The sequence below is a fragment of the Pseudomonas sp. RA_5y_Pfl1_P24 genome (assembly GCF_963970945.1).
Classification (GTDB): Bacteria; Pseudomonadota; Gammaproteobacteria; order Pseudomonadales; family Pseudomonadaceae; genus Aquipseudomonas; species Aquipseudomonas tritici.
In genome coordinates, this window is the sequence record NZ_CAXAOJ010000005.1 from 339,348 (window position 1) to 393,306 (window position 53,959).

Sequence of the window (53,959 nt, forward strand, 5' to 3'; positions counted from 1 at the left end):
ACCACATCGCCGCCCATATGGAAATTTCGCCGGGCAACCTGTACTACCACTTCCCCAACAAGCAGGCGATCATCGCCGTACTGTTTCGCGAATACGAAGCCCTGGTGGACAGTTTCCTGCGCCCGCCTCAAGGCCGTGCCATGGCCGTGGCGGACAAGCGCTTCTACCTGCAAGCCGTATTGGCCGGCATGTGGCGTTATCGTTTCCTGCACCGCGACCTCGAACACCTATTGGAAAGCGATCCAGAACTGGCCACCGGCTATCGGCGTTTTTCCCAGCGCTGCCTGATCCAGGGCGGCGCGATTTACCAGGGGTTTGTCGATGCCGGCATTCTGAATATGGACCCGGTGCAAACCGAGGCGCTGACCCTCAATGCGTGGATTATCCTGACCTCCTGGGTGCGTTTTTTGTGCACGACCAACGAAAATTCCGCCCATTTGAGCGCCGAGGCCATCAAGCGCGGGGTGTATCAGGTGTTGGTGCTGGAGGCTGGGTTTGTCACGCCCCAGGCGAAAGAGGCCGTGGACGCCTTATTCAAAGAGTTTTACGTGCCGTTGAATCAGGCATTGGAAGAAGTGAAGTAGGACCTTTCTCGAATCTATTCATAGGAGGCCGTCATGCCGCTTGCCCAACTGATCAGTCCCCAGCAACTGGCCGAGCGCCAGAAGGCTGGCGGGTTGGTGATCCTGGATTGCCGCTTTGCCCTGGAAGACCCGGACTACGGGCGCTGCAGCTACGCCGAAGGGCATATCGAGGGCGCGCAGTATGCTGACTTGGAACGTCATATGAGCGGGCCGGTGACCCAGGGTGTGACCGGGCGTCATCCGTTGCCGGCAGCGCAGACGTTCGCTCGGCAATTACGGGCTTGGGGCATCAGCGCTGACACCGATGTGGTGCTGTATGACGACGGTCCTGGCGCCTACGCCGCGCGGGCATGGTGGCTGTTGGTTTGGTTGGGCAAGCGTGATGGCGTGTTTATTCTGAATGGCGGCCTCAAGGCATGGCATGCCGCGGGTTTCCCGTTGAGCCTGGATACGCCGGTCGTTGAAGCTGGCACTTTCGCGGGGACGCCGGACAATCGCCTGCTGCTCGATGCCGAACACCTGCAAAAACGCCTGGGCCAGCCGGGATTGACGCTGATCGATGCGCGCGCTCAACCGCGTTTTCGCGGCGAAGTGGAGCCTATCGATCCGATTGCCGGGCATATCCCTGGCGCGCAATGCGCGGCGTTTAACGAAAACCTGGGCAGCGACGGTCGCTTCCTGCCGGCAGATCAGCTTAAGCAGCGCTTTGCTGCCCAACTCCGGGGGCGCTCGCCGGATGAGCTGGTGGCGTATTGCGGTTCAGGCGTGACGGCCTGTCACAACCTGTTTGCGCTGAGCCTGGCGGGTTATCCCTTGGGTAAGTTGTATGCGGGGTCTTGGAGTGAGTGGATTACTGATCCGCAGCGGGAAGTCGCTACCGGCGACTGAGTTGTCCGGCGAGCAAGCCCACACATGTTTAACCGTGTTGTGTCAGTAACCACTGGGGAATCCGGCGCTCCAGGTAGTAACCGGGGCGTTTGAGCGAGCCCTCAACAAACCCAACATGCCCACCCTTGTCCGTCAGCTCAAACTCAGTGCAGTCCGACAGCTCGCTGGCCTCTGGCAGGCTATGGGCAAACACAAACGGATCATCCGCCGCCTGGATAATCAGGGTCGGCGTGCGGATACTGCCCAGGTAATAACGACTCGATGCGCGGCGGTAATAATCCTTCGCACTCAGGTAGCCGTGCAGCGGCGCGGTCACGCGGCCGTCGAAGTCCCAGAACGTGCGCATCTTCTCCAGTGAGCCGAGGGACTCCAGGGTTTTAAGCCCGTCAGCCCGACCATCCTGCAGAAAACGGCTTTGCTTGACGCGGATATACGCGAGCATTTCACGCATGAAGTGTTTTTGATAAATCCGCGAAAAGCCCAGGCCGATCCGGTCCGCACACTGATCCAGGCGAAACGGCACCGACACCGCCGCCGCGCCTTGTAGCCCCGACGCCTTTCCGGTTTCGCCCAAATGCTTGAGCAGCACATTGCCGCCCAGGGAATAACCCACCGCGTACAACGGCGCCAAAGGCCGCTTGGCGCGCAGATGAGCAACCGCTGCGGCCAGGTCTTCGCTGGCGCCGGAGTGGTAACTGCGTGCCAGCAGATTGGGTTCACCCGAGCAACCGCGCCAATTCAGCGCCACGCTGGCCCAGCCTTGGACGGCGAGGGCTTTTTGCAAGCCCGCTACGTAGGGTGAGTTGGACGAACCGGTCAGCCCGTGCAGCACCAGCACCAGAGGTGCGTGCGTGTCATGAGGCCCGTGCCAGTCGAGGTCGAGGAAGTCGCCGTCGTCCAGCCACAGGCGTTCGCGTTGGCGCTCGATATGAGTGGTGGGGCGGCACAGCGGCCCCCATAGCGTTTGCAAGTGGGGGTTGCCGAGGCCGAAGGCGGGGGTGAATTTTTCAGCGAAAGGCTTCATGAGGGTCCCGCTCACCACAGGTTTAGGCGGCGGTTTCGACCACACGGTGCCACAACGCGTAATACACCCGCCCGGACTTCTGCTCCCGGTGCAGGCGCCACGCGCCCGGCAAGCCCAGTGTCGACGGCGCAGTCTCACTTTCGGTGTAGACCCACGCATCCGGCGCCAGCCATTGGCGTTCTTCCAGCAGCGCACACACGGTCGGCAACAGGTTCTGGTTGAACGGCGGGTCGAGGAACACCACGTCGTACTCGCTGGCGGCTTGGGTTTCCAGGTAGCGCAGCGCGTCGGCGGTTTGCACCTGGCCGTTGGTGCAACGCAGGGTGCCCAAGTGTTCCTTGAGGCTGGAGACGGCCACATTGCTGGCGTCCAGCGCCTGCGCCTGGGCGGCACCACGGGACAGCGCCTCCAGGAACAGCGCGCCGCTGCCCGCGAACGGGTCCAGCACCTTGGCCCCTGCGATGTAAGGTGCGAGCCAGTTGAAAAGGGTTTCGCGCACGCGATCCGGCGTCGGGCGCAGGCCTACGACGTCGGGGAAGCTCAGCTTGCGGCTGCCCCATTCGCCGCCAATGATGCGCAGCTGGCCCACACCGTTATGCACGTTGTGGACAGGTTTTTTCGGGCGAGATGAACTGGCCATTAATGCTCCGGAACCCCGAGCGGCTGCTCGGCGGGTTTATCAGTGGGGGGCGGTAGTGGCTTTTGCGCAATCGTCGGGCCGGCGGTCACGATGACCATCTTGTCCGCGCTCAAGTGTTTGTTCATTGCAGCCTTGACCTGTTCTACGGTCAGGGCCTGGGATTGTTTCATGAAATCTTCCAGATAGCTCAGCGGCAGGTTGTAGAAACCCATCGCGCCCAGCTGCCCGACGATATCGGCGTTGCTTGCGGTAGACAGCGGGAAGCTGCCAGCCAGCTCACGCTTGGCGTCATCCAGTTCTTTTTGCGTCGGGCCGGTCTTGAGGTAGTCGGCTACCACATCCTCAACCAGACGCAGGGTGCCGCCGCTCATTTCGGCGCGGGTCTGCAGATTGATCATGAACGGTCCGCGCACCTGCATCGGCGAGAAACCGGAGTACACGCCGTAGGTCAGGCCGCGCTTTTCACGCACTTCACTCATCAAGCGGGTGCCGAAACCACCGCCGCCGAGGATCTGGTTGCCCAAGGACAAGGCTGCGTAGTCCGGGTCGGCGCGGTCGATCCCCAGTTGCGCGAACAGCAGGTGCGTCTGCTTGGACGGGAACTCGATACGGGTCAGGCCGGGCTTGGGCTCGGTGGGCTGGGCGATTTTTGCCAGGGCCGGGCCTTTGGGCAGCGATGAGGAAATCTTGGCCGTCATGGCTTCAGCTTCGGCGCGGGTCATGTCGCCGACTACGGCAATCACCGCGTTGCCCGCTGCATAAGCCTTGGCGTGGAACGCCTGCAACTGCGCCAGGGTAATCTTCGGAACGCTTTGCGGCGTGCCTTCGCTTGGGTGAGCGTAAGGGTGGTCACCGTACAAGCGCTTGAACAGCTCTAGGCTCGCCAGCTTGCCGGGGTTTTGCTTCTGGTACTCAAAGCCGGCCAGGATCTGGTTCTTGATCCGCGCCAGGGAATCGGCCGGGAAAGTTGGCTTGCCGATCACTTGATCAAACAGGGTCAAGGCGGCGTCGCGTTTGGCGCTGTCACTCAGGCTGCGCAGGGAAACCAGCGCCATGTCGCGAAATGCGCCATTGCCAAAGTCCGCGCCGAGGCCTTCAAAGTCGCGGGCAATCTGGCTCACGTCCTTGCCCGGCACGCCTTCGTTGAGCATGGCGTTGGTCATCAGCGCCAGGCCAGGCACGTCGCCGTCCTGGCTGCTGCCAGCGGCGAACAGGATGCGCACGTCGAACATCGGCAGTTCGTGGGCTTCGACGAACAGCACTTTGGCGCCTTCGGCGGTATTCCAGGTTTGCACGTCGAGCTTGCGGTTGGTCGGCGCCTTGCGGTCCAGTTCCGTCAGGGATTGCAGTGTACTGCCCGATTGGGCTTTTTCCAGCGCTGGGCTCGCAACCGATTCAGTCGGACGCAGGAAGTACACGGCGCCGGCGGCGATCAAGGTGACAGCGATCAGGCCGGGAAAGATCAGGCGGCTGTTTTTGCGATCACTCATGAGCGGTCTCCTGGGGCAGGACATGGGCGACGCTGAGACGTTCGCGGGTGAAATAGGTGCGCGCGGCTTTCTGGATATCTTCCGGGGTCACGCTTTGCAGGTCGGCCAGTTCGGTGTCCATCAGCTTCCAGGACAAACCAACGGTTTCCAGCGCGCCAATGGCCGTAGCCTGGCTGGTGATGGAATCACGCTGGTAGACCAGGCCGGCAATGACTTGGGCGCGGATGCGTTCCAGTTCTTCGGCGGTCGGTGGTTTGGCTTTCAGCTCTTCCAGCAGGCGCCACAGGCCGGCCTCGGCTTGGGCCACGGTTTTCTTTTTCTGCTGGTTGGGAGTGGCGGTCAGCATGAACAGGGTATCGCCACGGGTGTAGGCGTCGTAGTGGGTAGAGGCGGCGGAGACCAGTTCCTCACCGCGTTCCAACTGCTCGGAGATACGCGCGCTGTAGCCGCCGTCCAGCAAGGCCGAGATCAGGCGCAGGGCTTGTACCGAGCGTTTGTCTTCGGCGGTGGCCAGCCCAGGTACGTTGAAACCCAGGATCACGCTCGGCAGTTGAGTCTGCACATGCAGGGTCAGCAGGCGTTCGCCCGGCTCGGCCAGTTCCATCGGGATCTTGGCCGGTGGTACGTCACGCTTGGGGATCGGGCCAAAGTAGCGCTTGGCAAGGTTTTTTACCTCGTCCGGGGTGACGTCGCCGACCACCACCAGGGTCGCGTTGTTCGGCACGTACCAGGATTGGTACCAGTGGCGCAGCTCTTCGACCTTCATGCGGTCCAGGTCGGCCATCCAGCCGATGGTCGGCGTGTGATAACCGCTGGCCGGGAAGGCCATGGCCTTGAAGCGCTCATAGGCCTTGGACATCGGATTATCATCGGTGCGCAGACGGCGCTCTTCCTTGATCACCTCGATCTCGCGGCTGAACTCGTCGGCCGGCAGGCGCAGGCTGGCCATGCGGTCGGCCTCCAGCTCGAAGGCCACACCCAGGCGGTCACGCGCCAGCACTTGGTAATAGGCGGTGTAGTCATCGCTGGTGAACGCATTTTCTTCGGCGCCGAGGTCGCGCAGGATCAGCGAGGCTTCGCCGGGGCCGACTTTGGCGCTGCCCTTGAACATCATGTGCTCCAGGGCGTGGGACAAACCGGTCTGGCCCGGGGTTTCGTAGCTCGAACCGACCTTGTACCACACCTGGGAAACCACCACTGGCGCGCGATGATCTTCGCGCACGACCACCTTGAGGCCGTTATCCAGGGTGAACTCATGGGTGGGTTGTGGATCGGCAGCCAAGGCTGACAGAGGCAGACAAACTGTACCGAACAGCAGGCCTGCGGCGCGGCGGGCTAGAGCATTCATTCGTTTTTAAACCTGTTGGGCTGACCGCTTGGTCTTAGCGTCGGCGGGCGAGGAGGTTAGGGCGTGTCATTCATCATTACCAGTGGCACTGGTAATGATGAATGACACGCCCTAGGATACTGATCCGACTTAAGGACGGCCACTGCGGCGGTCCTGTTGAGGTCCTATTTAGGCCTTACAAAATGTTGCGCATGAACGAGCTGGCTAAAAAACAGTCTGTTACGCATCAAATTTTATTTACCGAAGCGCCCCTTGGCGCGTCGCTACCTTGAGATAGCCGTCTCCATGTTTGGTTCCAACGACGACAAGAAGACCCCAGCTGCGGCTGGCGAGAAGAAAGGCCTGTTCGGATGGCTGCGCAAAAAGCCGCAGGAAACCGTCGTCGAACAGCCGCAGGTTCAAGCTGAACCGATCCCTGACCCTATAGTAGAAGCCGAACCGGTCGCCGAAACGCCAGCGCCGGTGGTGTTGCCGATGGCTGAGCCGGTGTTGCAGCCGGTGGCAGAGGTTGAGCCAGAGCCAGAGCCAGAGCCAGAGCACAAACCGTGGCCTGAGTTGCCGGTGGCCGAAGAGCCTGTGGCGTTGGTTGAAGATGTGCAGACCGAGCATGTGGCACCGCCGATTCCGGCTGTGGCTGCGCCGGTTGACATCGTGGTCGAAGCGCCGCCCGTCGTTGAAGTGCCTGCGCCAGCGGTCGTCGAATCCCCGCCTGCCGCCGTCGAGCCCGAGCCTGTCGCTGACACTGCGCAAACCAGCAAAGCTGGCTTCTTCACCCGCCTCAAGCAAGGCCTGAGCAAAACCAGCGCCAGCATCGGCGAAGGCATGGCCAGCCTGTTCCTCGGCAAAAAAGTCATTGATGACGAACTGCTGGAAGACATCGAAACCCGTCTGCTCACCGCTGACGTGGGCGTCGAAGCTACTGCCGTAATCATCCAGAGCCTGACCCAGAAGGTAGCGCGCAAGCAGCTGACCGACGCCGACGCGCTCTACAAATCCCTGCAGGCAGAGCTGGCCGCCATGCTCAAGCCGGTGGAAGCGCCGCTGGTGATCACCCCGAACAAGCCGTTCGTGATCTTGGTGGTGGGCGTCAACGGCGCCGGCAAGACCACCACCATTGGTAAATTGGCCAAGAAACTGCAGTCGGAAGGCAAGAAAGTCATGCTGGCCGCGGGCGATACCTTCCGTGCCGCAGCGGTTGAGCAGTTGCAGGTCTGGGGCGAGCGCAACAAGATCCCGGTCATCGCCCAGCACACCGGCGCCGATTCCGCCTCGGTTATCTTCGATGCCGTGCAAGCCGCCAAGGCGCGCAACATCGACGTGCTGATCGCCGATACCGCCGGTCGCCTGCACACCAAAGACAATTTGATGGAAGAACTGAAGAAAGTGCGCCGCGTGATCGGCAAGCTGGATGCAGACGCGCCGCACGAAGTGCTGCTGGTGCTCGACGCCGGTACCGGCCAGAACGCCATCAGCCAGGCCAAACAATTCAACCAGACGGTGCAACTGACCGGCCTGGCATTGACTAAGCTCGACGGCACGGCCAAGGGCGGTGTGATTTTCGCCCTGGCTAAACAGTTCGGGCTGCCGATTCGTTACATCGGCGTTGGTGAAGGCATCGACGACCTGCGCACCTTTGAAGCCGAACCCTTTGTACAGGCGCTGTTTGCCGAGCGGGAGCGTTCATGATTCGATTCGAACAGGTCGGTAAACGCTATGCCAACGGGCATGTCGGCTTGCATGAGCTGAGCTTTCGAGTGCGTCGCGGCGAATTCTTGTTTGTCACCGGCCATTCCGGTGCAGGCAAAAGTACCTTGCTGCGCCTGCTGCTGGCCATGGAGCGCCCAACCACCGGCAAACTGCTGCTGGCGGGTCAGGATCTGGCAACTATCAGCAATGCGCAGATTCCCTTCCTGCGCCGCCAGATCGGCGTGGTGTTCCAGAACCACCAGTTACTGTTCGATCGCACGGTGTTCAATAACATCGCGCTGCCGTTGCAGATCCTCGGGCTGTCCAAGGCCGAGATCGTCAAGCGCGTGGACTCGGCCCTTGAGCGCGTGGCGCTGTCTGACAAGACCGATCTCTACCCCGGCGACCTGTCCACCGGCCAGCAACAGCGTGTCGGCATCGCCCGCGCCATCGTGCATCGCCCGGCCTTGCTGCTGGCTGATGAACCCACCGGTAACCTCGACCCGCGACTGGCGGCCGAGATCATGGGGGTATTCGAAGACATCAACCGCCTGGGCACCAGCGTGCTGATCGCCAGCCACGACCTCGCGCTGATCGCGCGCATGCGCCATCGCATGCTGACCCTGCAACGCGGCCGCCTGATCGGTGACGGGGAGGCCGGCGTATGAGTGCAACACGCAGCCCTAAAGTCTCCGAGCGCGTGGCGCCGAAACCGGCCGACCCGCAACCGCAGAAGAAGAAAAAACACAACGAAGACGACGGCCCGGACTTCAGCACCTTGCTGCGCGCCTGGATTGAAAACCATCGCGCCAGCCTGCTCGACAGCCTGCGTCGCCTGGGCAAGCAGCCGATCGGCAGTTTTTTCACCTGCCTGGTGATGGCTGTGGCGTTGAGCCTGCCGATGGGTTTGTCGTTGCTGCTCAATAATGTCGAGCGCCTGGGCGGTTCCTGGCAGCGCGCGGCGCAAATTTCCCTGTACTTGAACATCGACGCCAGCGCCAAAGACGGCGAGTCCCTGCGCGATGACATCAAGAATATGCCCGGCGTGGCGGAGGCTGAGTACATCAGCCGTGATCAGGCTCTTGAAGAGTTCCAGCAACAATCCGGCCTGGGCGAGGCGCTCAAGGAGCTGCCGCAGAACCCACTGCCGGGCGTGGTTCTGGTAACGCCGAACGAAGTCGATAAGCCGACGCTGGAAGCCCTGCGACAAAAACTCGCAGAGATGCCCAAGGTGCAACAGGCGCAACTTGATCTAGTCTGGGTTGAGCGGCTGGCGGCGATTCTGAAGCTGGGCGACCGGTTTGTGTTCGGGCTGACGGTGCTGTTGGTGTCTGCATTACTTTTGGTGATAGGTAATACCATTCGTCTTCATATTGAAAACCGTCGCATCGAGATAGAAGTGATTAAACTGGTCGGCGGCACGGACAGCTATGTGCGTCGTCCTTTTCTGTACATGGGCGCGCTTTATGGCTTCGGTGCCGGGATTTTGTCCTGGGGGGTGCTGGCTTTTGGCCTTGACTGGCTGAACGACGCGGTTGTCGGGCTTGCCGGGCTTTATGGCAGTGATTTCGCCTTGGCCGGTGTGCCGGTCGCCGATGGTCTGAGCCTCTTGCTTGGCGCAGTACTGTTGGGGTATATCGGTGCCTGGATTGCGGTTGCACGGCATTTACGTGAGTTGGCACCGAAGTAGTTAATGCCAGATTAATGTGGTTACGTTGTATTGACCGTATCAGTGGTTTAGGGAACTTGTCCTACGGTTCCCGGTCAATTTTCGCAGTGCTGAACTGCACGAGTTATGTGAGTCGGAGGTTTTTTCGTATGACCACTTCTTTGCAACCTGCTTATGCCTTGGTGCCAGGTGGGAACCTGGAAGCCTATGTGCACACGGTGAACAGCATTCCATTGCTGACGCCTGAGCAGGAGCGTGAACTGGCCGAGAGTCTCTACTATGAGCAGGATTTGGGGGCGGCTCGGCAGATGGTGCTCGCCCACCTGCGTTTTGTCGTACATATCGCCCGTAGCTATAGCGGCTACGGCCTGGCCCAGGCTGACCTGATCCAGGAAGGCAACGTTGGCCTGATGAAGGCGGTCAAGCGCTTCAACCCTGAAATGGGTGTGCGCCTGGTGTCGTTTGCCGTGCACTGGATCAAGGCGGAAATCCACGAGTTCATCCTGCGCAACTGGCGCATTGTGAAAGTCGCGACCACCAAGGCCCAGCGCAAGCTGTTCTTCAACCTGCGCAGCCAGAAGAAACGCCTGGCGTGGCTGAATAACGAGGAAGTCCACCGTGTGGCCGAAAGCCTCGGCGTGGAGCCGCGTGAAGTGCGCGAGATGGAAAGCCGCCTGACCGGCCATGACATGGCCTTCGACCCGGCCGCCGAAGCGGACGACGACAGCGCCTTCCAATCGCCGGCCAACTACCTGGAAGATCACCGGTACGACCCGGCGCGTCAGTTGGAGGATGCGGACTGGAGCGACAACTCCAACCACAACCTGCACGAAGCGTTGGAAGTGCTGGACGACCGCAGCCGTGACATCCTCTACCAGCGCTGGCTGGCGGAAGAAAAAGCCACGCTGCACGACCTGGCACAGAAGTACAACGTGTCGGCCGAGCGGATTCGTCAGCTTGAGAAAAGCGCGATGAATAAGCTGAAGTTGTCGATCGCCGCCTAAAGCGCTGCGAAAAACCAAAAAAATGCCCCGATCGAGAGATCGGGGCATTTTTGTTTGCATCTATTAACTGACCGTAGCAGCTGTCGAGAGAGGTTGGGTCATTCGGACCAAGGGGCCTTGCGGGAGTTATTCAGCTCAACCAGATAACCATCCCCACCCAACTGGCCCATCTGCTGCCGAATCCACGCCGCGCGCCTTGCCACATACGCCGTCGGATGGCTGGCACTCCAGACCCGCGGGTTAGGCAGTACGGCGGCCAAATAGCTGGCCTGTTGCCGAGAAAGCCCCTTGGCACTTACCCCAAAGTGATGCCGCGCTGCCGCTTCTGCGCCAAACACCCCTTCATCCCACTCAACGCTGTTGAGGTACACCTCAAGAATCCGCTGCTTGGGCCACAACACCTCGATCAGCCCGGTAAACCAAACCTCCAGGCCTTTGCGCAAATAACTGCGGCCGGCCCACAGGAACAGGTTTTTCGACACCTGCTGGCTCAGCGTGCTGGCGCCGCGTATCGAACCGCCGCGCTCGTTGTGCTGAATCGCCGCCTGGATTGCGCCGAAATCAAAACCCCAGTGCTGCGGGAAGTGCTGGTCTTCACCGGCAATCACCGCCATTTTGAGGTCATCGGAGATATCGTCCCACGGCACCCAGCTGCGCTGCAGGTCGATGGGCTCGCCGTCAAGCCACGATTCGACCTTGCGCTCCACCATCAGCGCAGTGAAGGGCGGCGGGACGAAGCGAAACAGCAGGACCAACAGCACACTGCCGATGGCGAGCCATTTGACGACATTGAGAAAGCGTTTGAAGAGGACACGCAGCATAGAGATGGCTTGGCCGAACCCGTTGAGCGGGCCATTATACAGACCCTGCCCGATGAGTCTGACTGGAGTTCCTCATGCTGCGTAGCTTTCTGATGCTGGCTGCCTTTTTCGGCTTCACCGGTGTCGCCCTTGGCGCCTTCGCCGCCCACGGCCTGAAGAACCGCCTGAGTGCCGAATACCTGGCGATCTTCCATACCGGTGTGACCTACCAACTGGTGCACACCCTGGCCCTGTTTGGCGTGGCACTGTTGGCCGCACACATTCCTGGCCGGCTGGTCACCTGGGCGGGCATCTCCTTTGCCGTCGGCATCCTGCTGTTCTCCGGCAGCCTGTATGTGCTGACGATGACCGGTATCAGCAAGCTCGGCATCATCACGCCATTTGGTGGCCTGGCTTTTCTGCTCGGCTGGTTCTTTCTGGGCCTGGCGGCGTGGCGCTTGCAGCTTTAGACCGCTTGACGCTTGAAGCTGACCTTCAGGTCCCAATCGCGCTAGAATGCTGGCCCCTAAAAACGATGGCGGCCCTTGGCATGCGCATTCAGTTGAACGGCGAGTCCCTTGAACTGCCCGACGGTGAAACCGTTGCGGCCCTACTGACCCGTCTGGACCTGACCGGGCGCCGCGTCGCAGTGGAGCTCAACCTGGATATCGTCCCGCGTAGCCAGCACGCCGAGACCGCGCTCACCGACGGTGACCAGGTCGAAGTGGTCCACGCCATCGGCGGCGGCTAGTCGCGCAGCTTGCTGAATTCTGCAGAACCTCACCCCATTTCGAGGATTTCCCATGAGCATCGTTCGTAGCGACAAGCCCTTCGTCCTGGCCGGTCGTACCTACCAGTCCCGCCTGTTAGTGGGTACCGGCAAGTACCGCGACATGGAAGAGACCCGCCTGGCCATCGAAGCCTCGGGCGCCGAGATCGTCACCTTCGCCGTGCGCCGCACCAACCTCGGCCAGATCGAAGGCGAGCCGAACCTGCTCGAAGTGCTGTCGCCGGATCGCTACACCTTCTTGCCGAACACCGCCGGGTGCTATGACGCCATCGAAGCCGTGCGCACCTGCCGCCTGGCCCGTGAGCTGCTCGACGGCCATAATCTGGTGAAGCTGGAAGTGCTGGCCGACCAGAAAACCCTGTTTCCCAACGTGATCGAGACCCTCAAGGCCGCTGAAACGCTGGTCAAGGAAGGCTTCGACGTGATGGTCTACACCAGCGATGACCCGATCATCGCGCGCCAACTGGCCGAAATCGGTTGTATCGCCGTAATGCCGCTGGCCGGTCTGATCGGTTCCGGTCTGGGTATCTGCAATCCGTACAACCTGCAGATCATCCTTGAAGAAGCCAAGATTCCCGTACTGGTGGACGCGGGCGTTGGCACTGCCTCCGACGCTACCATCGCCATGGAACTGGGCTGCGACGCAGTGCTGATGAACTCGGCCATCGCCCATGCCCAACAGCCAATCATGATGGCTGAAGCCATGAAACACGCCATCGTCGCGGGCCGCCTGGCGTACCTCGCCGGTCGCATGCCGAAAAAACTCTACGCCAGCGCCTCCTCGCCGCTGGATGGTCTGATCAAGTAAGAGCCATTGATGACTGAATCAAACGAAACGCCGAACACTCTGGACGACGCCGACGAGTCCAAGCACCGCCGCATCAAGAGTTTTGTGATGCGCGCCGGTCGCATGACCGAAGGCCAGCAAAAGGGCCTGGAGCAAGGCGCACCCTTGTTTGTGCTGCCCCTGGCCGACGCACCGGTGGATTACGACCAGGTGTTCGGCCGTTCGGCCCCGCGTTCCCTGGAAATCGGCTTCGGCATGGGCCACTCCCTGCTGGAAATGGCGGCAGCCTCGCCAGAACAGGATTTCATCGGTGTTGAAGTGCATCGCCCAGGTGTTGGCGCGTTGCTCAACGGCGTATTGACCCAAGGGTTGACCAACCTGCGGGTCTACGACTGCGACGCGATCGAAGTGCTCAACCGCTGCATCGCCGACAACAGCCTTGATCGGCTGATGCTGTTCTTCCCGGATCCTTGGCATAAATCCCGTCACCACAAGCGCCGTATCGTCCAGGCTTCCTTCGCGGAGCTGGTACGCAGCAAGCTCAAGGTCGGCGGCATCTTGCACATGGCCACCGACTGGGAACCGTACGCGGAATACATGCTGGAAGTCATGAACGTGGCCCCCGGCTACCGCAACCTGGCCGAAGACGGCAAATGCGTGCCACGCCCGGCTGAGCGCCCGATCACCAAGTTCGAACGCCGCGGCGAGCGACTCGGGCATGGTGTGTGGGATTTGAAGTTCGAAAAAATCGACTGAGTAGCACACGGTCAAAACTGTGGGAGCTGGCTTGTCGGATCGCCGCACCGCTGCGATGCAGGCACCTCGGTGTATCAGTGATACCCAGGTGATGCTATCGCAGCGGTGCGGCGATCCGGCAAGCCAGCTCCCACATTTGTTTTGTGTTGGGCTTTAGGTCAGCGGCGATCTGCCACAACCCCAATCAACACCAGCACCACCACCAGCACCGGTGCCAGGCTGTAGTTATTGAACTGGCTCAACCCTCGCACAATCCACGGTGTGGCATAGATCAACGCCGCGCCGCTGCCGATCATGCACAGCAGCGCCATCAACGGTACGCGCAATGCGCCGGCGACGCTGCCCAGGCGGGCTTCTACCCAGCCTTTGATATCAGCGCCAAACAGCACCAGCAAACAGCCCACAAGGGCCAGGGATATTTCCGACAGGTTGCTGCGGCTCCAGCGGGATACGGTGGCGAGCAGGTCGAGTACCAAATCCATTCGATTTCCTTAGAGCGTCAGCTCAAAAACGTCTGCAGCAGGTCATTGAGAAAGAGTTGCCCGCGGTCGGTCGCCGCCAGGCGTGACGGTTCGACCTGCATTAAGCCGCTTTGTTCTGCATCCGTGCGTGCGTCATCCAGGCTTGCCAGATCGAGGCCGGTGCGCTCGGCGTAGAGCTTGGCTTCGACACCTTCGGTCAGGCGCAAAGCGTTCATCAGGAACTCAAACGGCAGTTCCTCGTTAGTCAGCTCTTTCGCCCCAGCCTGAAAGCTTTTGGCCGGGTTGAGGTAGCCCTTCGGCGCTCGCGTCTTCCAGGTGCGCACGATGCGCCCGTCCGGATGGCTGAGTTTGCCGTGGGCGCCGGCGCCGATGCCGATAAAGTCACCGAAGCTCCAGTAGTTCAGGTTATGCCGCGCCGGGCGACCTGGCTGGGCATAGGCCGAGACTTCATATTGCGCGTAACCGTGTTCAGCAAGCAGCGCCTGGCCCGCTTCCTGGATATCCCACAGCGTATCGTCTTCCGGCAGCGCGGGCGGCTGGTTCCAGAATACGGTGTTGGGCTCCAGGGTCAGTTGGTACCACGACAAGTGCGTGGGTTTGAGTGCGATGGCTTGGCGCAAATCGCTCAACGCGTCGTCCAGGGACTGATCGGGCAAACCGTGCATCAAATCCAGGTTGAAGTTATCAAACCCGGCCAGGCGCGCCATGCCCGCTGCACGCACGGCTTCATCACCATTGTGGATACGTCCCAGGGCCTGGAGCTTTTCCTGCTGGAAACTCTGGATGCCGATGGACAGGCGATTGATCCCCAGCTTGCGATAAGCCACGAATTTCTCTTGCTCGAACGTCCCTGGGTTGGCTTCCAGGGTGATCTCTATATCGCTGGCAAACCGGATGCGTGCTTCCACGCCCTCAAGCAAGCGGCCCAGCGCTGCGGCGCTGAACAGACTGGGCGTACCACCACCGAAGAAGATCGAACTCAGTTCGCGACCGTAAACCGCATACAGGTCCTGATCGAGATCGGCCAGCAAGGCGTCCACATAGTCTTCCTCCGGCAGCACCTTGCTGGCGGTGTGGGAGTTGAAGTCGCAATAGGGGCATTTGCGTACGCACCACGGGATGTGGATATACAGCGCCAGGGGCGGCAGCACAGGCAGGGCCGCCCGGGGTGTTTGCGCGCCGCCGTGGATCAGCGGCTGCGCGGAGGTGTTCTGGGTCATTTCAGGCTCAGGCGTTGGCGCAGCAAATCCATTGCGCGAGCGCGATGGCTGATCTGGTTCTTGTCGGCCGGGCTCAACTCGGCGCTCGAGACATTACGTTCCGGCACCCAGAACAGCGGATCATAGCCAAAACCATGCTCACCGCTGGCTGCATGCAGAATGCGCCCGTGCCACAGGCCTTCGCACAGGATCGGCAATGGATCATCGGCATGTCGTACCAGGGCCAGCACACACACGAACTGCGCGCCGCGCATCGCGTCCGGTACATCCTTGAGGGCGTCGAGCAACTTGGCGTTGTTGGCCGCGTCGCCTTTGCCGTCGGCGTAACGTGCCGAGTAAATGCCAGGAGCGCCGCCGAGGAAGTCCACCGCCAGGCCCGAGTCATCCGCCAGCGCCGGCAGGCCGGAAATACGTGCCGCATTGCGTGCCTTGAGAATGGCGTTCTCGACGAACGACAGGCCGGTCTCTTCCGGCTCCACCTGGCTGAACTCGCCAATCGAGCGCAATTGCACGGATTCGCCGAGCATCGCCTGAAGTTCTTTAAGCTTGCCGGCGTTGTGGCTGGCGAGTACGAGTTGGGTAAGGTTTATCATTGCGCCGGAAACAGTTCCTGGTTGAATTGGAAGCTATGGGCTTTGCCACCGGTTTCAACATTGATGGTAAACGTCTTGTATTCCCGCTGCGTCACGGCGTAAGGGGCGAGGTAGTTAATCCCGCCTTTTTCTTCGATTTGCTTGAACGTCAGTATCTCGCTCTTGCCGCTCAGATCCTTGATGGTGCCGGTGACTTGCGCCGCCACTGGCGTCACGCCTTTGATCACGGTTACGTTGATCAAGCCCTTCTCCTTGCTGCGCACCACGCCGATCTTCTGGGCGGTTTCCGGCTGCAGGAAGCTGGAAGTGAAGGTGTTGTAGTGGACGGTGATATCGCCGAAGTCTTTCTTGCGATTTGCGTCGATAGCGTCCGCGGCCATGGCGCTGGCGCCCAGGCAAGCGGTCAATAGAAAAACAGCCAAACGACTCATGAACGTCCCTCTTGAAAGATGATTAGACGGCAATCTTGTGGTCGATCAGGCCAGGGCTGCTGACCCGGTAAATACCAATTTCGCCCAACAGGTTGGGCCATAGCTTACTCGCCCAGCCGTGGCGGTGCTGTTGATCGACGGCAAGGCGGTTGATCACTTTGGCTTCACGCTCGCTACACAAGGCTTCGAAGTCTTCGAAAGTGCAGAAGTGGATGTTCGGCGTGTTGTACCAGGTGTAGGGCAGGAAATCCGATACCGGCATGCGGCCCTTTGTGGCCAGGTACCAGCGGCAGCGCCAGTGACCGAAGTTGGGAAAGGTGATGATGCACTGGCGGCCGACGCGCAGCATTTCGTCGAGGATGCGATCCGGGTAGTGCACCGCCTGTAGCGCCTGGGTCATCACCACGATGTCGAAACTGTTGCTGGCAAAGTTGCCCAGGCCCTTGTCCAGGTCCTGTTCGATCACGTTAATGCCCTTGGCTACGCACTGGGCGATGTTGTCCGGGTCGTTTTCCAGGCCGTAGCCGGTGACTTGCTTGTTGTCCCGCAGCCAACTCAGCAGTTCCCCATCGCCGCAACCCAAGTCGAGCACGCGGCTGCCAGCGGGGATCCAGTCTTGGATGATTTCCAGGTCGGCTCTCATGGTGCTCTCACAAAGTTATGCGGTTCATGTAGTTGCTGAAGGCTTGCAGGTACCGCGGGATCGGAATCAGGAAGGCGTCATGGCCTTGCGGAGCATCGATCTCCAGGTAGCAGACGTCTTTGCGCGCAGCCATCAGCGCATCCACCAGCTCACGCGAGCGTGCCGGCGAGAAACGCCAGTCGGTGGTGAAGGACATCACGCAAAACTTGGCCGTAGCGCCCTCGAAGGTTTTCGCCAGGTCGTCGTCGTGGTTGGCGGCCGGGTCGAAGTAGTCCAGGGCCTTGGTCATCAGCAAGTACGTATTGGCGTCGAAACGCCCCGAGAATTCCTCGCCCTGATAACGCAGGTAGCTCTCCACCTGGAACTCAACGCTATGGAAGTCGTAGTTGAGCTTTTCGCTCTTGAGGCCACGGCCGAATTTTTCGCCCATGGAATCATCGGACAGGTAGGTGATGTGCCCGACCATGCGCGCCAGCATCAAGCCACGCTTTGGAATCACCCCCGCTTCCTGGAACGAACCGCCGTGGAACTCGGGGTCGGTAAGGATGGCCTGGCGCGCCACTTCGTTGAAGGCGATGTTCTGTGCCGACAACTTGGGGGCCGAGGCGATAGCCAGGCAATGGCGCACGCGATCCGGGTAGGTAATGGTCCATTGCAGCGCCTGCATGCCGCCCAGGCTGCCGCCGATCACCGCTGCCCATTGATCGACGCCCAGCAGGTCGGCAAGACGCGCCTGGCTGTGCACCCAGTCTTCCACGGTGAGCACCGGGAAGTCGGCGCCGAACGGCTTGCCGGTTTCCGGGTTGATACTGCTCGGGCCAGTGGATCCGTTGCAGCCGCCGAGGTTGTTCAGGCTGACCACGAAGAACGTGTTTGTGTCGATGGGTTTGCCAGGGCCGATGCAACTGTCCCACCAGCCAGGCTTGCGCTCGTCGGCGGAGTGGAAACCGGCAGCGTGATGATGGCCGGACAGGGCGTGGCAGATCAGCACGGCATTGCTCGCCGTGGCGTTCAGTTGGCCGTAGGTTTCGTAGATCAGGTCATAGGCAGGCAGCGAACGTCCGCAGGCCAGGGCCAGCGGTTCGCTGAAGTGCGCCACTTGGGGCACGACCAGTCCAACAGAATCGGGGGGGAAGGCAGTTGGCATCGACCCTGCTCTCGTTTAAATGAGGCGTAAGTCTAAAGACCGCTGCACCTAGCGGCAAGCAAAGGCCTGTGCGGATTCAATTCAATAGGCAGATACAAAATGTGGGAGCTGGCTTGCCTGCGATACCGGCGTGCCAGTCAGCCAATCCGTTGACTGATACACCGCTATCGCAGGTAAGCCAGCTCCCACACTTTACTGCGCCAAGTGTTAGATCAGCACTCGCAGGATGTCCGGCATTGAGGTCATGGCCGCCAGGTTGTTGATCACCAGCATATCCAGCAACTTGAGCACCATGAACGCCAGGATCGGCGAGATATCCAGGCCGCCCAGGTTCGGCAGCAGCCTGCGGAACGGCGCCAGGGCCGGCTCGCAGATCTGGTTCACCAGCTCAGCGCCAGGGTTATGGCTACCCGGAGCGACCCAGGACAGGATCACGCTGATGATCAAAGCAAAGAAGAAGATCTTCAGGAACAGCGCGGTCACGCCGATGATTGCCCAGACCAGCAACTGGACGAAATTGCCGGTGGTGCCGTAGGTCAGCAGCAGGGTGAGAGCCATCAAGGCCAACTGCACCAGGATCGCCAGTACCAACGACGACATGTCCAGGCCGAAAAGGCTCGGGATGATCCGGCGCAACGGCTTGAGCAGTGGCTGGGTGGCCTTGACGATGAACTGGCAGAGCGGGTTGTAGAAGTTCGCGCGCACCAGTTGCAGCACGAAGCGCATCAGCACGATCAGCAAATACAGACTGCCGATGGTTTGCAGCACGTAGACGGCTGCGGTGTTCAAACCAATCATGTTGGCTCCTTATTTGCCAAGTTGTTCGGCGAGTTCGGCCGAGCGGTGCGCAGCGGCGCCCAATGCTTTTTCGACCAGGGCTTCAAAGCCCCCGGCCTGGAACGATTCGATAGCCGCTTGTGTGGTGCCGCCGGGGGAGGTCACGCGACGGCGCAACTCGGCTGCGTCCACGTCGCTGGACACCGCCATATGTGCGGCGCCCAGGGCGGTTTGTTCAGCCAGCTGCTCGGCAACGTCCTTGGACAGGCCCAGTTTCACGCCGGCGGCGGTCATGGCTTCGATCAGCAGGAAGAAATACGCCGGGCCGCTGCCGGACACGGCGGTGACCGCGTCCAGTTGCTGCTCCTGTTCCAGCCACAGGGCGATGCCCACGGCGGACAGCAGCTCTTGGGCCTGGTCACGTTGTTCGGCGGTGACGTCAGCCGTTGCGTACAAACCGCTCACGCCCTGGCGCAGCAGGGATGGCGTATTCGGCATACAACGCACGATCGGCTGGTCGCCGAGCCATTGCTTCAGGCTGGCGCAGTTGATCCCGGCGGCGATGGACACCACCAGTTGCTGTGGTTGCAGGCTCGGGCGCAGGCTTTCGCACACGGCCTTCATGGCTTGCGGCTTGACTGCCAGCACGATCACGTCGACGCCCTGGATGGCCTCAGCGTTGTCGGCAAAGGTTTCAATGCCGTGCTCGGCGCTGACGCGGGCACGGGTGTCGGCGCCCGGGTCGCTGGCGCGAATTTGCGCGCTGCCCAGGCCTTGGGCCCGTAGGCCACCGATCAGGCTGGCCGCCATGTTGCCGGCGCCGATAAAAGCTATACGCGTGTCTGTCATGACAGGTCCTTGGTTAAATAGAAGTCAGCCATTTTCAAGGCTGGCCGTAGTCGCGGGCGCCGAACAGGGCGGTACCGATCCGCACCCAGGTGGCGCCTTGGGCAATGGCCGACTCGAGGTCGTGGCTCATGCCCATGGAAAGTGTGTCCAACGGCAGGTTCAAACGGGCTTGCAGCTCGCGTACGGTGGCGAACGCCGCATCTTGGGCCGTCCGATCTTCAGTCGGCTCGGGGATCGCCATCAAGCCACGCAGCTTCAGGCGCGGCAAGGCGCTGATCGCATTGGCCAGGGCCGGCAGGTCGGCGGGTGTACAGCCGGACTTGCTGGCTTCGCCACTGACGTTGACCTGAATGCAGATATTCAGCTGCGGCAGGTTGGCCGGGCGCTGTTCGGACAAACGTTGAGCAATTTTCAAACGGTCCACGGAATGCACCCAAGCGAAGTTCTCGGCGATCGCACGAGTCTTGTTCGATTGAATGGGGCCGATGAAGTGCCAACTCAAGGGCAAGTCGGTCAATTCCTCCTGTTTGCCCAACGCTTCCTGTAGATAGTTCTCGCCAAAATCGCGCATCCCGGCGGCATAGGCTTCGCGCACTGCGAGTGCGGGTTTGGTCTTGCTCACGGCCAGCAGGTGGATGCTGCTTGCGTCACGTTGCACGGCGTCGGCTGCGGCGCGGATGCGCTGGCTAACCAGGCCGATGTTGTCTGCTATCGTCGACATTCAAGATGCGCCCGTGGATATGGAGTCCGCGGCATTCTACTGGAAATGGAAAGCCCTATGGATATCACTGAATTACTCAGGGCCAGCGTGCGCCGTGGCGCCTCCGACCTGCATTTGTCAGCTGGCCTGGCGCCGATGTTGCGGGTGGATGGCGAGGTGTGGCCGCTGGATTGGCCGGTGCTCTCACCTACGCAAGTAGCGGACTTATTGAGACCCTTACTGAATCAGCACCAACAAAAGGATTTCGAAACATCTCTTGAAACGGATTTTGCTTTCGAGCTACCCGACGTAGCGCGGTTCCGGGCGAATGTGTTCCAGCAGGACCGCGGCATGGGCGCCGTGTTTCGCACCATCCCCTCTGAGGTGCAGAGCCTGGAAAACCTGGGCCTGGGGGATGTGTTTCAGCGTATCGCCCAGCTACCGCGCGGCTTGGTGTTGGTGACTGGCCCCACTGGCTCGGGCAAGTCCACAACCTTGGCGGCGATGATCGATTTTCTCAATCAGCATCGGCGTCAGCACATCCTCACGCTCGAAGACCCCATCGAGTTTATCCACACACCGAAAACGGCGTTGATCAACCAACGCCAGGTGCACCGCGACACCCATAGCTTTTCCACCGCACTGCGCTCGGCGCTACGGGAAGATCCTGACGTGATCCTCGTGGGTGAACTGCGCGACCTGGAAACCATCCGCCTGGCGCTGACGGCGGCGGAGACCGGACACCTGGTCTTTGGCACACTGCACACCAGCTCGGCGGCGAAGTCTGTAGACCGGCTGGTGGATGTGTTCCCGTCCGGGGAAAAAGCCATGGTCCGCGCGATGCTGTCAGAGTCGTTGCAGGCGGTGGTGTCCCAAGTGCTGGTGAAGAAGATGGGCGGCGGGCGGGTGGCGGCTCACGAGATCATGCTGGGCACGCCGGCGATTCGGAATTTGATCCGCGAGGACAAGGTGGCGCAGATGGTCTCGGCGATCCAGACGGGTGGAGCGTTGGGGATGAAGACGCTGGATATGAGTTTGAAGGCGTTGGTCGGGGAGGGCGTGATCAGTCGGGAAGAGGCGCAGGGCAAGGCGCGGGTGCCTGCAGACATATGAGGTCTTGAAAACGATGTAAATAAAATGTGGGAGCGAGCAAGCTCGCTCCCACATTTTTACTGTATTTCAGCCTGAAATCAGCGCTGAACGATCCGCAAGTTGTTTTGCTCTTTAGGCAGAACCCGCTTGGCAATCACGTAGTTCTTATTCCAGAACGGCTTTTTCAGCGTGTCGATGCTGACCGATTTGCCACGGCGCGGTGCGTGGATAAAACGGTCATTGCCCAGGTAGATAGCAACGTGGTTCACCTTACGGCTCTTCAGTTTGAAGAACAACAGGTCACCCGGTTTCAGGTCCTTGCGATCAACCTTCTGCCCGTGGCCTGCGGCCATGGCATTGGACGTGCGCGGCAAGTCTACTGCTGCAACATCATTAAACGCATATTTCACCAAACCACTGCAGTCGAACCCTTTACTTGGGCTGCTACCGCCCCAACGATAAGGAGTACCGAGCACGTTGACGGCGCGGCTGAGAACGCTGCTGCTCTGCTTGGTGTTGACGCCTACCAGGCCCGGTACTGCTTTGCCGTTGTGGGCCTTGCTCAGTTGAGTTGGGCGGCTGACAGTCAGCTTCACCGACTTGGTAGTGCCTGGCGTGCTGTGGACTTTAGGGGTGAAACCGTTAACGTTAGGAAGTCGTTGCTCACGATTGGTGGCGTGGGCGGCCAGTGGCATTAATAGGCAAATGGTTAGCCATGTCTTGAAAAATGGTCGCATTAGGCGTGGCTCTTATGGGTTTGCGCGCAACTTTATAACAGGTTTTAGTGTCGTTCTCAGGCCGTTTGTCGACTGAACCTTGACGTCAAAATCAGGAAAAACGCGACGATTCGCCGCAATTGTCCTACACAAGGCAGGTGGCATAAGGCTTTCAGGGCAGGGAAGATACCATTTGCCGTACGTCGGGCGCCTGTAAAAAAGTCACAAAGAAAGTGAAAAAATTTTTCTATCGAGGCAAAAGAGGTAAGCGATGAACACCTATCAACAGATTGGCCAGCAACAAGACACCCACAGCAAGGTGATCGGTTACCTGTTGTGGATTTTCGGTTTTACCGGCGCGCATCGCTTCTATTACGGCAAGCCGGTGACCGGTACGATCTGGTTTTTCACCTTGGGCTTGCTGGGGATTGGCTGGCTGATCGACCTGTTCCTGATCCCGGCCATGGATCGTGAAGCGGACCTGCGTTTTACCGCCGGGCCTATCGAATACAACGTGGCGTGGATTCTGTTGGCGTTCCTGGGCGTATTTGGCGTGCACCGTATGTATCAGGGCAAATGGATCTCCGGCCTGATCTACCTGCTGACCGGCGGCTTGTTCCTGGTGGGCGTGCTGTATGACTTCTGGACGCTGAATACGCAGATTTCGATTCGTAATGCCGAGCGCAACGGCGGACGTTGAGTCTCTAGAGGCCGATACACACTAACGGTGGGAGCGGGCTTGCTCCCACAGTTACTGTGCCCACTCTAGACCGGCTTTAGGCCTGATAGCTGATCCGCCCATCCACCAAGGTGTAACGCACCGTCGCCGGCAAGCTATGCCCGATAAACGGGCAATTCTCACCTTTGGACAGCCAGTGCTCCCCAGCTACCGTGGAGCTGGCCGGATCAAACAGCACCAAGTCCGCCGCCGAACCCACCGCCAACTTACCCGCCGGTAAACGCAATGCCTCGGCCGGGCCGGCGCTCAGTCGCGTGAGCAACGTCGGCAAGTCCAGCAAACCCTCTTCCACCAGCGTCATCGCCAACGGCAGCAACAGCTCAACGCTGCTGATACCCGGCTCTGTCGCGCCGAACGGTGCCAGCTTGGCATCGCGCTCGTGGGGCTGGTGGTGGCTGGAAATCGCCGAGATCACACCCGACTTCACCGCCGCGCGCAAACCATCACGGTCGGCACGGGTGCGCAGCGGCGGTTGCACGTGGTAGAGGCTGGAGAAGTCGATCAGCGCCTCATCGGTCAAAATCAGCTGATACAACGCCACATCCGCCGTCACCGGCAAGCCACGGGCCTGGGCCTGCGCAATCAGGGCCACACCGCGTGCGCTGGTCAGTTGGCTGAAGTGCGCACGCACACCGCTTTGTTCCACCAGCAGCAGGTCGCGGGCCAGGGCCACGGTTTCGGCGGTTTCCGGAATGCCCGGCAAACCGAGGAAGCTGGCCACGGCGCCTTCATGGGCCAGGCCGCCTTCGGCCAAGTCGCGGTCCTGGGAGTGGAAGATCACCGTCAGGTCGAAGGTGGCTGCGTATTCCAGGGCGCGGCACAGGGTGCGGGCACTGCGAAAGCTCTCCAAACCGTTGCCAAAGGCCACGCAACCGGCATCGCGCAGGGCGATCAGCTCGGCCAGTTGTTCGCCTTCCAGGCCTTTGCTCAGGGCGCCAATGGGGAACACTTTGCAATTGCCGGCTTCACGGGCGCGGTCCAGGATCAGCTCGGTCACCGCCGAGGTGTCCAAGACTGGCTTGGTGTGCGGCGGGCAGCACAGGCTGGTCACGCCACCGGCCGCAGCGGCGCGGGTTTCGCTGATGATGTTGCCCTTGCGACTGTAACCCGGCTCGCGCAGGGCGACGTTCAGGTCCACCAGGCCAGGCGCGGCCACCAGGCCTTTGGCATCGATGGTTTCAACCGCGCTGAAACCAGCAGGGGCCGCGCCAATGGCGATGATCTTGCCGGCTTCCAGGTGCAGATCGGTAACTTGATCCAGGCCACTGGCCGGATCGATAACGCGGGCGCCGAGAATGCTGAGCTTCACTGGGCGTTCTCCTGCTCGAATTGACGTTGCGCGGTTTGCCCGCTCATGGCCATGGACAACACCGCCATGCGCACGGCGATGCCGTAGGTCACTTGGTTGAGAATCACCGACTGGTTGCCGTCGGCCACCGCCGACTCAATCTCTACGCCGCGGTTGATCGGGCCGGGGTGCATCACGATGGCATCCGGCTTGGCGCCGGCCAGGCGTGCAGTGGTCAGGCCGAACAGGCGGTAGAACTCGCCTTCGCTTGGGAGCAGGCCGCCGGACATGCGTTCGCGTTGCAGGCGCAGCATGATCACCACGTCGACCTCCTTGAGGCCTTCGGTCATGTCGGTGTAGACCTTCACGCCGTACTGCTCGATACCGATCGGCAGCAGGGTTTTCGGTGCGATCACGCGGATGTCCGGGCAACCCAGGGTTTTCAGGGCCAGCATGTTCGAGCGCGCCACCCGCGAATGCAGGATGTCGCCGACGATGGCCACCGAGAGGTTTTCAAAGCTGCCCTTGTGCCGACGAATGGTGAGCATGTCGAGCATGCCCTGGGTCGGGTGGGCGTGACGGCCGTCGCCGCCGTTGATGATCGCTACCTGCGGGCACACGTGCTCGGCGATGAAATGCGCGGCGCCGGAATCGCCGTGGCGCACCACGAACATGTCAGCGGCCATGGCTTCCAGGTTGCGCAGGGTGTCGAGCAGGGTCTCGCCCTTGCTCGCCGACGAGGTCGACACGTTCAGCGTGATCACGTCGGCCGACAGTCGCTGGGCCGCCAGCTCAAAGGTGGTACGGGTGCGCGTAGAGTTCTCGAAGAACACATTGCAGATGGTCTTGCCGCGCAGCAGCGGGACCTTCTTCACCGCGCGGCCGCCGACTTCGAGGAACGAGTCGGCGGTGTCGAGGATTTCGGTGAGCAGTTCGCGGGGCAAACCGTCGAGGGACAAGAAATGTTGCAGCTGGCCCTGAGCATTGAGCTGCAGCGGGCGCTTGGCATCTAGAGGCGTCATCGCGGGGACTCTGTACAAGGCGGTTTAAAGGGCAAGGTCTTGCAGTTCGAGTTCGAGCGGCGTGGGACCGGACAATTTTACCCGCTGGTGGGCTTCCAGCGACAGTGTGGCGCCGACCACATCCGGGCTGATCGGCAATTCGCCGGCTTCCAGGTCCAACAGGCACACCAGTGTCACGCTGGCCGGGCGACCGTAGTCGAACAGTTCGTTCAGGGCGGCGCGAATGGTGCGGCCGCTCATCAGCACGTCATCGATCAGCACCAGATGCTGGCCTTCGATCTCGAAGGGCAGGGCCGACGGGCGCACTTGCGGGTGCAGGCCGTTCTGGCTGAAGTCATCGCGGTAGAAGGACACGTCCAGAGTGCCCAGGGGCGAATCGCTGCCGAGCTCTTCCAGCAGTGCCTGGGCCACCCACACACCGCCAGTGCGAATACCGATGAAACGCGGTTCGCTGATGGCGCGGTGTTGCAGATGGGCCGTGAGGCTTTTGGCCATCTGGCTGATCAGTTCGGCGGGGTTCGGCAAGCTCATGGTGGCTCCTTCAAGGCCTGGCGGGGGCAAGGTCCGGGCGTAAACGTAAAAAGACGCGGCAAGCCGCGTCAGTCAGGATTCAAATAAAGCTGTGTTTTCGTCCAGCCAACCCTGCAGCAGCAGGGCGGCGGCGATGGCGTCCACGGGGTTGTCGCGGTAGCTGCCTTTCTGCCCGCCACGGTCGCGTCGCTCGCCCTTGGCTTCAAAGGTGGTCAGGCGCTCGTCGTGGGTATAGAACGGGATGTTGTAGCGGCCATTGAGGCGGCGTGCGAACTTTTCGGCGCGCAGGCACATGTCGCTGGGCGTGCCATCCATATTCAAAGGCAAGCCGACCACCACTGCGTCGGGCTTCCACTCTTCAATGAGGGCCTCGACCTGGTTCCAGTCCGGGATGCCGTTCTGGGCCTTGAGGGTGCACAGCTCGCGGGCCTGCCCGGTAATCACCTGGCCGACTGCTACGCCGATCTGTTTGGTGCCGTAGTCAAAGCCGAGGATCAGACGCAAGGCCATCAGGCGTGCCCCGCCTGGCTGGTCAGCAGGCTGAGGTTGACCCGCAGCTTCGCCGCCGCAGCTTCCAGGCGCAGTTCGCTGGGGGTGTTGAAGAGGATATCGGCGTCAAAGGGGCAGGTCAGCCAGGCATTGCTCGCCAACTCAGCTTCCAGTTGTCCGGCTTCCCAGCCCGCATAGCCCAGGGTGATCACGTTTTGCTCGGGGCCAGCGCCGTCAGCGATGGCGAACAACACGTCCTGAGAGGTCGACAGCGACACGCCTTCCAGGTCGACCGTGGCCTGGAACTTCGGCCCGGTGGGGTGCAGTACAAAACCGCGGTCGGTCTGCACCGGCCCACCGATGTAGATCGGCACGTCCTGGCAACGGGCCGGCGGGTCGACGTCCGGTCGCAGTTGTTCGAGGATGTCCGCCAGGTTCAGCTCTTGCGGGCGGTTTACCACGAGTCCCATAGCACCATTGGCCGTGTGCTCGACAATGTAGGTCAAGGTTTGCGCAAAGTTCGCGTCGGCCATATGAGGCATGGCGATCAGGAATTGGTGCTTTAGGTAGGTCGGGCTTACGTTTTTCATGTCCGCTAGTGTGGCGTTGGAGGGGCGAACTGACAAGCTGGCGATGTGCCGGATCCGGCAATTGTCATCAATTGCTGGAAAGCCGATCGCCCTTGGCGAACTTCCAGGTGCGGATGATTTCCAGGCGGTCAACGTCGTTCAAATCCCCGCTGAACGGGGCAAACGGTGCAGCCAGGCGCACGATGCGCTGGGCAGCCTGGTCCAGCAATGGCTGGCCGGAGGACTCCAGAACCTGCACTTCATATAACGTACCGTCACGGTTGATCGACACCAGTAAGCGCAAATTGCCATATATCTGCTGGCGCCTTGCCTCATCCGGGTAGTTGAGGTTACCGATACGCTCAACCTTCCTGCGCCACTCGTCCTTATACCAGGCACCTTTGTCGCGCCTGGTCGAGGCGGCGTTCAACCGGTAGATACGCGGGCGCTTGGCGTACAACTGCTGCTCGTTGGCCAGCTCCGCTTCCAGGCTGGAAATTTCATCGGTCAGCGTCGAGCTGTCGAACGTCGGCGCCGGCTTGACGGGCTCGGGTTTCGGTTCGGTCTTGATCTTTTCGCGCTGGGTCGGGGCTTTTTGCGGTTTGGGTGCGACGGTAGTCACCGCAGGCTTGGGTGAGGCTTGCTTGACCTCGGGCTTAGGCGTCGGCGGCGGACCGACTTTATTCACCTTGTTGTCCTGGAACGGCGCCACTTCGGTGGTCTTGGGCACGGCTTTCTTGTCCAGGGTGCCGCTGCCTTGCTGGTTGTCCTGGGCGAGAAAGTCGGCCTTCTCGGGCGTCTTTTCGCTCTTGAACGTGGCGAGGGTGATTTCCAGGGTTTTGCTGATCTGCTTGGGTTCGACCATCGTGAACCCCACGCCGAGGATCAGGGCCAGGTGAATCAATGCCGCCAGGAACAGGGTAAATCCGAGCCGATCAGCCGGGCGCACGCCGCTGTGGGAGAGTTCGGGGGGCAGTTCGGACGGCAGGGGCATAAAAACCAACATCGCGGGTTTCGAGGTTCGGCATGATAGCGCAATGTTGGTTTTTAGCTTCAAGCGGCAAGCCACAAGCTGCAAGTCTAAAAGCGGCCTGCTTTAAACGTGCGGTTTGGAGCTTGCAACTTGCAACTTTTCGGCAATCACGGCCATAAGCATTTCCCCGATGTTGGTGCCGAAAGCATTGTCGATCTCGCGGATACAGGTCGGGCTGGTGACGTTGATTTCAGTCAGGTTCTCACCGATCACGTCCAGGCCCACAAACAGCAAGCCCTTTTCACGCAGTGTTGGACCGACTTGGGAGGCGATCCAACGGTCCTTGTCCGACAAAGGCCGTGCTTCACCACGGCCACCGGCCGCCAGGTTGCCACGGGTCTCGCCGGCTGCCGGGATGCGCGCCAGACAGTAATCCACCGGCTCGCCGTCGATCATCAGGATGCGCTTGTCGCCGTCCTTGATCGCCGGAATATAGGCCTGGCCCATGATCTGCTGGGTGCCCAGGGCGGTCAGGGTTTCCAGGATCACCGACAGGTTCGGGTCGCCCGCGCGGTGACGGAAGATCGAGGTGCCACCCATGCCGTCCAACGGCTTGAGAATCACATCGCCATGTTTAGCGGCAAATTCACGCAGCACATCGGCGCGGCGGCTGACCACGGTCGGCGGCGTGCACTGCGGGAACAGCGTGGCGAACAGCTTTTCATTGCAGTCGCGCAGGCTCTGCGGCTTGTTGACGATCAGCACGCCAGCGCGTTCGGCCTGCTCCAGCAGGTAGGTGGAGTACACGAATTCCATGTCGAACGGCGGGTCCTTGCGCATCAGGATCACGTCCAGATCGCTCAACGGGCTGTCGATTTCATCTTGCAACTCGAACCACTTCTGCGGGTTGGCAAACACCTGCAGCGGGCGCATGCGCGCGCGGGCTTCGCCGTCGCCTTGGTAAAGATCGCGCTGCTCCATATAGAACAACGTCCAGCCGCGGGCCTGAGCGGCCAGGAGCATGGCCAGCGAGCTGTCCTTTTTATAGGAAATGCTGGCGATAGGGTCCATGACAATGCCGACGCGAACGCTCATGGGGGATTTCCTCTAACAAATAAGGGCACACAAAAGTGGCGTCAGAGTGGCGCTGCGGCTGTTGTGGGTCAAGGAAAAACCACCCGGCCGGTTGCTCGATAGATTGCGCCCGGAGACTGTGCTAAAAAGACTGCCACAGCGCAGCAGCCCTTGAATTCCAAGGCTTGCGGCGTTCATCCTGTGCAACATCAGACAGTACACACCGAAAACCGATTCGCTGTGGCGATGGCAGAGCAGATATGGAACAGCAATCCAACGCCTTGAGAGTGATGGTGATCGACGATTCGAAGACGATCCGCCGCACCGCCGAGACCCTGTTGAAGAACGTGGGGTGCGATGTCATCACGGCCATCGACGGTTTTGATGCCCTGGCCCGGATTGTTGATCATCACCCGCACATTATTTTTGTCGACATCATGATGCCGCGCCTGGATGGCTATCAGACTTGCGCGCTGGTGAAGAACAACCCGGCGTTCAAGTCGATCCCGGTGATCATGTTGTCCTCCAAGGATGGCCTGTTCGACAAGGCCAAGGGCCGTACCGTGGGTGTCGATCAGTTTTTGACCAAGCCTTTCAGCAAGGAAGAACTGCTGGGCGTGATCAAGGCCTACGTGCCTGCCTTCGCCGCAGTAGAACAAGCACACTGACGCCGCCTCACAAGGGCCGGTGTCCACCTATGTAGTGGGGAAAACCATGGCACGTGTTCTGATCGTCGACGATTCGCCGACCGAAATGTACAAACTCACCGGCATGCTGGAAAAGCACGGCCACCAGGTCCTCAAGGCTGAGAACGGTGCGGACGGCGTGGCCCTGGCCCGCCAGGAAAAACCCGACGCCGTGCTGATGGACATCGTGATGCCGGGCCTCAATGGCTTCCAGGCCACGCGCCAGCTGTCCAAGGAGCCGGAAACCAACGGCATCCCGATCATCATCATCACCACCAAGGACCAGGAAACCGACAAGATCTGGGGGGCACGCCAGGGCGCCAAGGACTACCTGACCAAGCCGGTCGATGAAGAAACCCTGATCGCCACCCTGAACAAGGTGCTGGCCGGCTGACGGTACGCGATCATGACCGAGTCGCAAACCGCCTTTGAGCTGTTGCTGGACATCGACCGCCGCTGCCGCCTGTTGGCCGCCGACCTGCCGTCCCAGGAAACCCGCCTGCAACGTTGGAGCGGCATTGGTTTTCGCCTGGGGCAGCACTGGTATGTGGCGCCCATGGGTGAAGTCGCCGAAGTCCTGCATGAGCCGCGTTGCACTTTAATGCCCGGGGTCAAGGCCTGGGTCAAAGGCGTGGCTAATCTGCGTGGGCGCTTGTTGCCGGTGATGGACCTGGGTGGTTTCCTCAGCCTTGAACTGTCCAAGGCGCGTAAACAGCGGCGGGTGTTGGTGGTGGAATGTAACGACCTGTTTGTCGGGCTGCTGGTGGACGAGGTGGTGGGGATGCAGCATTTTGCACAAGACGCGTGGCTGGCGAACGCCGCACCCGACGCACCGTATATCCAAGGCTGGTTCGACGGCGACCAGCGGTGGCAGGTCTTCAGCCCCTTCGCCCTGGCCCAGGCCCCAGGTTTCATGGATGTTGCCGCATGACCACCGCCACCACGTCCAAACCCCAGGCCGGCTCGCGCAGCCGCTCGCAGATCATCGTGCTGTTTATCGCACTGATCGTGTTCATCATGTTGCTGTTCGCCAACTTTGCGTACCTCAACACCCAGTCGACCTATGACAAACAGTACATCGGCCACGCCGGTGAATTACGCGTGCTGTCCCAGCGCATCGCCAAAAACGCCACCGAAGCTGCCGCCGGCAAGGCGGCTGCGTTCAAGCTGTTGGGCGAGGCGCGCAACGATTTCGCCCAGCGCTGGGGCTACCTGAAAAAAGGCGACCCACAAACCGGGCTGCCCGCCGCGCCCAGTGCGGTACGCGCCGAAATGCGCGCCGTACAGACCGACTGGGAGGCGCTGCTGAAAAATACCGATGCGATTCTTGCCAGCGAGCAGACCGTGCTGTCGTTGCATCAAGTTGCCGCGACGCTGGCCGAGACTGTGCCGCAATTGCAGATCGAGTCGGAAAAGGTCGTCGACATCCTGCTGCAACGTGGCGCCCCGGCCAGCCAAGTGGCGTTGGCCCAGCGCCAGTCACTGCTGGCTGAACGTATCCTGGGTGCGGTGAACACCGTGCTCGCCGGCGACGAAACCGCCGCGCAGGCCGCCGACGCCTTTGGCCGCGATGCCAACCGATTTGGGCTGGTGCTCAACGGCATGCTCCAGGGCAACCCCGGCCTGCGCATCACCCAGGTCGAAGACCGCGACGCCCGCGCGCGGCTGGCGGAAATTGCCGAGCTGTTTGAGTTTGTCTCCGGCTCCGTGGATGAAATTCTTGAGACCTCGCCGCAACTGTTCCAAGTGCGCGCATCGGCGAGCAACATCTTCAACTTGTCGCAAACCCTGCTCGATGAAGCCTCACACCTGGCCACCGGGTTTGAAAATCTTGCCGATGGGCGCAGCTTGGACACCATCGGTGGCTACGTGCTCGGCTTGCTGGCGCTGACCTCGATCATCCTGATCGGCCTGGTGATGGTGCGTGAGACCAACCGCCAACTGCATGAAACTGCCGAGAAGAACGAGCGCAACCAGAACGCGATCATGCGTCTGCTGGATGAAATCGAAGACTTGGCCGACGGCGATCTCACCGTGACCGCGTCGGTGACCGAAGACTTCACCGGTACCATCGCCGACTCCATCAACTATTCCGTGGATCAGCTGCGCGACCTCGTCGCCACCATCAACCTCACCGCCGGGCAAGTCGCCGGAGCGGTGCAGGATACCCAGGCCACCGCCATGCACCTGGCTCAGGCGTCGGAGCATCAGGCCCAGCAGATCGCCGAAGCCTCCACCGCGATCAACCAGATGGCCCAGTCCATCGATCAGGTCTCGGCCAACGCCGCCGAATCTTCGGCAGTGGCAGAGCGTTCTGTGGAAATTGCCAACAAAGGCAACGAGGTGGTGCACAACACCATCCACGGCATGGACAACATTCGCGAGCAGATCCAGGACACCGCCAAGCGCATCAAACGCTTGGGCGAGTCGTCCCAGGAGATTGGCGACATCGTCAGCCTGATCGACGACATTGCCGACCAAACCAACATCCTCGCCCTCAATGCCGCAATCCAGGCGAGCATGGCTGGGGATGCAGGGCGCGGCTTTGCCGTGGTGGCGGATGAAGTTCAGCGCCTGGCCGAACGTTCGTCGGCCGCGACCCGGCAGATCGAAACTCTGGTGCGCGCGATCCAGGCCGACACCAACGAAGCGGTGATCTCCATGGAGCAGACCACCACCGAAGTGGTGCGCGGCGCGCGGCTGGCGCAAGACGCCGGGGTGGCGCTGGAAGAAATCGAAGGCGTGTCGAAGACCCTGGCGGCGCTGATCCAGAGCATATCCAACGCGGCGCAGCAACAGACCTCGTCGGCGGGGCAGATTTCCCTGACGATGAATGTGATTCAGCAGATCACTACGCAGACCTCGTCGGGCTCCACGGCCACGGCCGAAAGTATCGGTAACCTGGCAAAAATGGCCAGCCAGTTGCGCCGGTCGGTGTCGGGTTTCACCCTCCCGGCCCCCAAGCAGGTCGACGATTGAAATGCCGTCAAAATCTGGGAGCGGGCTTGCCCGCTCCCAGATTAGGTATCCATTGGTTTGAGATATCTGCAAGACAAGCAACCCACGAATTCTAAGCGGAGCAGTTATGGTTGATCGGCACGACTACGTGGCCCTCGAATGGGTCAAGGGCGACATTGCCGAAACCCTGAAACAGGCCCGTTCGGCGCTGGACGCGTATGTCGAAACCACTGACGGCGACGCAATAAGCGAGTGCCTGGCTGGCATCCACCAGGTGCATGGCGCGTTGCTAATGGTCGAGTTCTACGGCGCCGCGCTGTTGGCCGAGGAAATCGAAGCACTTGCCCTGGCCCTGCAAGCCGGGCGCGTCAGCCAGCGCGATGAAAGCATCCGCCTGCTGCAACAGGCCCTCAACCAATTGCCGCTGTATCTGGAGCGTGTACACAGCGCCCGACGCGATCTGCCGCTGGTGGTGTTGCCGCTGCTCAACGACCTGCGCAGCGCACGCGGCGAAAGCCTGCTGTCGGAGACCAGCCTGTTCAGTCCGCAACTGCTGTCGATTGCGCCGCTGCCCGACGAAGCGCTGGCGCAACGCGCGACGCCTGACCTGAAAGAGCAACTGCGCCAGTGGCACCCACTGCTGCAACACGCCTTGGCGGGTTTGTTGCGCGAAGACCACGGCCCAAGCAACCTGGAAGACATGGCGCGAGTGTTCGCGCGTCTTGAAGCGTTGTGCCAGGGCGCGCCGCTGTTGCCGCTGTGGCAAGTCGCCTCGGCATTGGTCGAAGGGATGCTCATCGGTGTGATCGCCAACAGCCCGGCCCTGCGCAGCTTGCTCAAGGCCAGCGACAAACAGCTCAAACGCCTGCTGGCCCAGGGTATCGGTGGGATCAACCAGCCGGCGCCGGATGAATTACTCAAGAGCTTGCTGTTCTATGTCGCCAAGGTCACCCGACCGACGCCGCGCATGCAAAGCCTCAAGGAACGCTACGGTTTGGATGAGGCCTTGCCTGACAGCGCGGTGGTCGACGCCGAGCGCGCCCGCCTGGCCGGTCCGGATCGCAATGCGATGGGCTCGGTACTCGGCGCGTTGTGTGAGGAGTTGGTACGGGTAAAAGAGCGCCTCGACTTGTTCGTACGCAGCGACCGCCAGCACACCAATGACTTGGATGCGCTGCTCGCGCCGCTGCGGCAGATCGCCGACACCTTGGCCGTGCTGGGCTTTGGCCAACCGCGCAAAGTCATCATCGACCAGCTTGCGGTGGTGCTGAGCCTGGCTCAAGGTCAACGCGACCCCAACGATGCCGTATTGATGGACGTTGCCGGCGCGTTGCTCTACGTCGAAGCCACGCTGGCCGGCATGGTCGGTACCGTCGAGCCGGAAAGCCGCGAAGAAAGCCGCCTGCCCACCACCGACCTGACCCAGATCCACCAACTGGTGATCCGCGAATCCTGCCAGTGCCTCAAGCAAGCCAAGGAACTGGTGATCGACTGCATCGAAGCCGATTGGGACCGCCAGCGCCTTGAGTCCCTGCCGGAACTGCTGAGTCAGGTGCGCGGCGCCCTTGCGATGATCCCGCTGCCCCGCGCGGCGAGCCTGATGCGCGGATGCACCGATTACGTCGACGAGCAATTGATGGACACCGATGCGCCGCCGTCCGAGATGCAGCTTGCGCATTTTGCTGACGTGATCAGCAGCCTGGAGTACTACCTCGAACGTATGCTCGAAGACCCGGACGCCGCCGGCGAACGGGTGCTGGAACTGGCCACCCAAGGCCTGGCCGCACTGGGTTACCTGCCCGTCGAGAAGCCCTGGCGCCAAGCCTTGGCTGCACCGGATGGGGCACTCTCGGGTGAGATCGCGCCGAGCCAGTCCCAGTTCGATGCACTGGCCAGTCCAACGTCGCGCCTGAACCCGCCGGCCCTGCAACGCCCCGGCAGCCTGTTGCCGCCACCGGCCGATGAAGAACCCATCGACGATGAACTGCGCGAAGTCTTCCTCGAAGAAACCGACGAAGTCCTCGAGGCGCTGCACCGCTCTCTGCCCAACAGCACCAACAAAACCGCCCAGGGCGAAATGCGCCGTGCTTTCCATACCCTCAAAGGCAGTGGCCGCATGGTGCGCGCCCTGGTCTTGGCCGAGCTGGCCTGGGCCGTGGAAAACTTGCTCAACCGCGTGCTGGAACGCAGTGTTGTCCTGGGCCCCGAGGTGCAACAGGTGCTGGATGAAGCGGTGGCCCTGCTGCCGGAGCTGATCGCCGACTTCGCCACCGACGACCAACGCCAGCGCGATGAAGTCGACGCCCTGGCTGCGCGTGCCCACGCCTTGGCCAGCGGTACGCAAGCGCCGGTCGCAGAGTCCCACGACCCGATGTTGCTGGAGATCTTCCGCAACGAAGCCCAAAGTCATCTGGACAGCCTCAACCACTTCCTGCAACAGGCTGCCGAGCATGTGCCGCTGCAAGTCAGCGATGAGCTGCAACGCGCCTTGCACACCCTTAAGGGCAGCGCCTACATGGCCGGCGTGTTGCCCATCGCCGAACTGGCGCGCCCTCTCGACCACCTGACCCGCGAATATAAAGCTCACCGCCTGCCGCTGGACCTGGACGAAGTGGAGTTATTGCTGGAGGCCGAAGACCTGTTCCAACGCGGGCTGCGTGATTTGAACAGTTATCCCCTGGCGCCTATCAAAGGCGCAGAGGCCCTGATCAGCCGCACCCAACGCCTGCTGGATCACCAGCTCGAAGCACTGCTCGACGCGCCGAGTACTGGCCTGCACATCAAGCGTGACACGCAACTGATCGCCAACTTTCTGGCCCAGGGCATGGACATCCTGCTCGACGCCGAAAGCCTGCTGCGCCGCTGGCAACAACACCCCGGCGAGCGCCAGGAGCTCACCGCGCTGCTGGACGAATTGACCACGTTGGGAGAGGGCGCTCACGTTGCCGACCTGCACGCCATCGACGAACTCTGCGAAGCCCTGCTCGACCTGTATGGCGCCGTGGAAGAGAGCAGTCTGGCCGTCAGTGAGCGGTTTTTCCACGAAGCTGAGCAAGCCCACGAAGCGCTGATCAGCATGCTCGACCAATTGGCCGCCGGCCAGGAAGTCAGCCCGGCGCCGGCACGGGTCCACGCCCTGCGCGGTCTGCTGGACGACGCCCTCGATCCGTCCGCCACCGGCCTGATCAAAAGCGACGGCAGCCGCACGCTGAGCATTTCCGAGCTGGGCGCCGCCACACAGCAGTTGGAACATGAAACGGCGATAGACGACGAGATTGTCGAAATATTCCTCGAAGAAGCCGTGGACATCCTCGACAGCGCCGGGCAGTCGCTCAAACGCTGGTTGCTGGCGCCCGACAGCGCCGCACCGTTGTCGTCGTTGCAGCGTGATTTGCACACCCTCAAGGGCGGTGCGCGCATGGCCGAAATCGGGCCCGTGGGCGACTTGGCCACTGAGTTGGAATGCCTGTACGAAGGGCTGGTGGACCGCCGCTACAGTTACTCCACCGAGCTGTCCCTGTTGCTGATGGCCAGTCATGAGCGGCTGGCCTTGCAGCTTGAAGAACTGCAACAGCACCAACCCCTGAGCGATGCCAATGAGCTGATCGCCGCGTTACGTGAATTCCGTCAGAACAGCACGCCTTCCGCACCGGCCGAGGCGCCCCAAGCGTCGGGCGCTGATCCTGAATTACTGGATATTTTCCTCGAAGAAGCCGCTGACATTCTCGACAGCTCAGGCAGCGCATTGCTGCGCTGGCAGGCCGAGCCCGGCAATCGACAGGAAGTGGAAACCCTGCTGCGCGACTTGCACACCCTCAAGGGCGGCGCGCGCATGGTCGAAATTGCGCCCATTGGCGATTTGGCCCACGAGCTGGAATTTCTCTACGAGGGCCTGTCCGCCGGCTTGATCGCGCCCTCTGCGGAGCTGTTCGCGTTGCTGCAAGGTTGCCATGACCGCCTGGCGCAGATGATCGACGCTGTGGCGGATGGCCTGCCTGTAGGCTCGGTGGACAAACTCATCGAGCGCATCAAAAGCCTGTTGCACCCAAGCGTAGAGCCGGTAACACCAGTGGCGTTGCCAGTCGGCAAGACGGAAGCAGTCGTCGACCCGGCTGCCGACATGGTGAAAATCTCCGCCGAGCTGCTCGACGACCTGGTCAATCTGGCCGGTGAAACCTCGATCTTCCGTGGCCGAATCGAGCAGCAAGTCAACGACGCACGCATCGCCCTGACGGAAGTGGAAACCACCATCGAACGCATGCGCGACCAACTGCGCCGTCTCGACACCGAAACCCAGGGCCGCATCCTCAGCCGCCAACAGGCCGAGGCCGAACGCCTGGGCTACGAAGAATTCGACCCGCTGGAAATGGACCGCCATTCGCAGTTGCAGCAGCTGTCCCGTGCGCTGTCCGAATCCGCCTCCGACCTGCTGGACCTCAAGGACACCCTTGAGCGCCGCAACGAGGATGCGCACGACCTGTTGCAGCAACAGGCACGCATTAACACCGAGTTGCAAGAAGGCCTGATGCGCACGCGCATGGTGCCGTTCGAACGCATGCTGCCGCGCCTCAAGCGCATCGTGCGCCAGGTAGCGGGCGAGTTGGGCAAAGACGTGGAGTTCATCGTCGGCAATGCCGAGGGCGAGATGGACCGCAACGTGCTGGAGCGCATGGCGGCGCCGCTGGAACACATGCTGCGCAACGCCGTCGACCATGGCCTGGAATCCCGCGATGTACGGCTGCTGGCCGGTAAGCCGGAAAAGGGGCGCATCACCCTGGACCTGACCCATGAAGGCGGCGACATTGTCTTCGACATGCGTGACGACGGTGCCGGTGTGCCGCTGGAAGCGGTGCGGCGCAAGGCGATCAAGCGTGGCTTGCTCGACCCCAATCAAGAGATCAGCGACCGCGACGTGTTGCAGTTCATCCTGCAACCTGGGTTCTCCACGGCGGAGAAGATCACCCAGATTTCCGGACGCGGCGTGGGCATGGACGTGGTGCATGAGGAGGTGCGTCAGTTAGGTGGCTCAATGTTCATTGACTCGACGCCGGGCGAGGGTGTGCATTTCCGCATTCGCTTGCCGTTTACCGTGTCGGTCAACCGCGCGCTGATGGTGCAGTGTGCGGACGATCAATACGCGATTCCGCTCAACACCATCGAAGGCCTGGTGCGCGTGCTGCCGCATGAGTTGGCCGGGCACTATCAGCAGGATCCGCCGTGTTATGAGTACGCCGGCCAGCGCCACGAGCTGTTCTATCTCGGTGACTTGTTGCAGACCGTCAGCCGCCCGAAACTGCTGGGCCAGTACCAGCCCGTGCCGGTGCTGTTGGTGCAGTGCAATGAGCGGCGCGTTGCCATCCATGTGGACGCCATGGCCGGTACGCGGGAAATCGTGGTCAAGGGCCTGGGCCCGCAGTTTGCGGGTGTGCAGGGCTTGTCCGGCGCGACGATTCTGGGCGATGGGCGTGTGGTACTGATCATCGACTTGCTGGCACCTATCCGCGCCCGCCAGCCCGCTTTGCCGGCTCAAGCGGCTGATGTGCCGCTGATTCTCAACGATCCCCTGAAAAAGCGCCCGCTGCTGGTGTTGGTGGTGGACGATTCGGTCACCGTGCGCAAAGTCACCAGTCGCCTGCTGGAGCGCAACGGCATCAACGTGCTCACCGCCAAAGACGGCATCGACGCGCTCGCTGTGCTTGAAGAACACACCCCGGACCTGATGCTGCTCGACATCGAAATGCCGCGCATGGACGGCTTCGAAGTGGCGACCCAGGTGCGCGCCGACCCGCGGCTGATGCGCCTGCCGATCATCATGATCACCTCGCGCACCGGCCAGAAACACCGCGACCGCGCCATGGCCATCGGCGTGAATGACTACCTCGGCAAGCCGTATCAAGAGTCGGTGCTGCTGGAAAGCATCGCCTATTGGAGCAAGTCCCATGCTTGACCACCGCACCCGCCAACTCACCGGCCTGTTGCTGCCCCTGGCCGATCGTCACCTGGTGCTACCCAACGTCGCCATCGCCGAGTTGATCGACTTCCAACGCGGCGAACCGGCCAGCGATGCGCCGCCGTGGTATCTGCGGCAAGTGACGTGGCGCGATCGGCAAATCCCGTTGATCAGCTTTGAAGCGGTGTGCGGCGAAGCGAGTGTGACCGGCGCACGCTCGCGGATCGTGGTGCTGAATGCGTTGGGTGGGCGGCCGACGTTGAAGTTTATTGCGCTGGTGATCCAGGGCATTCCAAGGTCGTACAAGCTCGACAGCGAATTGAGCTACGTGGATGTGCCGCTGTGCCCGCTGGAGCTGGCGGCGGTGCAAGTGGGGGAGCATGTGGCGAAGGTGCCGGACCTCATGGGGTTGGAAGCGTTGCTGGTCGAATCCGGATTAGCCTGAGCACTATTCTCCAATTCAACGAGACCAACTGTGGGAGCTGGCTTGCCTGCGATAGCGGGGTGTCACTCACACATAAGCCAACTGACCCACCGCCATCGCAGGCAAGCCAGCTCCCACGCTGAGCACAATCCGCGCAAACCGCTCAATCACTGGCTGCTCCCGATGCTCGGCCTGCCATAAGTCATAGGCACTTTGCATCGACAACCATTACTGGGCGATATGTCGGAATAGGATGGAGTTACTGTAAGCGAGTTCTGAGTTTGGAATAGGCGGGTTTTCAGGCCGCAGTGGAGTGGCTAGTTTCTGCACTCCTCACTGCCAGCAAGGATTCGCAAATGGCCGTACCGTTAATGCCGCCGGGTGTTTCACTTCTCGAAAATATGGCGACAGCCAAGTGCAAGGGCACTCATCTCCAGTCAGGCTCCGCATTCGCTTATTCCTGGTTTTACTCACAGGTCAGGGCTGCCGGCCCATGGAACTACAAGAAGCGAGGGCGTCAGTACGAAGCTTTTGGTAACTTCAATTACGGTGCTACAGGCACGGTGCTGGGCATTCCCGAGCATGTTCTGTTACGGGCAGCAGGTGTCGCTCAAACATTCGCAAAAACCACCAAGCCGGAATTTGGCTCATGGTGGGGCGGTGACCCTTTTGGCGATGATCCTCGAGATCAATATTGGATAAGGAGAGGTATCGAGTATGCAATTTCTCAGGGCTACTAAGAGCCTCTTGCCGGTCCTGCGCAACTGCCTGCTGGTGGCCTGCCTGATTTATATCGGGGGCAATTGGATCATTTCATCCGGTACCCCGGATTTGGACGAAGTGGTTTTGAAACACTCCTTAGGCAACGGCAGCTCAATTTATGGAGCACGTGACGGTCAGGGCGGCGCGACAGTGGGGTTTTCCTACAGGTACTACGTTTATAAGGACTTAGGTAGTGATCGGGAAATACTGACAGCGCTGGTTTCGGCACATCCCTTTTTGAAAACCAAAGAGCCTGATGTCCAAGTGACTCGGGTGGATGGCGTCATCCACCTCATTGTCCGTGGGGAGGTTTATGAGTACCGCAGCTATCCGCTTGAAGGTTTGGGGGCTGTGAGCATCGACATGAAGTTGTAGGCCGGCCGGCTTCGGATTTTTCCCGCAAGATTTTGGGCAGTGCATGAACTTGTCGCGTGCAGCCAGCGCGCCTAGTCTTCGTCCCGTCATCGCAAAAAACGGTGACACGGACGTGCAAGTCCGGTTACATGTCGGCGCACCTGCGCCCATAGCCATTCAACGGGCGTTTTTTATGCCTGCTGTATTTGTTATGGCGGCTGTGCGTGGGAGATCCCTTGGGGTCTGCCGGGGTCCGATATGCCCGGTCTTGCACACCCGCGTACAGCTGCCACCTTATTCGCGTGCAAGTGAAAGAGGGCAGTATCCATCACATATCGGAGCTGTAAATCATGGTCAAACCTACCCCCAATCCGCCCCTTTTCACCGTAACCCCCCACCAAGACACCGAAACCCTGCTGGTTAACGCCAGCGAGACCCTGTCCTCCCTGAGCGCACTCACCTGCAACTTGGCCTTCGACCTGGACACCTCCCAGCGCGCAATCATGCTCGGAATCCAGCAAATGGCAGCGTTGGGGCAGTTGTTGGTTGATAGAGCGTTGGAGCACGTCAGCCCATCGCCGGAATCTTAAAGCGGTCTCACTGATCGTTAACAAGCGCCACCGAGCAAATGGAATGCCGGGAACAGTTTTGTGCAGCGGGTCGTGCAGCAGGACAAGATCAATCTGATTGGGGGCAACCCATTGGAACCCACGGATGGACAGCAAGGCAAACCTGGAGAATCTGCAACGTAGCGGCGGCTTGAAGGCTGAGCCGCCGGATCGCAAAGAGTGTGATGGGCTGATGCGTTCAGCCCGGGATCGGTTGAAGGATGCCGGCAATCCACAGTGATCATTCGCCAGTCGTTTTGACCTGGCTGACAACGCTGCTCATGCTATCGCCCTTACGGCCTTGCGCTTGCAAGGGTATCGCTCGGACAAACGTTGCCAGTTGATTGACAGCACGACCACACTGCAGGGAAACGTGGAGGACCTGTTGGCCAGCTATCAGTGAGAATGAATCGGTCAGAACGTTGGAGGGGGCGTCCTGGGGAATTGCGGCGAGTCGCGGATCACTTGCTCGCCCCATCGTAAAGATCCTCGCCCCACTGCCGATAGCCAATGGAGTTTTTCGACAGAAGTATCGACGCAATGTGGCTTTTGGATGGGTTTGCCTGGCTCTATAACCTCAACCGTTTTACCGGCACGCTGCTGATGTGGTTTGGCGTGCTGGTGTTCACTGCGGTGGTAACCATGAACGTGCAGTCCAACCGCGGGAAGCTGTGGGGCTTTATGATTGCCACCGCAGGCGCGGTGTTTATTCTGGTGTACCTCGAAAGCCTCAAGCTGATCGGTGCCGATAAGGCAATCAAAGGCGTTGTGAGCAATTTCGTGGTCATGACCCTGGGCGGTCTCGGGTCGGGTCTGCTGGCGGTGGCGATTTCCCAAGGACCCACACCAGAAGAGGATAAACAGGCTCGTGGGTTTATCCGTGATCGTCTGCTGGATGCGCTTGAGTACGCTTTTGTGTATGTCGCGATCTGCTCGTTCACCCTGTTCGCGGTCTGCCTGCCGCTCAACCTGCTGGGGTGGCCTCCGCTCGGCGAGCATGACCTGCTGAGCCTGCTGATTGTGTGTCTGGGCGCATTGTTGGGTTACGCGATAGCGTCCCGCCCCAGTCGCTTGAGAAACTGGGAGCAAGTGGGTGCTTGCGCGCTGGTGGCGTTGCTCGTGCTGCTGTTACCGGTTTACGCGCAGGCGCTGTCAGGGCTGTGGGATTGGAGTTGGGCGGCCGTGTCGGGGTTGCACGCTTTTGCGGCGTTGGCGTTTTTCAGGACCCTATGGTTCCATCGCAGCGAATGGCGCAGGGTCTGAACGCCCGTGTTGATTGGGTCATCATTAACCCAGGCGTAACAGTCCAACGTCCAGCTTGATTGATGGCCCCCTCGATCGCTCCTAAGGTAAGCCCACGACAGCAAATCCGTGGAGCGACCATGACAACAACAATAACCCCCGACTCGCGCTGGACGCGGCGGCGCGACGAGAAGCAGCGGCGGCTCGGGCTGGTCAAAAAGTACGCAGACGGGGCCGTGCTGCCCAGCGACAAGATCGTGGAGGCGCTCGAAGCGCTGATCCTCCCCGGCGACCGTGTCGTGCTGGAAGGCAACAACCAAAAGCAAGCCGACTTCCTCTCGCGCTCCCTTGCCAAGGCCGATCCCGCCAAACTCCACGATTTGCACATGATCATGCCCAGTGTCGGCCGTTCCGAGCACCTGGACCTGTTTGAAAAGGGTATCGCTCGCAAGCTCGATTTCTCCTTCGCCGGCACCCAATCCCTGCGCATCAGCCAGTTGCTGGAAGACGGCTTGCTGGAAATCGGCGCGATCCACACTTACATCGAACTCTACGCACGGCTGGTGGTGGACCTGATCCCCAACGTGGTGCTCTCCGCCGGTTTCATGGCCGACCGCGCCGGCAATATCTACACGGGCGCCAGCACCGAAGACACCCCGGCGTTGATTGAACCCGCTGCCTTTAGCGATGGCATTGTCATCGTGCAGGTCAACCAGTTGGTCGACGACGTCACCGACTTGCCCCGTGTCGATATCCCGGCGAGCTGGGTGGATTTTGTGGTGGTGGCCGACAAACCCTTCTACATCGAGCCTTTGTTCACCCGCGACCCGCGCCATATCAAGCCGGTCCACGTACTGATGGCGATGATGGCGATCCGCGGCATCTACGAAAAACACAATGTGCAGTCGCTCAACCATGGCATCGGCTTCAACACCGCCGCCATCGAATTGATCTTGCCCACCTACGGCGAATCACTCGGCCTGAAGGGCAAGATCTGCCGCAACTGGACCCTCAACCCGCACCCAACCCTGATCCCCGCCATCGAAAGCGGCTGGGTAGAAAGCGTGCATTGCTTCGGCACCGAACTGGGCATGGAGAACTACATCGCCGCACGGCCAGACATTTTCTTCACTGGCCGCGACGGCTCGATGCGCTCCAACCGGATGTTCTGCCAGTTGGCGGGCCAGTACGCGGTGGACCTGTTTATCGGCGCCACCCTGCAAGTCGACGGTGACGGCCATTCCTCTACCGTGACCCGTGGCCGTCTCGCCGGTTTTGGTGGCGCGCCGAACATGGGCCACGACCCGCGCGGCCGCCGCCATGGCACGCCAGCCTGGCTCGATATGCGCCACGGCGACGCCCCCGAAGCGTTGCTCGAACGTGGCAAAAAGCTTGTCGTGCAAATGGTCGAGACCTTTCAGGAAGGCGGTAAACCGACCTTCGTCGACACCCTCGACGCGGTGGAAGTGGCGCGCAAAAGCGGGATGCCGCTGGCACCGATCATGATCTACGGCGACGACGTGACTCACCTGCTCACCGAAGAAGGCATCGCCTACCTGTACAAGGCACGGTCCCTTGAGGAGCGCCAGGCGATGATCGCCGCCGTCGCCGGGGTGACCGCCATTGGCATGCGCCACAACCCCAAGGACACCGCACGCATGCGCCGCGAAGGCTTGATCGCCTTGCCCGAAGACTTAGGCATCCGTCGCACCGACGCCACCCGCGAGTTGCTGGCCGCCAAAAGCGTGGCTGACTTGGTGGAGTGGTCCGGTGGCCTGTACAACCCGCCCGCCAAGTTCAGGAGCTGGTAAATGCGCGCCCTCAAACTGCATGAACTGAGCCTGGCTGAACGCCTGGCGGATATGGCCGTCGATGCGCTGATTGATGAGGCTGACTTGTCGCCAAAACCTGCGTTGGTCGACCGGCGTGGCAACGGCGCCCACAGCGATTTGCACTTGGGCCTGATGCATGCTTCGGCGCTGTCGCTGTGGCCGATGTTCAAGGAAATGGCGCAAGCGGCTATCGAATTCGGTGAGGTCGGTTTGCCCCTGCGCGAAGCGCTCGGGCGCATTGGCCGTGAAGGCGAGTTGGCGATGCTCGCTACCACCGACGGCGTGAATACCCATCGTGGTGCGATCTGGGCCCTTGGCTTGCTGACCGCAGCGGCAGCCCTGCAACCACGCTCCATAACGCTGACCGCAGCCAGATTAGCCTTGCTCAACGACCGCTTCGCGCCCCAGCCCATGAGCCACGGCGCCCAGGTAGCCCAACGCTACGGCGCACGCGGCGCCCGCGAGGAAGCGCAACTTGGATTCCCTTCCGTGATGCAACGTGGCCTGCCGCAACTGCGCAAAAGCCGCCAGCAAAATACCGGCGAACAGAACGCTCGCCTGGATGCGTTGCTCGCGATCATGACTGACCTGGCCGACACCTGTGTGCTCTACCGCGCGGGTATCGAGGGGCTGAACGCCATGCAAAAAGGCGCTCAAGCGGTGTTGGACGCCGGTGGCAGCGCAAGCCTCGCTGGGCGTCGCAGCTTGCACGAACTGGACAACCAGTTGCTGGCCCTGAATGCCTCCCCCGGTGGTGCTGCTGACCTGTTGGCCGCCTGCCTGTTTATCGATCGCCTCGACGGAGCGTTGTGATGGAAACCTTATCCTTTGAATTCCCCGCCGGGCAGCCGCCAAAAGGCCGCGCGCTGGTGGGTTGTGTCGGCTCGGGCGACCTGGAAGTGCTGCTGGAACCAGGCACGCCGGGCACGCTGACCATCCAGGTGCAGACCTCGGTGAATGGCGCCGAGCACCGCTGGCAGCATCTGTTCGAACGCATCTTCCAGGAGCAGACGCCACCGGCGTTGAAGATTGATATCCACGATTTCGGCGCGACCCCTGGCGTGGTGCGTTTGCGTCTGGAACAAGGCTTTGAGGAGGTGGGTCATGACTGACTTGCTCGCTAAACACAGCTTTGTTGAATTGGGTGCGCGGCAGCGGGCGAAGGCGCTGCTGGATGCAGGTTCCTATCGTGAATTGATCGATCCGTTCCAGCGCGTTATGTCGCCGTGGCTCAGCCGTCAAGGCGTGGTGCCGCAAGCCGATGACGGCGTGGTGATCGCCAAGGGCAGCATCGCTGGCTTGCCTGTGGTGATCGCGGCGATTGAGGGCAATTTCCAGGGCGGCAGCCTGGGTGAAGTCGGCGGTGCAAAAATCGCCGGCGCTCTGGAGCTGGCGGCTGAAGACAATCGCAAGGGCATTCCCACCCGCGCAGTTCTGCTGCTGGAGACCGGTGGCGTGCGCTTGCAGGAGGCCAACCTGGGCCTGGCGGCGATTGCGGATATCCATGCAGCGATCGTCGATCTGCGCCAATACCAGCCGGTAATCGGCGTGGTGGCGGGCAGTGTCGGTTGCTTTGGCGGTATGTCGATTGCGGCCGGGCTGTGCAGTTACCTCGTTGTCACCCGTGAAGCGCGCCTGGGCCTGAATGGCCCGCAAGTGATCGAGCAGGAAGCCGGCCTGGAAGAATACGACTCCCGCGACCGGCCTTTCATCTGGAGCCTTACCGGCGGTGAGCAGCGCTTCAACAGCGGCCTGGCCGACCGTTATGTGGCAGACGATGTGGCGCAGATTCAGCAGACCGTCAGCGCACTGCTGCAACAAGGCCTGCCCGCCCGGCAACGCAGCCGTCAGGCCGACTATTACCTGGCGCGCCTGGCCGAATTGGATACCACGCCGCAAATCGAACCGGCGACGGTGCGCGAGCTGTATCAAGGAGAACGCTCATGAGAGGCTTGCAGTGGTTCAATGCATTGAGCGTCGGCGCGACGCCTGTTGCGGGTTTGCCGGATTCTCTGAAAGTGGCCGACGGCGTAGTGGGCGAACACGCCGTGCGATTTCTGGCCGTGGTCACCGACGAACACAATCGCTTCCCCCGCGCACGCAGTGGCGAAGTCGGGTTGCTGGAAGGTTGGGGGCTCGCTAAAGCGGTGGATGAAGCCATCGAGAAGGGCGACAAGCGCCCGCTGATCGCTATCGTCGATGTGCCGAGCCAAGCCTACGGCCGTCGCGAAGAAGCCCTCGGCATCCACCAGGCCCTGGCCGCCGCCGCCGACAGCTACGCCCGCGCCCGACTGGCCGGGCATCCGGTGATTGCGCTGCTGGTGGGCAAGGCGATGTCCGGAGCATTCCTCGCGCACGGCTATCAGGCCAACCGCCTGATCGCCCTGCGCGACCCCGGTGTGATGGTGCACGCCATGGGCAAGGCCTCGGCGGCGCGGGTGACCCTGCGCAGTGTCGAAGAACTGGAAGCCCTGGCCGCCAGCGTACCGCCGATGGCGTATGACATCGACAGTTATGCCAGCCTTGGTTTGTTGTGGGAGACCTTGTCGGTCAGCCAGATTGAACAGCCCACGTCGGAGGACGTGGCGCGGGTCAGCGATTGCCTGGTGAGTGCGATCAAGGCTATCGGGGGGAGTGATTTGAGCGGGCGTCTCGGTGCAACCAATCGCGCTGCGTCCAGCCATGTTCGGCAACTGCTGCGGGAACAATGGTGAACGCGCACGACCTGCTCTGGGGCATGACCCCGGCCCACCTGCCCGCTGATGCACCGGCCTGGGCGGTGGAGGTGATCGGCGCCGGTCACCCGGTGGTGGTGCGTCGCGCCATTACCCAGCCGGGCCTGGTTGCAGTGGGTGTGCGCGGGCGTGTGCGTGAGCAGCGGCTTGCCGCCGAGATGCCCATCGCTGCGCTGCAGCGGCGCGTAGTTCCGGAAGCTTTGTGCGGCGTGGTGTCGCCACGGAACTTGCCCGCATTGCGAGCACTTGCGTCGCTGCAGACGGTACTGGCGAACGAAACCTGGGGCGTCACTGGCAGCGCAGGTTTCGAACTGGCCACGGGTATTGAAGCGCTGCATGCCCTGAGCGACCTGGATTTGATTTTGCGCACGCCCGAGCCATTGGCGCGAGGTGATGCTGAGGATCTGCTGGCGATTCTCGACACTGCGGAGTGTGCCGTGGACCTGCAACTGCAAACCCCTTTCGGTGCAGTCGCCTTGCGCGAATGGGCGAGCGGGTCGCGCCGTGTGCTGCTCAAAACCGTCAGCGGTGCGCACCTCGTGCTTGATCCATGGCAGGCCGTGGCATGAGCAGCCTTCTCGTGTTCCCCGGCCAGGGCGCCCAACGCCCAGGCATGCTCCAGGCGTTGCCGGCCGCTGTGTTGGAGCAAGCCAGCGATGCCTTGGGTGAGGACGTTCGCGCCTTGGATTCGGCGCAAGCCCTGGCGAATACCCGCGCCGTTCAGCTTTGCCTGTTGATCGCTGGCGTGGCCTATGCGCGCCTGCTGCAACACACCCCGGATTATGTCGCGGGCCTGTCTATCGGTGCCTATCCGGCGGCGGTGATCGCAGGCGCGCTGGACTTCAGCGACGCAATCAAACTGGTCAGCCTGCGCGGTGAGCTGATGCAAAACGCTTATCCACAGGGCTACGGAATGACCGCCCTGATTGGCCCGGAGTTTTCCACAGTCGACCATCTGTTGGCCGATATCCACAGCCCCGAAACCCCGGTGTACCTGGCCAATATCAACGCCGACAACCAAACCGTGATCGCTGGGAGCGACGACGCCATGAAGCAGGTCGCCAGCCGCATTAAAGGCAACGGCATCGCCAAACGCCTGGCCGTCAGTGTGCCGTCGCATTGCGCGTTGCTGGAGCAACCGGCCCGGGTACTGGCCGAGGCATTCGTTACGCTCAAGGCGCCACGCATCACCTACCTGAGCAGCACCCGCGCGCGGCCTATCCACAACCCGGAACAGCTACGCGATGACCTGGCCTTCAATATGTGCCGCGTCGTCGACTGGCGCGGCACCGTGCAAAGCGCCTATGAGCGCGGCGTACGCCTGCAGATCGAACTGCCCCCGGGCGCCGTGCTCACCGGCTTGTCGCGCCGCGTGTTTGAACAAGGCACGGTGATCGCCTATGAAGGCGCCCGCCTGGATACCTTGCAAGCCTTGCTGCAAGAGGAGGAACGCCGCCACCGATAAAGCACCACCCAAGGCTGTCGAAGCACAAAAACAACAATTTCGATCGAGCACTTTGAGGACAACAACAATGATTATTTACGGTGTGGCGTTTTTGGCGCTCTGTACGTTGGCCGGCCTGTTCGTCGGTGAACTGCTGGGCAAATGGATGGGCATTCCGGCCAACGTCGGCGGGGTGGGTATCGCCATGTTGCTGTTGATCGGGCTGGGCAGTTACCTCGCCAAGCGCGGCTTGTTTACCGGTAAATCGGAGCAGGGCGTGAGCTTCTGGGCGGCCATTTATATCCCGATCGTGGTGGCCATGGCTGCCCAGCAAAACGTCTACGGTGCAATCAGTGGCGGCCCAATGGCGATTCTGGCTGGGACATTCGCGGTGGTGCTGGGCTTTGCCCTGGTGCCAGTGCTGATGCGTATCGGCAACCGTGAGCCAAGCGCGGTTGTCCCCACCAAAGAAGCCGGGTGATTGCCATGTACGAATCGATGATGAAAGTGATCACTGGCTACGGCCTGATCAGTGGCTTTGCGGTAATCGGGCTGACCATGTGGGTCTCTTACTGGATCTCCGACACCTTCACCAAAGGCCGCCTGCACGGCTCGGCCATCGCTATTTTGTTGGGGCTGGTGCTGTCTTACGTGGGCGGTGCGTTTACCGGTGGCTCCAAGGGGGTGGTGGATATTCCGTTGTTGTCGGGTATTGGCCTGCTGGGCGGGGCGATGCTGCGCGACTTTGCCATTGTTGCCACGGCGTTTGGCGTGAGTGTCGATGAGCTGAAACGGGCAGGATACGTCGGGGTATTGGCGTTGTTCGTGGGCGTGGGATCATCGTTCATCGCGGGCGTCGGGGTGGCCATGGCGTTTGGCTACACCGATGCCGTGAGCCTGACCACCATCGGCGCCGGCGCCGTGACGTACATTGTCGGCCCGGTGACCGGTGCGGCGATTGGCGCCAGTTCCGAAGTGATGGCGCTGTCGATTGCCGCCGGGTTGATCAAGGCCATTCTGGTGATGGTGATGACGCCGTTCGTTGCCCCGCTTATCGGCCTGAATAATCCGCGCAGCGCGGTGATTTTCGGCGGGCTCATGGGCACCTCCAGTGGTGTGGCTGGCGGCTTGGCGGCAACCGACCCGAAACTGGTGCCTTACGGTTGCCTGACCGCGGCGTTTTATACCGCGTTGGGCTGTTTGTTGGGGCCTTCGCTGTTGTTTCTGATCATGCGCGGGTTGGTGGGTTAGCGCCCCGATTGGCATACATCCGACACTCCGCCAACAGCGCGAGCAAGTTAGGGTCGCGCTCCTTGGCCTTCAAGAACACCACGCCAATCTGCTGCTGCAACCGATACCGTGGTTGCAGCGGTATCAGCTTCACGCGGTTCTCATACACCGCCGCAATCCGCCCCGGCAGCAGCGCATAACCCACCCCTGAACTGACCATGCTCAGCAGCGTAAAGATGTCATTCACTTGCATCGCCACCTTTGGCTCGAACCCCGCCTGCTTGAACACCCGGTTGCCGTCCTGATGGGTGGCAAAGCCCTGGGTGAGGGTGATGAACGTGGCGTCGCGTACGTCGGCCAGGTCAATTTCCTGCTCGCGGTCGAACGGTGATTCGGCGGGAGTGGCGAGGAAAATGTCGTCGGTAAACAGCGCGATCTGTTCGCAGTCGGGGTCGTTGGCGTGCTCATCCAGGGAGATGAGGATCGCGTCCACCTCCATGTTCTTGAGCTTGTAGAGCAGGTCGAAGTTGGAGCCCAGGATCAGGTCGATGTTGAGTTCGCTGCGACGGATTTTCAGGCCCATGATCAGCTGTGGCACGGTCTTCACCGTGAGCGAATACAGCGAGCCGAGCTTGAAGCGTTCGGCGGAGAAACCAGCGGCCTCGCGGGTCAGGCGTACACTGTCGACCACATCGGCCACCAGTTTCTGTGCACGCTCTTCCAGTACGTAGGCGCTTTCCAGCGGGGTGAGGTTGCGCCCTTCGTGTTTGAACAGCGGGCAGCGCAGCGCATTTTCCAGGGAGTGGATGGCGCGGTGCACGCTGACGTTACTGGTTTGCAGCTCGGCGGCGGCGCGGGCCAGGTTGCCGGTGCGCATGAACGCCAGGAAGATTTCGAGCTTTTTGAGGGTGAATTCTTCGTCGATCAGCATGGCCGTGGGCTCTTGTTCGAATGCCGACAATTGTGCCCGCAAAACCGCCCGGCGTCGCCGGAACGTCATAAGCCGCTTGCACTCTGATGCGCAAGGCTGGACGCTTGCCTGCCAGTCGTTAACGCTTACGGGAGGGCAGTGACAGATGTACCACGGGGAACGATTCAACGCCTGGAGCCATTTGCTCGGTGCAGTCGCGGCGTTTGTAGGCGCAGTGTGGATGTTGGTGGTGGCGAGCCTGGATGGCAGCCCCTGGAAGATCGTCAGCGTGGCAATTTATGGTTTTACGCTGCTGGTGTTGTACAGCGCGTCCACCGTGTATCACAGCGTGCAGGGCCGCCGTAAAGAAATCATGCAGAAGGTTGATCACTTTTCGATCTACCTGTTGATCGCCGGCAGTTACACGCCGTTTTGTCTGGTGACCTTGAGAGGGCCGTGGGGCTGGACGTTGTTCGGCATCGTGTGGGGGCTGGCGGTGATCGGCATCCTGCAAGAGATCAAGCCGCGCTCCGAGGCGCGCGTCCTGTCGATCGTGATTTATGCGGTGATGGGCTGGATCGTGCTGGTGGCGGTCAAGCCGCTGATCGCCGCGCTGGGCACGGCAGGGTTTACCTGGCTGGCGGCGGGTGGGGTGCTGTACACCGTCGGCATCATATTTTTTGCCTTGGAGGACCGCCTGCGGCACTCCCATGGGATCTGGCATTTGTTTGTGATTGGCGGCAGCCTGCTGCACTTTGTGGCGATCATGCATTACGTGCTCTAACAGACAACACGTTTGATCCTCGTTGTTTTGAAAATCCGATTTTCACAGCCGTTCCAGCAGCTCTCGGGCGCGGTGGCCGAAAATCTCCAGCAGATTAGCCAGCATATGCGGCGGCGGTTCATCGGCGCGGGTCAGGGCGTACAGCGTGATCGGCAGCGGCGGAGTGAGCGTGCGGATGCAGGTGGTGGCGGTCGAAGCACCGAGCGCGGTGAAGGGGTCGATCACCGTGAGGCCGGCGCCGGATTCCACCATCGCACGGGCCAACGAGTAGGTTTGTACGGAGATCGTCACTCTTGGCGGCGGGTCGACGTTTTCCAGGTAGCTGTCGAGTTTTGCCGCCAGCGGGTCGGCGCTGGAAAGACCTATCAGCGGCGTGCCCGCCAGATCAGCCAGGGGCAGCGGGCTGCTCAGCTCGGCATCAGACCAATAGCCTTTGGACGCCAAGGCCACCAACACCCCGTTGGCCAGCACTTGCGTGGTCAGCCCTGGATGGCCAGAGAAGTTGAGCGTCAGCGCCAAGTCAATCTCACGCATCAGCAGCTTCTGCACCAGCTCGCGGCTGTGGTCGCTGGACAACTCGCAGGCCATGTCCGGGTAGTCGCGTTTCCACTCCAGGATTGCTGGCGGCAGCAGTGACAGGGCCAGCGCCGGGATCGCGCCGATGCGCACACTCTGGCCCGGTTCACGGCGCAAACTCTTGGCCAGGCGCCGTACGCCTTGCAGGCTTTCGGTGACTTTCTCCACTTCGCTTTCCAGCGCCAGGGCTTCCGGCGTGGGCTGCAACTTGCCGCGCACGCGCAGAAACAGCGGGAAGCCCAGTTGTAATTCGGCGTGCTGCAACACCTTGGTCACCGCCGGTTGTGACACATGCAGCAGTTGCGCGGCGGCGCTGACGGAGCCGGTCTGGCGGATGGCCTGGAAGATTTCGATATGACGCAGGCGCATGGCAGGTCCATAACCTTTGTTTATAGGTGACCCATCTTTATTCATTGTCGGTGGCCTGTCACCTGCCCCTAGGCTTGAGGCCTCTTGATTAAACGGCGGGCGGCGGGAATGGTGCACATTATTGGGGGTGGGGTGATTGGTCTGGCCAGTGCGTATGCGCTGGTGCGCGCGGGCCACGAGGTGACGGTGATCGACGCGCGCGAGACCCTGGGCAGTGAAACCAGTTTTGCCAATGGCGGGCAATTGTCCTATCGCTACGTGGCGCCGCTGGCCGATGCCGGCGTGCCGCGTCAGGCCATCGGTTGGCTGTTGCGCGGTGACTCGCCGTTAACGCTGCGCCCACGCCTCGACCCTCAGCAATGGCGCTGGATGGCCGCGTTCCTCGGCGCCTGTCGTAGCTCGGTGAACAAACGCAATGCCGCCCACCTGCTGCGACTTGCCTCCCTGAGCCAGGACACGTTGCAGCAGTGGCGCGAGGATGATCACCTGGACGGCTTCCACTGGCGGCGCAACGGCAAACTGCTCACCTTCCGTAAACCCAACTCCTTTGCGCATGCCCGCAGCAAGGTCACCGATATCCTTCAGCAGCAGGTGCTGTCGGCCGCCGATTGCGCACGCCTGGAGCCGGCGCTGGCGGGCGGTGGTTTTGTCGGTGGCATCTACACGCCGAATGAGGAGGTGGCTGATTGTCATGCGTTCTGCCAGCGCTTGGCGGCGCGGCTTGAAGCGTCCGGCCGCTGCCGCTTTTTGCTGGGGCGCAAGGTCACTGGCATTCGCCACGCTGGCGGTGTGGTGCAGGCTATCGAACTGGGCTCAGAGGTGATGCCGGTCGAGCATCTGGTACTCGCGGCCGGGTATCGCAGCGCGGAGTTGGGTGTGCCGCTGCCGCTTTACCCGCTCAAGGGTTACAGCCTTAGTGTGCCGATTGGCGCGCAGCACCAGGCGCCGAAGGTGAGTATCACCGACTACGACCGAAAGATCGTCTATGCGCGCCTCGGCGAACAACTGCGGGTGGCGGCCATGGTGGATATCGTCGGCTTCGACGCCAGCCTTGAACCCAAGCGCCTGGCGCTGATGAAACGCCAGGCGCTGGAGACATTTCCTTTGGCGGGCGATTACGCCGATGCGGTGGAATGGGCTGGTATGCGCCCGGCCACCCCGACGGGCGTGCCGCTGATTGGGGCCAGTGTCTATCCCAACCTGTGGCTGAACCTGGGCCACGGTGCACTTGGCTTTACCCTGGCGTGCGGCAGCGGCCAGCTGCTGGCTGAGTTGATCGGGCAACACGCGCCTTCTATTGATATGCAGGGCCTTGCGCCCCAGGCTGCTTGAATGTTCACAACCCCAAGACCAACGGAGAATAACAATGACAAAAATCCTGTTGACCGGCTGCACCCTGGCGCTTTTGCTGGGCGCACACGCCCATGCGAACCAAGCGCCGTTGGACGGCACGCTGGGCAAGATTGCTAACGCCAAGTCCATCACGTTGGGCTATCGCGATGCGTCGGTGCCGTTTTCCTACGTCGGGGATAACAGTGGCAAGCCCATGGGCTATTCGGTAGAGCTGGCAAACAAGATCGTCGAGCGCATTCAGCAGAAAACCGGAGTGGCGAAGCTTAATGTGAAGTACAACCTGGTGACTTCGCAGACCCGTATCCCGCTGGTGCAGAATGGCACAGTCGACCTGGAGTGCGGTTCTACCGGGGTGACGGCCGAACGTCAGAAGCAGGTGGCGTTTTCCTACGGGTTTATCTACGTGAAGGGGCAATTGCTGACGGCCAAGGACAGTGGCATCCAAGGCTTTGCTGATCTTGCGGGCAAGAACGTGGTGACCACCGCGGGTACCACCAACGAGCGTTTCCTCAAAAGCTACAACGCCGACCACAAGGCCAATATGTTCGTGATCAGTGCCAAGGACCATGGCGAAGCCTTCAAGATGCTCGAGACCGGCCGTGCAGCGGCGTTCTATATGGATGACGCGTTGCTTTACGGCGAGCGCGCCAAGGCAAAGGACCCGCATAACTGGGTGGTGGTGGGGAAGGAGCAGTCGCGGGAAATCTACAGCTGCATGGTGCGCAAGGACGACCCGCAGTTTCTTGCGGTGGTTAACGAGACACTGGCTGATCTGTACCGCAGCGCAGAGATCAACGGGATTTACCAGCGCTGGTTTGAATCACCGATTCCGCCCAAGGGCTTGAACCTGGAATTCCCGATGACCAGTGAATTAAGGGCGATTATTGCCAAGCCGGTGAGTGACCCTGTGGAGTAAGGGGTAACCCGATCCAACGGTGGGC

General features: G+C 61.2%; 59 protein-coding genes and 2 pseudogenes (1 of these 61 running past the window's edge). 36 read left to right on the forward strand and 25 right to left on the reverse strand.

Annotated elements, in window-relative coordinates:
- Positions 1 to 584 carry the 3' portion of a TetR/AcrR family transcriptional regulator gene (locus tag AACY30_RS10590; RefSeq protein WP_065871966.1) on the forward strand. The gene continues 88 nt to the left of window position 1, outside the view, so only the last 584 of its 672 coding nucleotides appear in the window; its start codon lies off the left edge, out of view; its stop codon occupies positions 582 to 584.
- A gap of 33 nt (positions 585 to 617) precedes the next feature.
- Entirely contained in the window at positions 618 to 1,472 is an 855-nt protein-coding gene (locus AACY30_RS10595) for a sulfurtransferase (protein ID WP_339540274.1), read from the forward strand.
- 28 nt (positions 1,473 to 1,500) lie between these two features.
- Here the strand turns inward: AACY30_RS10595 and AACY30_RS10600 are convergent, their stop codons facing one another.
- Genes AACY30_RS10600 through AACY30_RS10615 form a run of 4 tightly spaced genes read right to left on the reverse strand, consistent with a single transcriptional unit; the run spans position 1,501 to position 5,974 of the window.
- Positions 1,501 to 2,496, reverse strand: coding sequence for a hydrolase (locus tag AACY30_RS10600; RefSeq protein WP_339540275.1), 996 nt, complete (start codon positions 2,494 to 2,496; stop codon positions 1,501 to 1,503).
- A gap of 22 nt (positions 2,497 to 2,518) precedes the next feature.
- A complete protein-coding gene (gene rsmD / locus AACY30_RS10605) occupies positions 2,519 to 3,136 on the reverse strand; it encodes a 16S rRNA (guanine(966)-N(2))-methyltransferase RsmD (protein WP_339415245.1) in 618 nt (205 codons plus the stop codon).
- Entirely contained in the window at positions 3,136 to 4,626 is a 1,491-nt protein-coding gene (locus AACY30_RS10610; RefSeq protein ID WP_339540276.1) for a M16 family metallopeptidase, read from the reverse strand. Before AACY30_RS10610 ends, rsmD begins: the two co-directional genes overlap by 1 nt.
- Entirely contained in the window at positions 4,619 to 5,974 is a 1,356-nt protein-coding gene (locus AACY30_RS10615) for a M16 family metallopeptidase (RefSeq protein WP_339415247.1), read from the reverse strand. The genes AACY30_RS10610 and AACY30_RS10615 overlap by 8 nt, the downstream gene beginning before the upstream one ends.
- Positions 5,975 to 6,259: 285 nt before the next feature.
- Between AACY30_RS10615 and ftsY the strand changes: the two genes are divergently transcribed.
- The 4 genes from ftsY to rpoH all read left to right on the forward strand — a co-directional run bounded on the left by ftsY (position 6,260) and on the right by rpoH (position 10,333).
- On the forward strand, positions 6,260 to 7,660 hold the full coding sequence (gene ftsY, locus AACY30_RS10620) for a signal recognition particle-docking protein FtsY (RefSeq protein WP_339540300.1): 1,401 nt from the start codon (positions 6,260 to 6,262) through the stop codon (positions 7,658 to 7,660).
- Positions 7,657 to 8,328 carry a cell division ATP-binding protein FtsE gene (gene ftsE / locus AACY30_RS10625; RefSeq protein WP_003213784.1) on the forward strand — a complete coding sequence of 224 codons (672 nt, stop codon included), beginning with the start codon at positions 7,657 to 7,659 and terminating at the stop codon, positions 8,326 to 8,328. The genes ftsY and ftsE overlap by 4 nt, the downstream gene beginning before the upstream one ends.
- Positions 8,325 to 9,350 (forward strand): permease-like cell division protein FtsX, encoded by a 1,026-nt coding sequence (ftsX, locus tag AACY30_RS10630; RefSeq protein ID WP_339540277.1) that lies wholly within the window; start codon positions 8,325 to 8,327, stop codon positions 9,348 to 9,350. The genes ftsE and ftsX overlap by 4 nt, the downstream gene beginning before the upstream one ends.
- 128 nt (positions 9,351 to 9,478) lie before the next feature.
- Entirely contained in the window at positions 9,479 to 10,333 is an 855-nt protein-coding gene (rpoH, locus tag AACY30_RS10635; RefSeq protein ID WP_339469657.1) for an RNA polymerase sigma factor RpoH, read from the forward strand.
- A gap of 98 nt (positions 10,334 to 10,431) precedes the next feature.
- On the opposite strand, the gene mtgA is transcribed toward rpoH, so the two are convergent.
- On the reverse strand, positions 10,432 to 11,154 hold the full coding sequence (gene mtgA / locus AACY30_RS10640; RefSeq protein ID WP_339540278.1) for a monofunctional biosynthetic peptidoglycan transglycosylase: 723 nt from the start codon (positions 11,152 to 11,154) through the stop codon (positions 10,432 to 10,434).
- 74 nt (positions 11,155 to 11,228) lie between these two features.
- Between mtgA and AACY30_RS10645 the strand changes: the two genes are divergently transcribed.
- The 4 genes from AACY30_RS10645 (at position 11,229) to trmB (ending at position 13,466) form a co-directional block, all read left to right on the forward strand.
- Positions 11,229 to 11,603 carry a DUF423 domain-containing protein gene (locus AACY30_RS10645; RefSeq protein WP_339415250.1) on the forward strand — a complete coding sequence of 125 codons (375 nt, stop codon included), beginning with the start codon at positions 11,229 to 11,231 and terminating at the stop codon, positions 11,601 to 11,603.
- An 80-nt stretch (positions 11,604 to 11,683) separates the two neighbouring features.
- A complete protein-coding gene (gene thiS / locus AACY30_RS10650) occupies positions 11,684 to 11,884 on the forward strand; it encodes a sulfur carrier protein ThiS (protein ID WP_163003275.1) in 201 nt (66 codons plus the stop codon).
- Positions 11,885 to 11,936: 52 nt separating this feature from the next.
- The gene (locus AACY30_RS10655; RefSeq protein ID WP_032884143.1) at positions 11,937 to 12,731 is read left to right on the forward strand and encodes a thiazole synthase; all 795 of its coding nucleotides are present in this window, start codon (positions 11,937 to 11,939) and stop codon (positions 12,729 to 12,731) included.
- Positions 12,732 to 12,740: 9 nt separating this feature from the next.
- Positions 12,741 to 13,466: a tRNA (guanosine(46)-N7)-methyltransferase TrmB gene (gene trmB, locus AACY30_RS10660; RefSeq protein WP_339415251.1), complete on the forward strand. Its 726-nt coding sequence runs from the start codon at positions 12,741 to 12,743 to the stop codon at positions 13,464 to 13,466.
- Positions 13,467 to 13,624: 158 nt separating this feature from the next.
- Here the strand turns inward: trmB and AACY30_RS10665 are convergent, their stop codons facing one another.
- The 9 genes from AACY30_RS10665 to AACY30_RS10705 form a co-directional block, all read right to left on the reverse strand.
- Positions 13,625 to 13,948: a DUF3392 domain-containing protein gene (locus AACY30_RS10665; protein WP_010207241.1), complete on the reverse strand. Its 324-nt coding sequence runs from the start codon at positions 13,946 to 13,948 to the stop codon at positions 13,625 to 13,627.
- A 17-nt stretch (positions 13,949 to 13,965) separates the two neighbouring features.
- Positions 13,966 to 15,168 carry a radical SAM family heme chaperone HemW gene (gene hemW, locus AACY30_RS10670; RefSeq protein ID WP_339540279.1) on the reverse strand — a complete coding sequence of 401 codons (1,203 nt, stop codon included), beginning with the start codon at positions 15,166 to 15,168 and terminating at the stop codon, positions 13,966 to 13,968.
- Positions 15,165 to 15,761, reverse strand: a complete 597-nt coding sequence (gene rdgB / locus AACY30_RS10675) for an RdgB/HAM1 family non-canonical purine NTP pyrophosphatase (protein ID WP_339427647.1) — start codon at positions 15,759 to 15,761, stop codon at positions 15,165 to 15,167. Before rdgB ends, hemW begins: the two co-directional genes overlap by 4 nt.
- Positions 15,758 to 16,192, reverse strand: coding sequence for a DUF4426 domain-containing protein (locus AACY30_RS10680; RefSeq protein ID WP_339469668.1), 435 nt, complete (start codon positions 16,190 to 16,192; stop codon positions 15,758 to 15,760). Before AACY30_RS10680 ends, rdgB begins: the two co-directional genes overlap by 4 nt.
- Positions 16,193 to 16,214: 22 nt before the next feature.
- Positions 16,215 to 16,835, reverse strand: coding sequence for a methionine biosynthesis protein MetW (metW, locus tag AACY30_RS10685; protein ID WP_339415255.1), 621 nt, complete (start codon positions 16,833 to 16,835; stop codon positions 16,215 to 16,217).
- Between the two features lie 7 nt (positions 16,836 to 16,842).
- Positions 16,843 to 17,982 (reverse strand): homoserine O-succinyltransferase MetX, encoded by a 1,140-nt coding sequence (metX, locus tag AACY30_RS10690; RefSeq protein ID WP_339415256.1) that lies wholly within the window; start codon positions 17,980 to 17,982, stop codon positions 16,843 to 16,845.
- A gap of 207 nt (positions 17,983 to 18,189) precedes the next feature.
- Positions 18,190 to 18,780, reverse strand: a complete 591-nt coding sequence (locus tag AACY30_RS10695) for a YggT family protein (protein WP_339415257.1) — start codon at positions 18,778 to 18,780, stop codon at positions 18,190 to 18,192.
- Positions 18,781 to 18,789: 9 nt separating this feature from the next.
- Positions 18,790 to 19,608 carry a pyrroline-5-carboxylate reductase gene (gene proC / locus AACY30_RS10700; RefSeq protein WP_339415258.1) on the reverse strand — a complete coding sequence of 273 codons (819 nt, stop codon included), beginning with the start codon at positions 19,606 to 19,608 and terminating at the stop codon, positions 18,790 to 18,792.
- A gap of 34 nt (positions 19,609 to 19,642) precedes the next feature.
- Positions 19,643 to 20,329 (reverse strand): YggS family pyridoxal phosphate-dependent enzyme, encoded by a 687-nt coding sequence (locus tag AACY30_RS10705; protein ID WP_339540280.1) that lies wholly within the window; start codon positions 20,327 to 20,329, stop codon positions 19,643 to 19,645.
- A gap of 57 nt (positions 20,330 to 20,386) precedes the next feature.
- Between AACY30_RS10705 and AACY30_RS10710 the strand changes: the two genes are divergently transcribed.
- Positions 20,387 to 21,421: a type IV pilus twitching motility protein PilT gene (locus tag AACY30_RS10710; protein ID WP_339469672.1), complete on the forward strand. Its 1,035-nt coding sequence runs from the start codon at positions 20,387 to 20,389 to the stop codon at positions 21,419 to 21,421.
- Between the two features lie 77 nt (positions 21,422 to 21,498).
- Here AACY30_RS10710 and AACY30_RS10715 read toward each other — a convergent pair whose 3' ends face one another.
- Positions 21,499 to 22,137, reverse strand: coding sequence for a C40 family peptidase (locus AACY30_RS10715; protein WP_339469674.1), 639 nt, complete (start codon positions 22,135 to 22,137; stop codon positions 21,499 to 21,501).
- Between the two features lie 250 nt (positions 22,138 to 22,387).
- Between AACY30_RS10715 and AACY30_RS10720 the strand changes: the two genes are divergently transcribed.
- Positions 22,388 to 22,816: an NINE protein gene (locus AACY30_RS10720; protein ID WP_370467849.1), complete on the forward strand. Its 429-nt coding sequence runs from the start codon at positions 22,388 to 22,390 to the stop codon at positions 22,814 to 22,816.
- Positions 22,817 to 22,892: 76 nt separating this feature from the next.
- On the opposite strand, the gene AACY30_RS10725 is transcribed toward AACY30_RS10720, so the two are convergent.
- From AACY30_RS10725 to gshB, 7 genes are all read right to left on the reverse strand, one after another.
- Positions 22,893 to 24,164: a dihydroorotase gene (locus tag AACY30_RS10725; RefSeq protein ID WP_339427649.1), complete on the reverse strand. Its 1,272-nt coding sequence runs from the start codon at positions 24,162 to 24,164 to the stop codon at positions 22,893 to 22,895.
- The gene (locus tag AACY30_RS10730; RefSeq protein WP_339427650.1) at positions 24,161 to 25,165 is read right to left on the reverse strand and encodes an aspartate carbamoyltransferase catalytic subunit; all 1,005 of its coding nucleotides are present in this window, start codon (positions 25,163 to 25,165) and stop codon (positions 24,161 to 24,163) included. The genes AACY30_RS10725 and AACY30_RS10730 overlap by 4 nt, the downstream gene beginning before the upstream one ends.
- A 24-nt stretch (positions 25,166 to 25,189) precedes the next feature.
- On the reverse strand, positions 25,190 to 25,696 hold the full coding sequence (gene pyrR, locus AACY30_RS10735) for a bifunctional pyr operon transcriptional regulator/uracil phosphoribosyltransferase PyrR (protein WP_339469676.1): 507 nt from the start codon (positions 25,694 to 25,696) through the stop codon (positions 25,190 to 25,192).
- Positions 25,697 to 25,768: 72 nt separating this feature from the next.
- Positions 25,769 to 26,206, reverse strand: a complete 438-nt coding sequence (gene ruvX / locus AACY30_RS10740) for a Holliday junction resolvase RuvX (protein WP_339469678.1) — start codon at positions 26,204 to 26,206, stop codon at positions 25,769 to 25,771.
- Positions 26,206 to 26,775 carry a YqgE/AlgH family protein gene (locus AACY30_RS10745; RefSeq protein ID WP_339469679.1) on the reverse strand — a complete coding sequence of 190 codons (570 nt, stop codon included), beginning with the start codon at positions 26,773 to 26,775 and terminating at the stop codon, positions 26,206 to 26,208. Before AACY30_RS10745 ends, ruvX begins: the two co-directional genes overlap by 1 nt.
- 67 nt (positions 26,776 to 26,842) lie before the next feature.
- Positions 26,843 to 27,748, reverse strand: a complete 906-nt coding sequence (locus AACY30_RS10750) for an energy transducer TonB (RefSeq protein WP_339469680.1) — start codon at positions 27,746 to 27,748, stop codon at positions 26,843 to 26,845.
- A 102-nt stretch (positions 27,749 to 27,850) separates the two neighbouring features.
- Positions 27,851 to 28,822 carry a glutathione synthase gene (gene gshB / locus AACY30_RS10755; protein WP_339469681.1) on the reverse strand — a complete coding sequence of 324 codons (972 nt, stop codon included), beginning with the start codon at positions 28,820 to 28,822 and terminating at the stop codon, positions 27,851 to 27,853.
- A 239-nt stretch (positions 28,823 to 29,061) separates the two neighbouring features.
- On the opposite strand from gshB, the gene pilG reads away from it, so the two are divergent.
- The 6 genes from pilG (at position 29,062) to AACY30_RS10785 (ending at position 38,840) form a co-directional block, all read left to right on the forward strand.
- Positions 29,062 to 29,469 carry a twitching motility response regulator PilG gene (pilG, locus tag AACY30_RS10760; RefSeq protein WP_339415266.1) on the forward strand — a complete coding sequence of 136 codons (408 nt, stop codon included), beginning with the start codon at positions 29,062 to 29,064 and terminating at the stop codon, positions 29,467 to 29,469.
- Between the two features lie 46 nt (positions 29,470 to 29,515).
- On the forward strand, positions 29,516 to 29,881 hold the full coding sequence (gene pilH, locus AACY30_RS10765; protein ID WP_014720320.1) for a twitching motility response regulator PilH: 366 nt from the start codon (positions 29,516 to 29,518) through the stop codon (positions 29,879 to 29,881).
- Between the two features lie 12 nt (positions 29,882 to 29,893).
- Positions 29,894 to 30,418, forward strand: coding sequence for a chemotaxis protein CheW (locus AACY30_RS10770; RefSeq protein ID WP_339469683.1), 525 nt, complete (start codon positions 29,894 to 29,896; stop codon positions 30,416 to 30,418).
- A complete protein-coding gene (locus AACY30_RS10775; RefSeq protein WP_339436147.1) occupies positions 30,415 to 32,466 on the forward strand; it encodes a methyl-accepting chemotaxis protein in 2,052 nt (683 codons plus the stop codon). The genes AACY30_RS10770 and AACY30_RS10775 overlap by 4 nt, the downstream gene beginning before the upstream one ends.
- 106 nt (positions 32,467 to 32,572) lie before the next feature.
- Positions 32,573 to 38,392: an Hpt domain-containing protein gene (locus tag AACY30_RS10780; protein ID WP_339469685.1), complete on the forward strand. Its 5,820-nt coding sequence runs from the start codon at positions 32,573 to 32,575 to the stop codon at positions 38,390 to 38,392.
- A complete protein-coding gene (locus tag AACY30_RS10785; RefSeq protein ID WP_339415270.1) occupies positions 38,385 to 38,840 on the forward strand; it encodes a chemotaxis protein CheW in 456 nt (151 codons plus the stop codon). The genes AACY30_RS10780 and AACY30_RS10785 overlap by 8 nt, the downstream gene beginning before the upstream one ends.
- A 66-nt stretch (positions 38,841 to 38,906) precedes the next feature.
- Here the strand turns inward: AACY30_RS10785 and AACY30_RS10790 are convergent, their stop codons facing one another.
- Positions 38,907 to 39,038, reverse strand: coding sequence for a hypothetical protein (locus AACY30_RS10790; protein ID WP_339469837.1), 132 nt, complete (start codon positions 39,036 to 39,038; stop codon positions 38,907 to 38,909).
- Positions 39,039 to 39,175: 137 nt separating this feature from the next.
- On the opposite strand from AACY30_RS10790, the gene AACY30_RS10795 reads away from it, so the two are divergent.
- The 15 genes and pseudogenes from AACY30_RS10795 (at position 39,176) to madM (ending at position 49,047) form a co-directional block, all read left to right on the forward strand.
- Positions 39,176 to 39,559, forward strand: a complete 384-nt coding sequence (locus tag AACY30_RS10795; protein ID WP_339415271.1) for a polymorphic toxin type 44 domain-containing protein — start codon at positions 39,176 to 39,178, stop codon at positions 39,557 to 39,559.
- On the forward strand, positions 39,537 to 39,956 hold the full coding sequence (locus AACY30_RS10800; protein WP_339540281.1) for a hypothetical protein: 420 nt from the start codon (positions 39,537 to 39,539) through the stop codon (positions 39,954 to 39,956). Before AACY30_RS10795 ends, AACY30_RS10800 begins: the two co-directional genes overlap by 23 nt.
- A gap of 329 nt (positions 39,957 to 40,285) precedes the next feature.
- Complete coding sequence (locus AACY30_RS10805) at positions 40,286 to 40,525, forward strand: DUF6124 family protein (RefSeq protein WP_339415273.1); 240 nt, start codon at positions 40,286 to 40,288, stop codon at positions 40,523 to 40,525.
- Positions 40,526 to 40,561: 36 nt separating this feature from the next.
- Positions 40,562 to 40,687, forward strand: a pseudogene (locus tag AACY30_RS10810) (transcriptional regulator); the annotation flags it as partial.
- Positions 40,650 to 40,877, forward strand: a pseudogene (locus AACY30_RS10815) (hypothetical protein); the annotation flags it as partial. The pseudogenes AACY30_RS10810 and AACY30_RS10815, both read left to right, overlap by 38 nt.
- A 206-nt stretch (positions 40,878 to 41,083) precedes the next feature.
- Positions 41,084 to 41,806 carry a hypothetical protein gene (locus AACY30_RS10820; RefSeq protein ID WP_339540282.1) on the forward strand — a complete coding sequence of 241 codons (723 nt, stop codon included), beginning with the start codon at positions 41,084 to 41,086 and terminating at the stop codon, positions 41,804 to 41,806.
- Between the two features lie 119 nt (positions 41,807 to 41,925).
- Positions 41,926 to 43,596: a malonate decarboxylase subunit alpha gene (gene mdcA, locus AACY30_RS10825; RefSeq protein ID WP_339540283.1), complete on the forward strand. Its 1,671-nt coding sequence runs from the start codon at positions 41,926 to 41,928 to the stop codon at positions 43,594 to 43,596.
- Positions 43,597 to 44,430 (forward strand): triphosphoribosyl-dephospho-CoA synthase, encoded by an 834-nt coding sequence (locus AACY30_RS10830; protein ID WP_339469692.1) that lies wholly within the window; start codon positions 43,597 to 43,599, stop codon positions 44,428 to 44,430.
- On the forward strand, positions 44,430 to 44,729 hold the full coding sequence (locus AACY30_RS10835; protein WP_339415277.1) for a malonate decarboxylase subunit delta: 300 nt from the start codon (positions 44,430 to 44,432) through the stop codon (positions 44,727 to 44,729). The genes AACY30_RS10830 and AACY30_RS10835 overlap by 1 nt, the downstream gene beginning before the upstream one ends.
- Positions 44,722 to 45,564 carry a biotin-independent malonate decarboxylase subunit beta gene (locus AACY30_RS10840; RefSeq protein WP_339415278.1) on the forward strand — a complete coding sequence of 281 codons (843 nt, stop codon included), beginning with the start codon at positions 44,722 to 44,724 and terminating at the stop codon, positions 45,562 to 45,564. The genes AACY30_RS10835 and AACY30_RS10840 overlap by 8 nt, the downstream gene beginning before the upstream one ends.
- Positions 45,561 to 46,331, forward strand: coding sequence for a biotin-independent malonate decarboxylase subunit gamma (gene mdcE, locus AACY30_RS10845; protein ID WP_339469695.1), 771 nt, complete (start codon positions 45,561 to 45,563; stop codon positions 46,329 to 46,331). Before AACY30_RS10840 ends, mdcE begins: the two co-directional genes overlap by 4 nt.
- A complete protein-coding gene (locus tag AACY30_RS10850) occupies positions 46,325 to 46,921 on the forward strand; it encodes a malonate decarboxylase holo-ACP synthase (RefSeq protein WP_339469697.1) in 597 nt (198 codons plus the stop codon). Before mdcE ends, AACY30_RS10850 begins: the two co-directional genes overlap by 7 nt.
- Positions 46,918 to 47,817, forward strand: a complete 900-nt coding sequence (gene mdcH / locus AACY30_RS10855; protein WP_339469698.1) for a malonate decarboxylase subunit epsilon — start codon at positions 46,918 to 46,920, stop codon at positions 47,815 to 47,817. Before AACY30_RS10850 ends, mdcH begins: the two co-directional genes overlap by 4 nt.
- Before the next feature lie 67 nt (positions 47,818 to 47,884).
- The gene (gene madL, locus AACY30_RS10860; RefSeq protein ID WP_339438194.1) at positions 47,885 to 48,277 is read left to right on the forward strand and encodes a malonate transporter subunit MadL; all 393 of its coding nucleotides are present in this window, start codon (positions 47,885 to 47,887) and stop codon (positions 48,275 to 48,277) included.
- A 5-nt stretch (positions 48,278 to 48,282) separates the two neighbouring features.
- On the forward strand, positions 48,283 to 49,047 hold the full coding sequence (gene madM, locus AACY30_RS10865; protein ID WP_049713463.1) for a malonate transporter subunit MadM: 765 nt from the start codon (positions 48,283 to 48,285) through the stop codon (positions 49,045 to 49,047).
- Here the strand turns inward: madM and AACY30_RS10870 are convergent.
- Positions 49,025 to 49,957: a LysR family transcriptional regulator gene (locus tag AACY30_RS10870; RefSeq protein ID WP_049711133.1), complete on the reverse strand. Its 933-nt coding sequence runs from the start codon at positions 49,955 to 49,957 to the stop codon at positions 49,025 to 49,027. The genes madM and AACY30_RS10870 overlap by 23 nt on opposite strands.
- A gap of 145 nt (positions 49,958 to 50,102) precedes the next feature.
- On the opposite strand from AACY30_RS10870, the gene trhA reads away from it, so the two are divergent.
- Positions 50,103 to 50,720: a PAQR family membrane homeostasis protein TrhA gene (gene trhA, locus AACY30_RS10875; protein WP_339469699.1), complete on the forward strand. Its 618-nt coding sequence runs from the start codon at positions 50,103 to 50,105 to the stop codon at positions 50,718 to 50,720.
- 42 nt (positions 50,721 to 50,762) lie between these two features.
- Here the strand turns inward: trhA and AACY30_RS10880 are convergent, their stop codons facing one another.
- Entirely contained in the window at positions 50,763 to 51,665 is a 903-nt protein-coding gene (locus AACY30_RS10880) for a LysR family transcriptional regulator (protein ID WP_339469701.1), read from the reverse strand.
- Positions 51,666 to 51,773: 108 nt separating this feature from the next.
- Between AACY30_RS10880 and AACY30_RS10885 the strand changes: the two genes are divergently transcribed.
- Both AACY30_RS10885 and AACY30_RS10890 read left to right on the forward strand, forming a co-directional pair.
- Complete coding sequence (locus tag AACY30_RS10885) at positions 51,774 to 52,997, forward strand: D-amino acid dehydrogenase (protein WP_339469702.1); 1,224 nt, start codon at positions 51,774 to 51,776, stop codon at positions 52,995 to 52,997.
- Between the two features lie 34 nt (positions 52,998 to 53,031).
- A complete protein-coding gene (locus AACY30_RS10890; protein ID WP_339540284.1) occupies positions 53,032 to 53,934 on the forward strand; it encodes a transporter substrate-binding domain-containing protein in 903 nt (300 codons plus the stop codon).
- The last annotated feature ends 25 nt before the right edge of the window (positions 53,935 to 53,959 follow it).

Excerpts from the sequence above, each read along its gene's own strand:
- gshB (WP_339469681.1), bottom strand. The coding sequence starts at position 28,822 with ATGAGCGTTCGCGTCGGCATTGTCATGGACCCTATCGCCAGCATTTCC.
- proC (WP_339415258.1), bottom strand. The coding sequence starts at position 19,608 with ATGACAGACACGCGTATAGCTTTTATCGGCGCCGGCAACATGGCGGCC.
- rpoH (WP_339469657.1), top strand. The coding sequence starts at position 9,479 with ATGACCACTTCTTTGCAACCTGCTTATGCCTTGGTGCCAGGTGGGAAC.
- AACY30_RS10805 (WP_339415273.1), top strand. The coding sequence starts at position 40,286 with ATGGTCAAACCTACCCCCAATCCGCCCCTTTTCACCGTAACCCCCCAC.
- mdcE (WP_339469695.1), top strand. The coding sequence starts at position 45,561 with ATGAGAGGCTTGCAGTGGTTCAATGCATTGAGCGTCGGCGCGACGCCT.
- AACY30_RS10615 (WP_339415247.1), bottom strand. The coding sequence starts at position 5,974 with ATGAATGCTCTAGCCCGCCGCGCCGCAGGCCTGCTGTTCGGTACAGTT.
- AACY30_RS10795 (WP_339415271.1), top strand. The coding sequence starts at position 39,176 with ATGGCCGTACCGTTAATGCCGCCGGGTGTTTCACTTCTCGAAAATATG.
- AACY30_RS10850 (WP_339469697.1), top strand. The coding sequence starts at position 46,325 with ATGGTGAACGCGCACGACCTGCTCTGGGGCATGACCCCGGCCCACCTG.
- AACY30_RS10665 (WP_010207241.1), bottom strand. The coding sequence starts at position 13,948 with ATGGATTTGGTACTCGACCTGCTCGCCACCGTATCCCGCTGGAGCCGC.
- AACY30_RS10745 (WP_339469679.1), bottom strand. The coding sequence starts at position 26,775 with ATGAAAAACGTAAGCCCGACCTACCTAAAGCACCAATTCCTGATCGCC.
- ftsE (WP_003213784.1), top strand. The coding sequence starts at position 7,657 with ATGATTCGATTCGAACAGGTCGGTAAACGCTATGCCAACGGGCATGTC.
- AACY30_RS10770 (WP_339469683.1), top strand. The coding sequence starts at position 29,894 with ATGACCGAGTCGCAAACCGCCTTTGAGCTGTTGCTGGACATCGACCGC.
- AACY30_RS10720 (WP_370467849.1), top strand. The coding sequence starts at position 22,388 with ATGAACACCTATCAACAGATTGGCCAGCAACAAGACACCCACAGCAAG.
- AACY30_RS10820 (WP_339540282.1), top strand. The coding sequence starts at position 41,084 with ATGTGGCTTTTGGATGGGTTTGCCTGGCTCTATAACCTCAACCGTTTT.
- thiS (WP_163003275.1), top strand. The coding sequence starts at position 11,684 with ATGCGCATTCAGTTGAACGGCGAGTCCCTTGAACTGCCCGACGGTGAA.
- mtgA (WP_339540278.1), bottom strand. The coding sequence starts at position 11,154 with ATGCTGCGTGTCCTCTTCAAACGCTTTCTCAATGTCGTCAAATGGCTC.
- AACY30_RS10595 (WP_339540274.1), top strand. The coding sequence starts at position 618 with ATGCCGCTTGCCCAACTGATCAGTCCCCAGCAACTGGCCGAGCGCCAG.
- mdcH (WP_339469698.1), top strand. The coding sequence starts at position 46,918 with ATGAGCAGCCTTCTCGTGTTCCCCGGCCAGGGCGCCCAACGCCCAGGC.
- madM (WP_049713463.1), top strand. The coding sequence starts at position 48,283 with ATGTACGAATCGATGATGAAAGTGATCACTGGCTACGGCCTGATCAGT.
- hemW (WP_339540279.1), bottom strand. The coding sequence starts at position 15,168 with ATGACCCAGAACACCTCCGCGCAGCCGCTGATCCACGGCGGCGCGCAA.
- rdgB (WP_339427647.1), bottom strand. The coding sequence starts at position 15,761 with ATGATAAACCTTACCCAACTCGTACTCGCCAGCCACAACGCCGGCAAG.
- madL (WP_339438194.1), top strand. The coding sequence starts at position 47,885 with ATGATTATTTACGGTGTGGCGTTTTTGGCGCTCTGTACGTTGGCCGGC.
- rsmD (WP_339415245.1), bottom strand. The coding sequence starts at position 3,136 with ATGGCCAGTTCATCTCGCCCGAAAAAACCTGTCCACAACGTGCATAAC.
- AACY30_RS10780 (WP_339469685.1), top strand. The coding sequence starts at position 32,573 with ATGGTTGATCGGCACGACTACGTGGCCCTCGAATGGGTCAAGGGCGAC.
- AACY30_RS10610 (WP_339540276.1), bottom strand. The coding sequence starts at position 4,626 with ATGAGTGATCGCAAAAACAGCCGCCTGATCTTTCCCGGCCTGATCGCT.
- AACY30_RS10730 (WP_339427650.1), bottom strand. The coding sequence starts at position 25,165 with ATGACGCCTCTAGATGCCAAGCGCCCGCTGCAGCTCAATGCTCAGGGC.
- AACY30_RS10790 (WP_339469837.1), bottom strand. The coding sequence starts at position 39,038 with ATGCAAAGTGCCTATGACTTATGGCAGGCCGAGCATCGGGAGCAGCCA.
- trmB (WP_339415251.1), top strand. The coding sequence starts at position 12,741 with ATGACTGAATCAAACGAAACGCCGAACACTCTGGACGACGCCGACGAG.
- AACY30_RS10705 (WP_339540280.1), bottom strand. The coding sequence starts at position 20,329 with ATGTCGACGATAGCAGACAACATCGGCCTGGTTAGCCAGCGCATCCGC.
- pilG (WP_339415266.1), top strand. The coding sequence starts at position 29,062 with ATGGAACAGCAATCCAACGCCTTGAGAGTGATGGTGATCGACGATTCG.
- AACY30_RS10645 (WP_339415250.1), top strand. The coding sequence starts at position 11,229 with ATGCTGCGTAGCTTTCTGATGCTGGCTGCCTTTTTCGGCTTCACCGGT.
- AACY30_RS10785 (WP_339415270.1), top strand. The coding sequence starts at position 38,385 with ATGCTTGACCACCGCACCCGCCAACTCACCGGCCTGTTGCTGCCCCTG.
- AACY30_RS10775 (WP_339436147.1), top strand. The coding sequence starts at position 30,415 with ATGACCACCGCCACCACGTCCAAACCCCAGGCCGGCTCGCGCAGCCGC.
- trhA (WP_339469699.1), top strand. The coding sequence starts at position 50,103 with ATGTACCACGGGGAACGATTCAACGCCTGGAGCCATTTGCTCGGTGCA.
- ftsY (WP_339540300.1), top strand. The coding sequence starts at position 6,260 with ATGTTTGGTTCCAACGACGACAAGAAGACCCCAGCTGCGGCTGGCGAG.
- AACY30_RS10890 (WP_339540284.1), top strand. The coding sequence starts at position 53,032 with ATGACAAAAATCCTGTTGACCGGCTGCACCCTGGCGCTTTTGCTGGGC.
- AACY30_RS10750 (WP_339469680.1), bottom strand. The coding sequence starts at position 27,748 with ATGCCCCTGCCGTCCGAACTGCCCCCCGAACTCTCCCACAGCGGCGTG.
- AACY30_RS10680 (WP_339469668.1), bottom strand. The coding sequence starts at position 16,192 with ATGAGTCGTTTGGCTGTTTTTCTATTGACCGCTTGCCTGGGCGCCAGC.
- AACY30_RS10800 (WP_339540281.1), top strand. The coding sequence starts at position 39,537 with ATGCAATTTCTCAGGGCTACTAAGAGCCTCTTGCCGGTCCTGCGCAAC.
- ftsX (WP_339540277.1), top strand. The coding sequence starts at position 8,325 with ATGAGTGCAACACGCAGCCCTAAAGTCTCCGAGCGCGTGGCGCCGAAA.
- AACY30_RS10655 (WP_032884143.1), top strand. The coding sequence starts at position 11,937 with ATGAGCATCGTTCGTAGCGACAAGCCCTTCGTCCTGGCCGGTCGTACC.
- mdcA (WP_339540283.1), top strand. The coding sequence starts at position 41,926 with ATGACAACAACAATAACCCCCGACTCGCGCTGGACGCGGCGGCGCGAC.
- AACY30_RS10715 (WP_339469674.1), bottom strand. The coding sequence starts at position 22,137 with ATGCGACCATTTTTCAAGACATGGCTAACCATTTGCCTATTAATGCCA.
- ruvX (WP_339469678.1), bottom strand. The coding sequence starts at position 26,206 with ATGGCCTTGCGTCTGATCCTCGGCTTTGACTACGGCACCAAACAGATC.
- AACY30_RS10840 (WP_339415278.1), top strand. The coding sequence starts at position 44,722 with ATGACTGACTTGCTCGCTAAACACAGCTTTGTTGAATTGGGTGCGCGG.
- AACY30_RS10870 (WP_049711133.1), bottom strand. The coding sequence starts at position 49,957 with ATGCTGATCGACGAAGAATTCACCCTCAAAAAGCTCGAAATCTTCCTG.
- AACY30_RS10710 (WP_339469672.1), top strand. The coding sequence starts at position 20,387 with ATGGATATCACTGAATTACTCAGGGCCAGCGTGCGCCGTGGCGCCTCC.
- metW (WP_339415255.1), bottom strand. The coding sequence starts at position 16,835 with ATGAGAGCCGACCTGGAAATCATCCAAGACTGGATCCCCGCTGGCAGC.
- pilH (WP_014720320.1), top strand. The coding sequence starts at position 29,516 with ATGGCACGTGTTCTGATCGTCGACGATTCGCCGACCGAAATGTACAAA.
- AACY30_RS10880 (WP_339469701.1), bottom strand. The coding sequence starts at position 51,665 with ATGCGCCTGCGTCATATCGAAATCTTCCAGGCCATCCGCCAGACCGGC.
- metX (WP_339415256.1), bottom strand. The coding sequence starts at position 17,982 with ATGCCAACTGCCTTCCCCCCCGATTCTGTTGGACTGGTCGTGCCCCAA.
- AACY30_RS10835 (WP_339415277.1), top strand. The coding sequence starts at position 44,430 with ATGGAAACCTTATCCTTTGAATTCCCCGCCGGGCAGCCGCCAAAAGGC.
- AACY30_RS10600 (WP_339540275.1), bottom strand. The coding sequence starts at position 2,496 with ATGAAGCCTTTCGCTGAAAAATTCACCCCCGCCTTCGGCCTCGGCAAC.
- AACY30_RS10695 (WP_339415257.1), bottom strand. The coding sequence starts at position 18,780 with ATGATTGGTTTGAACACCGCAGCCGTCTACGTGCTGCAAACCATCGGC.
- pyrR (WP_339469676.1), bottom strand. The coding sequence starts at position 25,696 with ATGAGCTTGCCGAACCCCGCCGAACTGATCAGCCAGATGGCCAAAAGC.
- AACY30_RS10885 (WP_339469702.1), top strand. The coding sequence starts at position 51,774 with ATGGTGCACATTATTGGGGGTGGGGTGATTGGTCTGGCCAGTGCGTAT.
- AACY30_RS10830 (WP_339469692.1), top strand. The coding sequence starts at position 43,597 with ATGCGCGCCCTCAAACTGCATGAACTGAGCCTGGCTGAACGCCTGGCG.